We start from the raw sequence: 57,222 nt of genomic DNA on the forward strand, positions 1-57,222 counted from the left end.
CGGTGGGATCAAGGTGGCGGCCCCCTCAGAAGCAGGACTGGTCGCCGCGCCGCACGGTGAGGTGCAGGTCCGGCAGTCTGAACGTGGCCGCGCTGATGGAGCGCGTGGTCTGGCGGAGGTCGTCGACGGTGACCGACGACGCCTGCTCGGCGAAGGTGCCGGGCGTGCCCTGCACGCCGGGGACGCCTTGGACGGTGCCGGCGTCCTGGCCGATGTTGATGTTGCGGAAGACGGCGTCGCCCCGCAGGTCGTGGGCGTTGGCGATGAGGCGGTCGGCGTGCGCGGGCGTCGAGGTGAAGCGCAGGGTGACCGGGCCGAGCAGCGGGACGTTCTGCACGATGGACTGGCACAGGTGGTGGAGGGTCGCCGAACGGATGCCGGTCAGCGCTTCGGGGTAGAGCCCGTCTCGGCCTCGCTGGACGACGCCGAACTGCACGAAGCCGTCCCCGACGAGGCGTGACGAGCGGATCTGGAAGCTCTCGCCGGCCACCGGGAAGGAGGTGGCGGAGACCCCGAAGGACGTGGCCAGCGCGCCGGTGGCCATCGTCGCGACGAGAGCGCCCGCGGTGGCGAGTGTCGGCACCATGACAAGGGCGAGCCGCTTCCAGCTGGTGCGGCCGGAGGGGCGGGCGTCAGAGGTCTGCACGCCTGGTCAACCGTCGGACAGTCTGATCGGTGGCTCGGTGCGCGGGGGCAATCACCCCGACGGCGGTACGCGCTCGCCCATTCGGGTCAGGGCCTGCCGCGAAAGCGGGCGGCGCACCCTCAGAAGCAGGGCTGCGCGCCCTTCTTCACGGTCAGGTGCAGGTTGGTGAGCTGGAAGGTGGCGGCGCTGATCGAGTGGGTGGTCTGCCGCAGGTGGTCGATACGGACACTGTCGGCCTGCTGGCCGAACGCGCCGGACGGGCCCTTGGCGCGGCCGTCACCGGGCAGCTGCGCGGCGTCCGTGCCGATCCGGATGTTGTGGAACGTCGCGTCGCCGGCGAGGTCGTCCGTGTCGACGATCAGATGGTCGGCGTGGACGGGCTTGCTGCCGCCGCCCGCCTTGATCAGCATGGTGACCTTGCCGAGCCCGGGGAGGGAGCTGACCACCGACTGGCACAGGTTGTGCAGGTCGGCGGAGCCGATCGCGGAGACGGCCTCGGGGAGGTCGCCGCCGGCGGAGGAGTCGGCGGCGAGGTACTGGGTGAATCCCGTGCCTTCCAGGGAGTCCGCGGCCACCTGGAAGCTCCGCCCGGACAGCGTGGCGGTCGTCGGCGCTGTCGCGAGCGAGACCGGCACCGCTCCGGCGCCTATCCCTGCGGCGAGCACGGCCGACACGGCCAGGGTCGGGACGAGGGCGATGGCCATCCGTTTCCAGCTGGTCCGGCCGGAAGGGCGGTGGCGCGGGCTGGGCGAGCTGCTCTCGTGGTGGCTCACATCGCCATTGCAACCCCGGCCGGTGGGCCCGGCAACCGCGGCCGCCCGCCGTGGATCAGCGGTGGCGGCCGCCCTGCGAGTACGGGTAGGGGCGCGGCTGCTGCCAGTACGCGGCCGGGGCCTGGACCGGTGCAGGGGTCTGCGCCTGAGCCTGGGCCTCCGGCGTCGCGGGCTGCCCCCAGCCCCCCGTCGCGCCATAGGCCGACGCCCCCCACTGCGGCGCGCCCCACTGCTGCTGCGCCCCCCACTGCGGGGCTCCCCACTGCGGAGCCCCGTACGGCGCTGCTCCGTAGCCGGCCGGAGGACGCTGCCTCCAGGCGTACACGGTCGGGAACGGGGGGCGGATGGTGTGGGCCGCATGGGTGAGTGCCGGCTGGGCGACGGCCTTGCGCTCCCACAGGTGGTGCAGCAGTTCCTGCTCCCGCGCGTGGAAGTCGGGACCGGCGGCGCCGCGGTTGGCGCGGGCCCGCAGGAAGGCCAGTGAGGTGGCGAAGGACACGTATTCGCGCACGGTACGGGCGGCGGCCGCACCTTGTGCGCGATGGGCGGCGGAGCGGGCCACCGAGCGGCCCCGCATGGAGCCGATGGCGAGCGGTTCGGGCAGCGTCAGCCAGCCGGCCATGGCGTACAGCGGGAGCTGGGTGCGGATGGTCTTGAGCTCGTTGGAACGGGACCAGATCGCGAGCCAGATCAGCAGGCCGAACAGCGGGATCATCAGCGTCGCGTACACGGCGAGGAAGCCCAGCGGGCCGAACGAGGCGGAGCCGTTCCAGGTGCCGTGCAGGGTCATCGCGAGCAGCCAGCCGCCGATGGGGGCGAGCCAGCGGCGGGCCCGGCCGGGGCGGGAGCTCGCGGCGATGCCGAAGCCTATGCCGGTCAGCGAGGTGAAGAGCGGGTGGGCGAACGGGGTCATCACGATCCGGACCACGAACATGGCGGCGGTGGTGCCGACGCCCCCGCCGCCGAGCGCCTGGTCCTCGGCGAAGCCCGAGCCGAGGTAGAGGATGTTCTCGGTGAAGGCGAAGCCGGTGGCGGTGAGCCCGGCTATGACGACGCCGTCGACGAGGCCGGTGAAGTCACGGCGGCGGAAGAGGAAGAGCAGCAGGATCGCGGTGCCCTTGGCGCTCTCCTCCACGAAGGGCGCGACAAAGGTGGCGCCCCAGCTGTCGCTCTGGGCGGGGCTGGCGGTGAAGGTCGAGGCCAGCAGTTCGGTCGCGTACTCGTTGGCGAGGATGGCGACGAGGGTGGCGGCGCACGCGCCCCAGGCGAAGGCGAAGACGGCGTTCCGCAGGGGGGTGGGCTCGACCCGGTCCAGCCACAGGAAGGCGCCGCCGAGCAGCGGCACGGGCAGGATCGCGAGGATGAGGCCGACGAGGAAGCCCTCGGTGCCGGTCTGCCGCCGCACAAGGGCGAGGATGATCACTCCGCACAGGGCGAGCACCGAGAAGAGCGCCACCAGGCGCAGCGTCCGGTTCTCCCAGAAGTGGCGGCGCGGCTTGTAGTGCCACTGGCCGGGTTCGGGGAGCGCGAAACCCGGTTCTTGCCGGCGTTCCGGGTACTCGGGGACGTCCGGGTGGGCCGCCGGGCCCGGCAGGGGCGGGTCGGGCGTGTGCGAGTACGAGGACACCCATTGACCTTACGGGGGAGTGGCTGCGGCGCGCGACGGTGTTACGCACGACGTCACTGGTGGGCCACAACGATCGCCCCGTCCCCGCCGCACGTCAACAGGGGCTACCGGCGGGTGAAGACGAGGTCGTTGACGACGTGGCCCTTGGCGATGCCCTGCCGTTCGAACTTGGTCATCGGCCGGAAGTCCGGGCGCGGCCGCGCGTAGCCCTCCCCGTGGGCGTTCACCAGGTGGGGGTCGGCGGTCAGCACTTCCAGCATCTGCTCGGCGTACGGCTCCCAGTCGGTCGCGCAGTGCACGGTCGCGCCGGACCGCAGCCGCGAGACGGCCAGGGCCACGAACTCGGGCTGGATCATGCGGCGCTTGTGGTGCCGTGCCTTGGGCCAGGGGTCGGGGAAGAAGACGCGAAGTCCGGCCAGGGAGCCGGGGGCGAGCATGTCGCGGAGCAGGATGACGGCGTCGCCGTTGGCGACCCGGACGTTGGTCAGGCCGTTGCGCTCGGCGAGGCGGATGAGGTTGCCCTGCCCGGGGGTGTGCACGTCGGCCGCGAGGATGCCGGTGCCGGGGTCGGCGGCGGCCATGGCGGCGGTGGCGTCGCCCATGCCGAAGCCGATCTCCAGGACCACCGGGCGGTCCGCGGCGAGGTCGGCGTCGGCGAAGAGCGCGCCGAGGTCGAGCGGGCTGCCGTCGATGTCGACGCCCCAGTTGGTCCAGTGCCGTTCCAGCGCCGTCTGCTGCCCGTGGGTGACCCGGCCGCGACGGGGGTGGAAGGTGCGGATGCGCTGCTCGGTGTGCGCGTCCGGATGCGGGTGGGAGGCGGGGCCGCCGGGGAAGTGGGGGGTGTGGGGCTTCGACATGATGCGTCGATTTTACGTATGCCCCGCGGCTTCCAGTGCCCGCCGGGCGATCTCCCGTCCGATCGGCAGGGAGGCGGTCGCGGCGGGCGACGGGGCGTTGAGCACGTGCACGAAGGGGCCGCTGCCGGCGAAGAGGAAGTCGTCCACGAGCTCCCCGTCGCGCAGCACCGCCTGGGCCCGTACGCCCGCGGCGGACGGCACGAGGTCGGCGGCGGTCACCTCGGGCAGCAGCCGGCGCACCTCGTCGGTGAAGGCCCGCTTCGACAGCGACCGGCGCAGCTCGCCCGCCTCGTACCGCCAGTGCCGGCGGGCGATCCGCCAGGTGCCGGGGAAGAGCGCCGTCTCCAGCAGGTCGCGCGCGCTGACGGTGCGCCGCCGGTAGCCCTCGCGGGCCGGGGCGGGGACGGCGTTGGGGCCGATGTGCACGGTGCCGTCGATGCCGCGGGTCAGATGGACGCCGAGGAAGGGGAAGGCGGGGTCGGGCACCGGGTAGACCAGGCCGCGCACGAGCCCGCTGCGGGCCGGGGCCAGCTCGTAGTACTCGCCGCGGAACGGCACGATCCGCACCCCGGTGGTGTCGTCCCCGGCCATCCGCGCGATCCGGTCGGAGTGCAGGCCCGCGCAGTTGACCAGCACCTTCGCGCGGACCGGGGGCCCGGTGCCGGGTTCGACGACCACGCCGCCGCCGTCGCGGTGGACCGCGCGCACCTCGCTGCCGTACGCCGTGCGCGCCGCGCCGGACTCCGCGGCCAGGCGGGCCATCGTCCGTGCGACCGCGGTGAAGTCGCACACCCCTGTGGTGCCGACGTGGATCGCGGCCAGGCCCGCGACGTGCGGCTCGCGCTCGGCGATCTGGGCGGGGCCCAGTTCGCGCACGGGGATGTCGTTGGTGCGGCCGCGCTGCACCAGGGCGTGCAGCCGGGGCAGCTCCTCGCGTGCGGTGGCGACGATCAGCTTGCCGGTGACCTCGTGCGGGATGTCGTACCGGGCGCAGAACTTCACCATCTCGGCGGCGCCCTGCGTCGCGTAGCGGGCCTTGAGCGAGCCGGGGCGGTAGTAGATGCCGCTGTGGATCACGCCGCTGTTGTGGCCGGTCTGGTGGCGCGCCGGGCCCGGTTCCTTGTCCATGACGACCACGGACGTACGGGGCGACGCGCGGGTGATCGCGTACGCGGTGGCCAGGCCGACGATGCCGGCGCCGATCACGACGACGTCCGCGGTGTCCATGCGCGCGGTCACCTCCCGCTTGAGGCTTGGCCCGCCCGCGCCCCCGCCAAACCTGTGAGGGGCCCGGTGTGTCGTGGTCGTCTCGCGCTTGCCTCGCGGACACCTCCCGTAACGGCGAAGGCCGCCGCACCCGGGCGGGTGCGGCGGCCTCGCGAGGTGCGCTGCGGGCGTCAGGCGGCCGACTTGCGGCGGACGAGGACGACGACCGCGGTGCCCACGCCGAGCACGAGCAGCGCGCCGCCGCCGATGGTCAGCACGCCGGCGGCGCCGGTGAACGCCAGGCCGCCGGAGCCGCCCCCGGAGGACGTCGAACCGCCGGTGCCGGACGTGCCGCCCGAGGCGGACGCGTCGTCGTCGGAGGAGGACGGGCTCGGGCTCGGGGTGGCCGACGTGCCGGCGGAGGGCGAGCCGCCCGTCGACGTGTCCTCGTCGCCCGGGTTCAGCACGATCCACGCGGCGTTGTTGGACTGGTTGGGCTCGGACGGGTTGTTCCAGGCCTGGAGCGCGATCCTGGCCTTGGCGTTCTCCACGAGCGTGTTGATGCGCAGCTCGAACGGGAAGGTGAGCCTGGTGTTCTCCAGGAGCGGGGTGTCCACCCAGCACAAGTAGCCCTTGACTCCCTGGGCGATGGTGGTGGCCCGGCAGCCGCTGGGGCTCTTGGTCACCGTGGCGCCCGTGGGCACCTGGACCGTGAAGCCGATCGGCTCACCGCCGGAGCGCAGCGCGCTCAGCCAGGCGGGGCCGTCGTTGCGGAAGCCGATGTCCGCCTTCACCGTGTCGCCCGCCACGCCCCGCGCGGTGACGCCGGTCAGCACGAGGTCGTAGATGTTGTGGCTGGGCAGGTCCAGCTCGGTGTAGCGCGAGTAGTCGTCGGCCGAGGCGCCCGGGACCTCCTTGAGGGCCAGCGGCGCGCCGGTGCCGGGCGTGTAGCCGCCCGTCGTCAGCAGGGTCTTGGCCTGCTGGGCGCTGACCGCGGAGAAGCCGTAGCTGAGGACGTCGTTGAGCGCGAAGTCGGCCGTCTTCACCTTCAGCGGCTCGGCCAGGGCGTAGGCCGTGCCGGGCTTGTAGGTGCCGTCGAAGGTGCACATCGCGTCGGTGCCCTGGTGCAGCAGCGACCCGTCGGTGGTCTGCTTGTAGGCGCAGTTGCCGTAGTTGTCGGGGAAGCCCAGTCCGCGCGAGCCGTGGAAGTGCAGCACGGTGCCGTCGGCGGCCATGCCGCCGGCGTTGCGGAACCCGACCGGGGCGTTGTAGGTGTCGCCGGCGGCGAAGCCCTTGGGCTCGCTCAGGTTGCGGCCGAGGAGTTCGGGACCGCCGACGAGGACGTCGATGGTGAGCGGCGCGAAGGCGACGCCCTCGCCCTCGCCGGTGACCTTGATGGTGCCGAAGTCGCCCGCCTCGCTCTGCCCGTTGAGGTCCAGGCGGATGCCGCCGAGCCGGTTGTACTGCTCCCCGGCGTTGATCTCGTTGCCTTCGCAGACGGCGGTCATGCCGGTCGCTGTGCAGGGCAGCTTGACGGCGGCGACGCCGTTGAGGCCCGTGGCGTCGATCGTGATCTTGTACTCGCCCTCGTGGGCGACGGGGATCACCCCGTCGTCCCCCGGCTCGTCGTCGCCGGGCGCCGAGAGCCGCAGGGTGACCTGCGGTTCGCCGACGTCGCCGTTGTCGCCCTGGAGGGAGAGGTCCACGCGGCTCTCGCCGGTGATGCCGACCGGGAGCGGGGCGCCGTCGGCGGCCACGGCGGGTGCGGCGGCTCCGAACCCGGCGGCCAGGACGGCGACCGCCGCGAGCGCGCGCGCTGCCCGGGAGACGGAACTGCGGACGGGACGTCTCATCAACGTTTCCTTGTCGGATCGTGTGACGGTCGGGTGCGCCGCCCTCGGCACACGAACATCAGACCCGCGGGACGCCGGCTTCGTTGCACATGGGCACGTCACAGATCCATCACAGGTTGGGTCCGGAGGACTTGGGGCCCGGGACCCGGGACCGGAACCCGACACCCGAGCAGGGCAAGGCGGAAGGGCCCCACACAAGTGGAGCCCTCCCGTCGCCGATCGGCCCGCGCGTCGCCCGGGGCGCGGCGACCCGCCTACGCCGGCGCCGCCAGCAACGGCCGCGCCCGCTCCCGCAATTCCGCCACCCGCGGCTCGTTCCCGTACGGCTCCAGCCGGTGCAGCAGGTCCCGCACGTACTCGGTGGTGCGGGCCGAGGAGATGCGCCCGGCGACCTCGACGGCCTTCACACCCGCCGCGCAGGCCGCGTCCAGGTTGCCGGACTCCAGTTCCGCGACGGCCGAGACCACCAGTCGCAGCCCGTGCGAGCGCACGAACTCCTCCGTGGGCCGGGCGAGCGCCGTCTCCGTGAACCGCCGCACCTGGCCGGGCACCTTGAGGTCGCGGTAGCACTCGGCGGCGTCCGCGGCGAGCCGGTCGTAGGAGTAGAAGCCGAGCCAGGCCGGGTCCGCGTCGCCGTCGCGGGCGCGGTCGAGCCAGGATTCGGCGGCGGCCAGCGCGGCCTCGCAGGCGTGGCTCTCCCCGGCCTTGGCGTGGGCGCGGGCCTCGACGAGGTGGAAGAACGACATCGTGCGCGCCGTGGCCAGCCCGCGGTTGCGCTCCAGGGCCGCCTGCGCGAGGTCGACGCCCTCGTCGGCGAAGCCGCGGTAGGTCGCCTGGAGCGACATCGACGCCAGCACGTAGCCCCCGAGGGGGACGTCGGCGGCGGCACGGGCGAGCCGCAGCGCCTGGATGTAGTAGCGCTGGGCGGCCTCCTGCTGCCCGGTGTCGAAGGCCATCCACCCGGCCAGCCGGGTGAGTTCGGCGGTCGCGCCGAACAGCGACCGGCCGACGTCGTCGGAGTACGAGCCGAGCAGCAGCGGCGCCGCCTCGACCCGCAGGCACTCCGAGACCATGCCCGAACGCCAGTCGCCGCCGCCGTACTTGGAGTCCCAGCGGCGTGCGTCCTCCGCGGCCTCGCGGAGCTTGCCGACGTCGGAGTGGCCGACGTGGTGCATGCCGGGGGCGGGGTCCTCGCGGGCGACGCGGGCGTCGGCCGGGGTTATCAGCCAGCGCGAGGCGGGCGTGACGTACGCGCTGACCGCGAACGACCCCGCCAGGCTCTGCCAGATGCCGCCGCCGCCCGGGCCGCGCCGGCCCGGATCGAGCTTCCACAGGTCGGTCGCGGACTTCACCGCCTCCCCGATGTCGCGGTGGAAGGCGAGGCCCACCTCGGGCGCGGGGTCGGCGTCGGCCAGGCCGATCTCGTGCAGCGGCACGGGACGGCCGAGCTTGCTGCCGATGGCTGCCGCGATGAGATGGGGCGCGGCGCCCTGCGGCACCATGCCCTTGGTCACCCACCGGGCCACCGAGGTCTTGTCGTACCGCAGGGTCAGACCGCGCTGGGCGCCCAGGTCGTTGACCCGGCGGGCCAGTCCCGCGTTGCTGATGCCGGCCAGGGCGAGAAGGGTGCCGAGTTTCTCGTTGGGCCCTCGGGGTTCTTTGGTCACGACCATTACCACCTCTCGCCGTAAGCGCGAGGGCCGTGTACGCCTGCCACGCCTGTCACACCCTCTCGACGCACCACAACGGCTGCCCCGGCGCCTCTTGTGGAGACGAGCGGGGACCACCGCCGCCCGAGGGCATGCGCCGGACCCCGAGCCGCCGGGACCTTCGCTTCTCGGGTGAACCCAGGGTAGTTCTCCGCATCCCGACCGTTAAGAGCTGTTGTCCCGGATGGCGAGATTCCTGCCCTGAATGCGGCCTCGCGACTCCTGCTGGTGGCGCGTGCTACCGGCGTATGCGGCCGTGCGCCCATCCGCGCGCTCTGTGCCGATTCGTGCGGTGGCGGTTCCATGGTGCCGTGGGTCGGCCCGCGGCTCTCATTTGCGGCTATGGGGGGTAGCAGCGGGCCAGGGGGCTCCGCCACCACAATCCCCGCGGGTGGCGGACCGGTCCGGGAGGCGTGCCACGCCCCCCGGACCGCGCCGCCCGCACGGCGCACAACGGACGAATGCGGGCCGGTGGGACATTGGCCTGAAAACGACGTTTCAACTCCGTCGACGTACGTTAAGTGCCTCTGACCGGCGGGGAGTTGGGCCGAAACGGCCCCGCGCCGGACCGCGCGCAGCAGGCGGCCCGGTGCTCGACCATGCCCTCATGCGCCTCCTTTCGCGCTCCTCCGTGGCAGCATGTTCCCCGGACGGAGCGGCAGTTCGGCCTGCCGCGGGGGCCAGTTGTCCACGAAGAGGCCCCCCTGGTCCACAACCTGTGGAGGCGGGCGATGCGGTGGCTGGTGGGCTGGAGCAACGCCGCGGTGGGACCGGTCCCCGGGGCGCACGCCCGCACCCTGCTGCCGGTGGGCGCCCAGCTCCTGTGGAGCGACCCCGATCCGCTGTGGGCCGTGGGTGACTGGCGCCCCGACGAAGTGCGCCTGGTGCACGCCGAGAACGGCTCCGTCGCCCGGCTGGCCGTGCTGGGCCGCTGCGCCGCCTCCGACGCCGACCTGCGGGTCGGGCTGTTCGCGGCGCGCGGCGGGGCGCTGCGCCATCTGACCACTTGGGCCGGCAGCTACACCTGCGTCCTCCAGATAGGGCGCCGCATCACCGTGCTCGGTGATCTCGCCGGTGCCCGGCCGGTGTTCCACACCCGGTGGGCGCGCGGCACCGCGTACGCGACCGCGGCGCTGCCACTGGCCGACCTGACCGAGGCCGCGCTCGACGTCACGTACCTGGCGGCGCTGCTGACCTGCCCGGACTCCCCCGAGGCGCTGGGCGACGGCACGCCGTACGCGGGCGTGCGCCGGGTGCCGCCGGGGCACGCCCTGATCCTGCGGGAGGCGGTGCCCGAGGTGAGCGGTTACGAGCCGACCGCCTCGCTGGCGGTGGCCGGCACCCCCGCCGCCCACGTGCCGAACGAGCGCGCGATCGCCGGCGTACGGGACGCCCTGGTGGACGCGGTGCGCGCCCGGCTGACGCAGCCCCGCTTCGTACCGGAGCCCGGGGAGGAACCCGCGCCCGGCGTGGGCGCCGACCTGTCCGGCGGCAGCGCCTCCTCCACGCTCGCCCTGCTGGCGGCGGGGCTGCCCGGCATGCCCGGCACCCCGCTCGGGCACGGCGCGGCAGCCGGCCAGCGGCTGCTCGCGGTGACCTTCAACGACCTGACCGCGGGCGGCGGTCCGGCCCGCGAGGCGGAACTGGAGCGGGCCCGCGCCATGGCCGCCGACCCGCGCCTGCACCATGTGGTCGTGCCCGGCGGCGCGCGGGCGCTGCCCTACGCCGACCTCGACGCCGTCCCCCTCACCGACGAGCCCGGACCCTCCCTGGTGGCCGCCGGACGCCACCGGATGCGCCTCGCGGCGGGCGGCGCCGACCACCTCGTCGGGCACGGCGCCCGCCAGGTGCTCGACGCGCACCCTGCGCGCCTGGCCGACCTGCTGCTGGACCGGCGCCGCCGCAGCCTGCTCAGACCCGTCACGGCGCTCGCGCGCGCCGACGGGCCCGCGGGCCGCTCGGTGTTCGTGCCGTTCACGGTCTACCGCGCGGCTCGGCGGCTGGCCCGTACGAGTTATCAACAGGGTGTGCAGAACGCGGCGGCGCAGCTGATGGCGGGCCGCTTCGACGAGCACGCCGGCCCCCTCCAGGCCTCCCTGGCGGCGCTCGCCTGGTGCCGTCCGGGTCCGGCGGCGCGCTGGCTCACCGGCGAGGCACTGGCTGAAGTATCGGTTCGCCTCCAGGAGGCGGCCGCCCGTCCCCGTACCGCCGTCGAACGCCCCGGCGAGCGCCGCGCGCAGGCCGCCCTCGCCCGGCACGCCGCCGACCACCGGGTCTTCGAGCAGTCCGCGGAGGTGCGCAGCCAGCGGATCCACGCCCCTTTCCTCGACAACCAGGTCGTGCGCGCCGCCCGTGCGCTCCCCGAGACCCTGCGCGTCCAGCCCGGCGCCCGCGCCACCGTCCTGCGCTCGGTGCTGGAGGGCGCGGGCATCCGCGACCTGCCCCCGGGCTGGGGCGCCAACTCCCAGGTCTCCGCGGCCGTCGCGGCCGGGACCGGCCTGCGCGCCTCCGTCGACGGCCTGCTCGACCTCTTCGACGCCCCCCTCCTCGCCGACGCCGGCCTCGTCGAGGCGCGCGTCGTCCGCGCCGCCCTGCGCGCGGCCGCCGGCGGAGAACCCGTCCCCATCGACGGGCTCGCCGAACTCGTCGCCACCGAGGTGTGGTTGCGGCGCCTCCTCGCCCGCCGCGGCTCCTGCTGGACCGGCACCGACGCCCCCGCGCAACGCGCCGTCGCGGGCGGCGTGCACCGCCTCTCGCTCTGAGTCGTCCCTGCGGAACGGGCGCTTGACGGAGCGTCAGTGTTCGGCGGGCCTGCCGGGACCACCCGCTTTGGCGTCGCCGGGGGAATCCGGGAAACTCTCCTCATGCGCATCCCTTCCGTCACCGCGGTCGTCCTCGCCGGGCTGGCGGCCCTCGTGGCCCTCGGCCCGGTCGCGTACGCCACGAAGGAGAGCGGCGACGGCAAGGGGACGGTCGCCGTCTACGACGAGGCGCTGGGCACCTCCCGGGGCGACAAGGCCACCGTGTGCACCTTCCACATACGCGGCGAGGGCTTCGGCCCGGGGCAGGCGGTCAACTGGGCCGTCAACCGCGCCAAGGGCGGCCCCGCGATGAACGGCACCTTTGTGACGGGGGACGAGGGCACGGGCAGTTCGGCCCGCATAGTGCTCACCAACGGCGGCTACACCTTGACGTGGATCGGGGAGGGCGCGAAGCCGCGGCCCTTCACGGTGGCGTGCGGAGCGGAGACGCAGACCCCCGCACCGGCGGCGCCGGCCTCGCCCGCACCCTCGTACACCCCGGTGCCCGCCGCGTCGACGGCCCAGGTGCTGCCAGGCCAGGGGCCGCTGTCGGCGGCCTCGGGCACCTTGGGGGCGTCGTCGGGGACCGCGGGCACCGTGGGCGCGGCACTGGCCGCGGCCGCGCTGTGCGGCGGCGGGGCCGCCGCGGTCCTGCTGCGCAGACGGCGCCCGGCACGCCGGGTCAGCCGGCACCGCAGGGCGGCGGGCTGAGGCCGCCCGAGGCGGGGCTGTCGGTGCCGTGCCCGACAATGGTGGAGCCGTAGGACACCGAGGAGCACCACAGGACGGACGGGCACGATGGCGGTTTGGGACGACGTGGTCGGCCAGGAACGGGTGACGGAGCAGCTCGCCGCCGCCGCGCGCGACGCCGACGCCTTCGTGACGGCCGTCGCCGGGGGCACCGCCCTGCCGTCCGCGTCGAAGATGACCCACGCCTGGCTGTTCACCGGCCCGCCCGGCGCGGGCCGCGACACGGCGGCACGGGCCTTCGCCGCCGCGCTCCAGTGCGTGAGCCCCGACCGCGCCCTGGGCGGCGTACCGGGCTGCGGCTTCTGCGACGGCTGCCACACCACACTGATCGGCACCCACGCCGACGTCGAGGTGGTCCGCACCGACCTGCTCTCCATCGGCGTCAAGGACACCCGTGACCTCGTCCGCCGTTCCGTCCTGTCCCCGGCGTCCGGCCGCTGGCAGGTCATCCTCCTGGAGGACGCCGACCGCCTGACCGAAGGCGCCGCCAATGTGCTGCTGAAGGCCGTCGAGGAGCCCGCGCCGCGCACGGTGTGGCTGCTGTGCGCCCCCTCCGTCGAGGACGTCCTGCCGACGATCCGCTCCCGCTGCCGCCACCTGGTGCTGCGCACCCCGCCCGTCCAGGCGGTCGCCGACGCCCTGGTGCGCCGCGACGGGATCGACCCCCTGGTCGCCGACGCCGTCGCCCGCGCCACCCAGGGCCACATGGACCGCGCGCGCCGGCTGGCCACCGACGAGCAGGCCAGGGCGCGGCGGGCTGCCGTGCTGAAGCTGCCGCTGCGCGTGGACGACGTCGGCGGCTGCCTGAAGGCCGCCCAGGAACTCGTGGACGCGGCGACGGAGGACGCCAAGGCGCTGGCGGAGGAGCTCGACGGCAAGGAGACCGAGGAGCTGCGCGCCGCTCTCGGCGCCACCGCGGGGGCCGGCAGCCGCATGCCACGCGGCACGGCGGGCGTGATGAAGGACCTCGCCGACCGCCAGAAGCGCCGTTCCACCCGGACCCAGCGCGACACCCTCGACCTGGCCCTCACCGACCTCGCGGGCTTCTACCGCGACGTGCTGGCCGTGCAGGTCGGCACGTCCGTGGCCATCGCGAACGTCGAGGCGCGCGACGCCGTGCAGCGTGTCGCCTCCGGCTCCCGCCCGGAGAACTCGCTGCGCCGCATCGAGGCCGTCCTCGCCTGCCGCGACGCGCTCGACCGGAACGTCGCCCCGCTGCTGGCCGTCGAGGCGATGACCCTGGCACTGCGCGCCGGCTGACCGCACCGCTCACCGCCTCCCACCCCCGAAGCGCCGCCGACCTGCTCATTTGTGCGGCGGACGGGTGATCGTCCGCGTTCCCCCGCGTCGTCGCCCGGTGCCGCGCGGGCCCTTGCTCCAGGCTGGCGTGCGGTGCCCCCGCTCCCTGTCCCCGCGGGGGTGAGCGAAGCGAGCGGGGGCGCGCCCCTGCCTCCGGCGAGGGTGCCCGCCCGTGCCCGGAGGGCTGTGGGGGACCTGCGCGAGGTGGTGTGCCGTACGTGCCCATGGTGGCCGAGGTCGTCCTTCTGTACGCATGGCCGGTGCTGGCCGGCGCCGCCGCGCTGCTGCTCGCCCGTTCGGCGCTGCGGCACTGGTGGGAGCAGCGCGCGGGACGCGTCTACGAGCTGCCCGTGGCCTACGGCGGCGCGGTGCTGCGGGCGGTCGGCGCGGTCCTGGCGGTCGGCGCCGCGGTTCTGACGGCGTCCTTCCCGCCGCTCGCGGGCCTCACCGGGCACGGCGGCGCCCGGGACACCGTCGTCGCGGCGGCCCCCGCGCCGCCCGCGCCCGCGGACGCCCGGCCCGGGCGGCCCCCGGAGCCGGAGGAGGACGACGCCCCGCCGCGCACCCTGGGCCATCCCTCCGGCGGCACCCTGGAGGAACTGGAGGACGGCACACGCGTCTGGCTGCCGCCGCAGTACGACTTCCCGAACTCCGCCGGGCTGTACTTCCCCCTGGTCGTCGCCCATCTCGACCCCGCCGACCCGGACCTGTTCGCCGGCTTCGCCGCGCAGTCGCTGCGCGGCCTGGCCGACCCCGTCGTCGTCGTACTGCCCGCCCGCTGCGGCGGCGGGGCGGTGGAACTGCCCGACGCGGTGGGCCGGCTCTACCGCGTCCTGCCGGGCCGGACCGCCCGTGCGGTGCTCGGCGTGGGCCAGGACGCCTCGTGCGTGGTGCGCCGCCAGTTGGAGCGCCCCTCCCGGTACGCGGCCGCGATCGGCGTCTCGGGCGCCTACGAACCGGACGGCCCGCAGGACATGGACGGCAGCGCAGCCCGCCCCGGCTCGCGGACGTCCGGCGCCGGCACGTACCAGGCCGGTACCGCCCCGCGCCCGCAGCTGCTGCTCGCCGTGCCGTCCGGCGAGGAGAGTGCCCGCAGTTCCGCCCTGGCCCTGCGGGAGCGGATGCGCGGGATGCCCGCCGAGGTGCGGGTGCTGGACAACATCACCCCGCGGCGCAGGCTCTTCGCGCTGGTCGCGGGGTACGTCACCGAGAAACTCGACGGGCCCGGGCGGTTGTGAACGTCTCCGTCCCTGTCGCGGAATCACCCGTATGAGGGCTGTGGATAACGGTTCGCCCGCGGCCGTGCGGATACGCTCGCAAATACCACCACGAGGGAACCGAGGCTCTGATGGACACCCCGCGCCTGCTCCGTACGTCCGGCACCGTCCTCGCGGTCGCCGGGCTCCTGCTGTCCGCCTGCACGACCGGGGGGACGAGCCATTCCGCCGCGGCCACGTCGGCCGCGCAATCGCTCAAAGCCCTGCCCACGGACATCCCGCAGGATCTGCGGCCGTACTACGAGCAGAAGATCAGCTGGCAGTCCTGCAAGGACATGCCCGGCATGCAGTGCGGCACGATGAAGGCGCCGCTCGACTACAAGCACCCTTCCGGCGGCACGGACCTCACCCTGGCCGTCGCCCGCAAGAAGGCCGCGGGCCCCGGCAAGCGCATCGGTTCCCTGCTGGTCAACCCGGGCGGCCCGGGCGGCTCGGCCATCGACTACCTGCAGTACGCCGCCTTCGGCTACCCCTCGGCCGTCACCGCCCGGTACGACATGGCCGCGATGGACCCGCGCGGTGTCGCCCGCAGCGAGCCGATCGTGTGCCTCCCCGACAAGCAGATGGACACCTTCGCGGCCACCGACGTCACCCCGGACAACCAGGCCGAGATCGACAAGCTCGTCGCCGAGGACAAGGCCTTCGCCAAGGGGTGCCAGCAGCGCTCCGGCAAGCTGCTGGAGCACGTCACCACCGTCGACGCCGCCCGCGACATGGACATCTTCCGCTCGCTGCTCGGCGACGCGAAGCTGAACTACGTCGGCAAGTCCTACGGCACCTTCATCGGCGCCACCTACGCCGGCCTGTTCCCGAAGCGCGTCGGGCACCTCGTCCTGGACGGCGCCATGGACCCGGCCGCCTCCGCCCTCGAGAGCAGCCGCGCCCAGGCCGGCGGGTTCGAGGTCGCCTTCGACGCCTTCGCCAAGGACTGCGTCGCCCGGCGCGACTGCCCCCTCGGCACCAAGAGCACCGCCGACGCCGGCCGCCACCTCGACGCCCTCCTCCGCTCCCTGGACGCCAAGCCGCTGCCCACCGGCAGCAGCCGCAAGCTGACCGAGGCCCTGGGCGCCTCCGGTGTGATCTCCGCCATGTACGACCAGAGCATGTGGCCCACCCTGCGCACGGGTCTCACCAAGGCGTCCAAGGGCGACGGCAGCGTCCTGCTCCGCCTGTCCGACGCGTACTACGAGCGCGACAACAAGGGCCACTTCTCCAACCTCATGTACGCCAACGCGGCCGTGAACTGCACCGACCTCCCGCCGGCCCTCACCAGCCCCGAGGCCGCCGACCGCGCGGTCTCCACCTTCCGCGAGGCCTCCCCGCACTTCGGCGACAACCTCGCGTGGTCCAGCCTCATCTGCGCCTACTGGCCCGTCCGCCCCATCGGCCACCCCCAGCGCATCGAGGCCCGCGGCGCCGCCCCCATCCTCGTGGTCGGCACCACCCGCGACCCCGCCACGCCCTACGGCTGGGCCAAGGCCCTCGCCGAGCAGCTCGACTCCGGCGTCCTGCTCACCTACAACGGCGACGGCCACACCGCCTACGCCCGCGGCAACGACTGCATCGACACCGCGGTCAACACCTACCTCCTCAAGGGCACCCCGCCCGCCCACGGCAAGACCTGCTGACCTGCGCAGTAGGGAGGCCTCGACCATGGTCGGGGCCTCCCCCAGAACTGTGTAGACTTGGGCCCGCTGCCGATGCGAAGCTGTCGGGAGCTCGCCGCCTTAGCTCAGTTGGCCAGAGCAACGCACTCGTAATGCGTAGGTCTCGGGTTCGAATCCCGAAGGCGGCTCACATCAAAAACCCCAGGTCGGATTGCTCCGACCTGGGGTTTCTTCATTCAGCGGATGCGGCGACGGTGGCGAGATCGGGCCGCGCGGCTGTCGGCGGTCTCAGTTCTGGTCTCAGTGGGGCCCGGATCGGGCGCCGGGGGAGCGGGTGCGAAGAACTCGCCCATGCGTCGCATGGCGTCCTTCGACAGGTGGGATCGACCCTTCACGTAGCGGCGCGTCTGGCTGATCTGGGTATGCCGCAAGATCTCCATGATCGTGGTCATGTCGACACCGAGTTCGTTCAGGATTGTGCCCGCTGTGTGGCGACTCCCGTCGTACAGACGGCGGTCGTCAATTCCTGCCTCGGCCAGGAGCTCCTTGAACTCCCCGTAGTCGGCGCGCGGGTCGAGCGGGCGTCCGTCCGGCCGTGAAAAGACGACGTCGTGTTCCTCCCAAAGCTCGCCGGCCGCCGCTCGCATCACCTCCTGTCGGGCCTGGTGGTCGGCCAGAAACGGGATGAAGACGGGCGGGATCGGGACGGCGTTCCGGCTCTTCTTGGTCTTGGGGCGAGTGAAGACGAGACCGCCCCCCTTGCGCTCCGGACAGGCGCTCGCGTGCCGCGCGCACGTCTTGGCGCAGGGCTTCGGACAGCCACGCGTGTAGCTCTTGTGCGTGGTGCAGCCGGGTGGGCACGGCTCGAAGCGGTGGAGGCGTACTCCGCACGCGTGCGGGTTGTCGCATCCGTGTCGCCACGTGAGGCGCTGTAGCTGCCACTCGGGGCGGAACAGCTCTGCGTTTAGATCGACGTACGCCCATCGCAGTCCGAGCGTCTCGCCCTGCCGGAACCCCATACCGACGCCGACGATCCACCGCATGAAGGTGGGCCGCTTCGCGGCAGTTTCGAGGAATGCCTTGGCCTCGTCCTGGGTGAAAGGGTTCGCCTCGGTCTCATCGACGCTGGGCGTGTCCACAAGCGTGGCGACGTTCTCCCTCACCATTCGGCGGCGGTGGGCAATCTTGAGCGCGCGGGACAGGATGCGGTGCACCTTCACGACGTGCGAGGGAGCGTGGCCGGCGTCGAGTAGACCGCGGTACATCCGCTCCAGGTGTTCCGGCTGCAACTTGTCGATTCGGTGTTGCCCGATGCCCGGGATGATGTCGTTGCGCGTCTTCGACCAGTAGTCATCGAGGGAGCGCGGCTTGAGCTTCAGGCTCGCGATGTCGGTGAGGTAGATCTCCATCCACCTCGCGACGGTCGGCACGCGCCCCGCCTTGGTCGCACGGCCTTCGTCGCGCTGCCGCTCCAACTCCTTAACCTTGCGCTTGATCTCGGCTTCGGTCTTGGCACGGCGGTGCCGGCGGTCAGGGCTTCCGTCGTTCTTCGCACCCATCGTGACGCGGCCGTGCCACCAGCCATCGGCGCCGAAGTAGATGGACGACTCCATGTTGGGCTTGCGGGGACTCATGGGCTCCTCCACGCGAGAGGCGCCCCGAGCGGGATACTCGGGGCGCCTCATGACGTGCTCTAGTCAGTTGGGCAGCGGGGCGAGGGTCGCAACGAAGGCTTCGAGATCGACACGTCGAATCCGGCGCGTGCGGCCGAGCTTGATGTACTTCAGGGCGCCGTCGGCCATCAGCTCGTAGACGGTGGAGCGGCCGATGGCGAGCGCCTCGGCAGCCTCCTCGGGCTTGTACAGGAGTCGGTCGACGGGGGCAGCAATCGCGGTGCTCATCCGGGGTGCCTCCTGGGCAGCTCGTCCTTGCCTTCGGGGAGTTGGGTTCGGGGTCTTAGCCCGCGTGTGTCCGAGGTGCGGATTTCTGCGTCACCTGCGTCATATGCGTCATTCGCCCCTCTGACCTGGGGCTTTGAGGTGACGCAGCACGGTGGGGGTCCGTCACCGGTGACACAGGTCTGCGTCATCGGGTGACGCAGGTGACGCAGGTGACGCGGGGTGACGCAGGAATCGGCCGTCTGCGTCACCTGCCTTTCAGCAGGTCACTGGTTGTTTTCGGGGCGCGGGTGACGCAGGTGACGCAGCGTCTCCCTACTTGGGACAAAGAGGGGGTGGTGTCTGTAGTAGTGCGCGGCTCAGAGAGTGAAGAAGGAGCCGCTTCGCGGCGCGACCCTTGCAGGGCGGCGCTGCCGCCGAACAGCAAGAGGAGCACGCGCCGGCGGGTGCTCCTCTTGCTTGTCCGTGCCGGTGCGCGGTCCGGCTAGAAAGCCGCTTCCTGCCCGGGCGGGGGCGGAGCGGCGGACGGCCGCGCGATCTCGATGTAGCGGGATGCGTTGGTGCGTCCCCAGTCGATGAGGACGCCCCGGGCGGCGAGGGTGGGTTGCAGGCGTTTGAGGCGGTCTGAGAGCACCTTGCCGGTGGTCGGCCAGCCTTTGGGCAGGGGACGGAAGTCCTCGCCCGTGTAGAGGCTTGTGAGGCAGTGCAGCCACTCGGCCGACGTCATCCGCTGCTCGCTGCCCGGGGCGATGCCGGCGGCGTGCTTCAGCACGGTCTGCGCCAACAGGTCGCCCTCGATGACGTCGTCGTTGAGGTCGTCCAGGCTGGCCCGGTAGGCAGCGAGCGCCCCCAGGCCGGTGGCCGCGTCGAGCTGCGCGCACAGGTGCGCGAAGTCGGCCATGCGCAGGTCGGTCGGGATGTCCGCCTGAGCTGCCCGCACCTGCACGGTGAGGTCCAGGAGCGAGCCGAGGATGACGGGCAGCACCTCTGCGAAGTCGGACCACAGTTCGGCTTCGGTGCGCCGGACGCGGGGGCGTTCCAGGCGGAGCGGTAGGAGGCGTTCGGCGAGGTCGGGCCGGATGACGCCGACGTCGATGCCGGTCAGGAGCAGGGGCCGGCGGTAGCCGACGCGGAAGACGTCCCCGTCGGTGAACAGGGCGCGCTTGACGTTCTCCGCTCCGGTCACGATGCAGCACATCGCGTCCGACAGTTCCGGGGTCATGTGGGAGAGGTTGTCCAGGGCGGTGACCCATCCGGCCGCCACCGCCGTGATCAGGTTTTCCTCGTCCTTCGGCGCCCGGCGCAGGTCCCCGGTCATGCCCTCGATGATCCGCACGAGCATCCGCCCACCGGTGGACTTCCCTGCCCCCTGCGGGCCGGTGAGGAACGGGGCCGGGACGGGCACGTTTGGACCCAGGCAGCCGATGAGCCACGCGATGGCCAGGCACTCGGTCTCGGCGGTGGCGAAGTTGCACAGCCGCATCAGCAGGTCGATGCCCTTGCCGTCGGTGTCCTTCACCGGCAGGGGCAGCTCTCCCGTGAGCTGGGTACGGCGCCAGCACACCTCCCGCGGGTCCGGGGTCACGATGTCCCACCCGGTGGGGTGGATGCGCACGGACTGCCCGTCGCTGCGTCCCAAGTCCAGCCACGTCGCCCCATCGAATCCGGAGGCGACGCGGATGTGCACGGGCTGCACGTCCTCGGTCATCGCCAACGCTTCGATCAGGTCCAGGGCTTCCTTCATCGCGGTGCCGTTGAACACGCCGATTCCGTCCCTGAACAGTCCGACCATGAGTTCCTGCCGGTGACTGCCCGTCGTGCCCTGCGACCGGATCGGACGGGCCACGGGGTGGCCGTTGCGCTGCGCGTACACGGTGCCGTCGGCGGTGCGGAAGTACCGGAAGTGCGCTTGGGCGTAGTCGGTGATGATCTCCCGGCCGGGGGTCTTCTCGTCGTCAGCCATGGTCACAGTCCCAACCTGATGCGGGCGTTGGTCCACGCATCGGTGCAGTGCCGGGCCGTTTCACCCTTGCCCTGAGCGGCGGTGAACAGCCGCGCAGTGTGGGCCTCGGTGAGGCAGCCGCACCGGCCGTGCGTGGACAGCACGGCCAGGAACGTCCGGTACACCGTGGCGTGCACCGCAGTGGAGGCTTCGGTGATCCGCCGCTCGGCCATGGCGATGCCGCGGTCCAGATACGCGGGCGTGCGGTGAGGGCACTGTCGACCCGTGGCCCCTGCGGGCATCGTGACGGCTTGGGACGCCGACCGAACAGCAGAGGGTTCCTTCACGGCCAGTGCGCGCACGGCATCCGGCAGCCCCGTGATGGTGCCGGTACCGGGGCCGAGCCAGCGGGCGTAGGCCATGGTGGATTTGATGTCCACGCCGGGCCGGACCGCGTTGGTAGAGGGCATCGTCCCGAGGTAGAGCCAGTGCTGACCCCGGGTGGTGGGCACGGTCCGCGTTGCGGGGAGGTTCTCGCGGGCCCACGCGATCGCGTCGGCGTTGTCCAGGTCCACGACCGCCCATCCCGCCCCGCCCGGGTGATAGGCGACTGCCTCGGCCTGCCGCCACGCACGCCGCCAGGGACCAGAGCCGACGACGTGCGGATCGGTGGACGCGGCGGCCCATGCGTGGCACGGCCCCGGGCACGAGCACGGCCCCGGCGTTTTCATGTTCGGCCGGCCGCCGCACGCGTTGTTCGCACAGCGCGCGCAGTTGCGGAACGGGACCTTGCCCGCCCGCAACGGCAGCACCGGGATTTGCGAGGCCGCGAGTTCAAGCGCAGTACGCAGGTGCTCGCTCATGCCGCCACCCCCGCTGCACGGGAAGCCAGGAAAGCGCGGCCGATCCACTCGGTGTAGGCGGGCGGGATGGCCTCGGTCAGTTCCTCGCGGACATCCGTCCACGTGATGCCCATCGCGTGCTGCATCTCCGGCACGGTGGCCTTCCCGCCCCCGGAGCCGTACGGGGCGACGTACGGTCCGTCCCGATAGACGCCGTGGCGGTACCCGCGGACGTAGCCGCGGTGCTTGGGATGGGCTGGCCGCGCCACGGTCCAGCGGCCGAGTTCGAAGTTGCGGTGGCGCAGGACTCCGAGCCGGAACATCTCCCCGCACAGGGAGAGGTCTTTGCGGATGGCGGCGCGGCCGTTGGGCTGCTCGATGACGTACGGCAGGCCCGTGGCGTCCAGCAGTTCCCGCGTGGGGGCCACGAGATCGGTGTGGGTACCGCCCCAACCCTGCGAGGCGTTGGTGCCGACCGTGAGGGCGCATCCAGCTTGGCAGGGCGGCGAGGCGTGGACGAACGCGTACCGCTCGATCCCACCGGAGGTGATGAGCGCCGCAAGCCGCTCCAATGCATCGCCCTGGTGGTAGGGGAAGGGGTAGCGGGGGCGGGCGGCGATGTCGACGCCGTCCACGGCGAATCCGGCGCGGTGGTAGCCCATGGCGGCCCCGCCGGCGCAGGAGAACAGGTCCAGCAGGCGCGGCCGGTGGCCTAACGCTCGCCGGATGTGGGTGGGTTGGGTCATGCTGGGGACCTCCAACAGGTCTGTCGTGGACTGGAGATCAGGGCGGCCCGCTTCTCGCCAAAGTCCCGGGCCGCCCTGTGCTGTGCGATCAGCCATGGAAGTGGTTGCGCTTGAAGACGGCCTTGCGGATGTTGACCGTCGTCCCCTGGTCGGCCCGCCCGGTGCGGAGGACTTGGGCGGCGATGAAGCCGCCGAAGACGACGGCGGCCAGGATGATGAGCTGATGGACCAGCGCGGCGAGTGCGGCGATGAACGTCGTCAGCAGCACCAGCCCGCCGCATACCGCGGCGAAGCCGACCCCGCCCAGCGCGATGTTCACCGCGGTCCGGGACACGGCCGGCCGCGTCTCGCGGGTCGCCGGGAGCGGGGCGGGGGTGAGGGTGTAGCCGGTGACGACGCGGCCGTCGGGCAGGACGACGCTCGTGACGGCCGTGGTGGTGTTCGGTTGGACCGGCATCAGTGGGGCCGCGTACGGCTGCACGGGGACGACGGGCATGGGCTGGTGGATGGTCACGGCCTGCTCGACGGCCGCGGGCCGGGCGGTCTCGGGGAACATGCGGAATCCCTTCTCGGCATGGCTCAGGGAGGCTGAGGCACCCCCTGTCGGGGTGCCTCTGGAGGGGGTGTTGGGGGTGCTGACCTGGGGTCCTCCCTGCCTCCCTGATGGATCATTCGTCCTGGTCAGGGGCAGGGAGGTGGGTCAGGGAGGGGGGCAGGGAGTTCTCCCTGCCTCCCTGACCCGCACCAGGTGCGGCTCCCTCTAGTCGCCAGCGGAAGCGGAACCGTCGGTGTCGCGGTTGGCGAGGGCGCGGGCGAGGCGGTCGCGGCCGATGACCATGCGGCCGTCGGACTTGTACGGCTCGGCGCCGGTGCCGTCCAGGACGCGCTTGAGGTCGATGAACGACCAGCCGCCGTAGGCGCCGGCGTTCAAGGTTGCGAGCCGCTTGAGCACGTCCTGAGTGAGCACCCGCGGCGCGTCCCCGACCACGCCGGCGATGTCCGCGAGTGGGTCGCGGTCCTCGCCGGTCGCGATGACCCGCAGCGTGGTCACGCCGTCCCGCATTGCCTTGGCCCGCTCCGCGATGCCGGCTGCGGTGTCGGTGTCGATGTAGTGGGTGCGGACCGTGATGGACGCCTGACCGGCCGGGATGGCGATGCCGTCGGAGGCGACGACGACGGTTCCCTTGTCCAGTCCGGGGCGGAGCAGGTTGGGGGCGGCGCCGCCGTCGACGGCCTTGTCCCCCAGCGCCATCCGCGCCTGCGACTCCGTGCCCAGCGCCAGTGACGCGCGGGTGTGGGCACCCTCTCGCACGAGCTTGGGGAGGTTCTGGTCGGTGGGGTCCTGGGTGCCCTGCCATAGCAGCACGTTCACCGCACGGCCCTGGTTGTGGATCTTCCGGGCGGCCATGAAGTACCGCGACGTTGCCTTGGACCCGCCGTAGGGGCGCTTGTCCTCGTCCTTGAGCGGGCACATGAACGCGACCTGCGCCTCATCGACCAGCACGATCAGGGGCGGGAAGACGCTGCCCGGCGGGGCCGTCAGGCGCCGCTCCATCTCGGTGACGCCGCTCTCGACCATCTCCGTTGCCTGGATGACGTGGTCATCGGTCGGGCCCTGGATCAGGATCGTGGCGAGGCCGTCGAACATGGCCCAGTCACCGGCACCCTTGAGGTCCGCGACCCGGAACTCAACCGCCTTGTCCAGCGCGAGCCACAGGGCGAGGGCTCGCAGGGCTGCGGTCTTGCCCTGGTTGGACAGGCCTGTGATGAGCAGGTGGCGCTGATACAGGCTCAGGCCCGCGGCGTCGCCGCGGAGGTCCTGGCCCCACGGTGCCTTGCCCTTGGCGTAGTCCGCGGTCAGCGTCTCATCGGTGGTGAGGGGCGACGGGCCGATCGGCTCGTCCAGAGCCCCGCTGTCGGCGATCCACAGCCGGACCGTGCGGGCCGCGGTGGGGATGGTGATGAACACCTCGTGCTCGTGCCGGGTCAGGTTCTCGGCGAGCTTGCGGCGCCGGTTCTGCACCTCGATCGTGGACACCCCCGACGGGAGTGTGACGTCGACCTCGACACCGCAGCCGGCGATCCGGATCGGCCCGAGCATGGAGGCGCCAGCGTCGCCCATCTCCTTGATGGCGCTGCGCAGTGCGGGAACCCCGAGGTCGCGCAGGGCCTTGACCACGATCGACGGGGTGATCGGCTCCCCCTCGCCCGACCGCACGTTGGCGGGCATCGTCCACTGCGGCGCGGTCTGCTGGTGCCGTCCGACCGCCCACAGGGCCAGCAGGGCGAGGAACGGGCCGATACGCACGAGGGGGCCCCAGACCACCTGGACGATCGTGATCATCAGGTTGATGAACTTGATCACGGCCATGATCGGAGTGACGACGTCGGTAACGTCCTTGGTCGCGATGGCCATCACGATGCCGAGGGCGATCAGGCCACCGATGCCCACACCCGTGCCGACCAGGGCGCCCTTGGCGGCGGCCACGGGCGAGTAGAGCAGGTCCATGCGCCGGCGGTGCCGGGCCGCGCGGAAACGCTGCCCGCGCTCCTCCCACTGCATCGCCTCATCGAACTGCCCCGCCGCCTCCGCCGCGCGCAGCATCCGCTCGTACCGGGCCGCGGTGCGGCCTTCCCACGTGCGGCGGACCACGATCCGCGTGCCCCCGAGCACGTACATGCCGTGCCGGACCACCGCACGCGCCACGGACTTCGTCCGCTCATGCGTCGCGGCCGTCTTCACTGCGCGGCCGGTGCGGACCCAACGCCGCGTAATCTGCGGCCGATCGGCCGCAGGTATGGGCTTGGGGTCGACCGCGGGAGGCGTGTCGGTGGAGTTGTCCTTGAACAGTCGAACGACGTTGTCACTCATGCTGCGAGGTCTCCTGACTGCCCCGCGCCGGGGGCGTCCACATCGGTGGGGTACGCGCAGGGCACACACATGCCGAGCGAGGCGGGGATGACGTAGCCCGCATCCGATCGGCAGGAAGGACAGGTACGGCGGGCGGTCATCGCCTTGGCGAGTGCGGCCCGCTTCCCGGGGGTCATCGGCCGGACCGGCTTGGCCCGGTCGACGCGGTAGAGGTAAGCGACCAGGACGCCGGACTTTCGCCGGCGGGCCTGCCGCATGAGCTGAGCCGCGACCGGCTGACCACCAGGGCGTAAGCCACGGGCGCGCAGTTGCCTGCGGGTGGCGTAGCCGTCGGGGGCGAGGCGCCACGGGAACGTGGGTACCCCCCACGTGGCGCCGGACGGGTCGTAGCACTTCCCGAACGCCGGCGACATCAGGCAACGACCTCAACGGCGTCGCCGGGGCCGTCGGTCCGCTCCGCCCGAAGCGTCTCCCGCAGGACACGCGCCTTGGCGGGCGAGGTGCGCACGGCCCGGCGGATGCCCTCCGCCGTCAGGTCCTCGATCGCCCAACTCGCGGTCGCCTTACGCGCCTCGATCAGCAACTCATCGGCTGTCCGCACCGGTCGAGGCGAACGGGCCACCTCGGGGACTCGACCGGTCGCCCCACGGGGGCGAGCCGACTCCGCAGCCGCCACAGCGACCGGAGCCGACTCGATCGACGCGACCGGCTCCACCACAGCCGGCGAAGTCGGGGCGGGAAGCTCAACCGCAACCGGCGCCGGAACAGGCGCCAGCGGGGTCGACTCTTCCAGGTCAGCCGTAGACCGATTCCTTATGGTCTCGGTAGATTCCTCCGCATTCGTGTGCGGAGTCGACTGGTGGTGCAGCACCTTGGCCACCAGGTCGGAGCCGAAGTAGATCGACCCGACCGGCAGCGAGGTGGCCAGCAGCACCAGGGCCCAGTTCGCCGGATCCCAGTCGGCCAGTCGACCCCAGTCGACCGAGCCACCGTGCAGTTCCGGAACGAGCCCGTGCACGTAGTTCAGCAGCAGCGACGCGACCGTGTACGTCGCCAGGACCCGCAGTGCGAACTTCCGGTCCCGATCGGTCAGGACCAGGGTCGCGATCAGGGCCAGGGCCATCAGGCCATCGACCACGAACGGATACAGCGTCGCCGCCGTGGCGTCCGCACCGATCGTGGTCGCCACGTCCCGCAGAGCGTTCCAGGAGACCCGAAACGCCATGCCGACGACGCCTACCAGGGCCAGCACCAGGGCGGCCCGCCCCTTGCGCTTGAGGTTCATGCGGCACCGCCTGCCCGGCCCGCGGGGCCGTTGGCCAGCGCCCGCCGGGCGGCGAGCACGCGCCGGCGGGCCCGACGCAGCCGCCGGGCGTCCACCTCGGTGGGGGTGCGGTCGAGCGTCATGATCTGCGCGTCCAGCAGCTCGACTTCCGCCAGGACGACGGGCATCTCACGCTCGATCGCGAACAGCTCGGCGTCCGACGGTTCACCATCGGACAGGAAGCCGGTAACAACCGGCTGACGTGCGGCGATGTACGCCATGGGTCACAGTTCCTTTCACGGAGGAACGGCCCGAACAGCACCCCCGGAGTTGCCGCTCCGGGGGTGCGCGCCGTAGAGCAGGAAGACCCGGCTCCCCTCAGCGCTGCTCGTACGAGACGAGCAGCGGAGGCAACCGGCCGCAGCGGTGAGCGCCGCGGAGACGTTGATGTGGTGCAGTGCGCGGACCTCTGCCGCGCTGGCCGCCTTATTGGAGGAGGCGGCGGCCTCGTCACGCTGTTCAGTTCTCAAAGAGCCAGCGCTTCCTTCGAGCCCGTTTCACGGGGCCCTCCGGGCGCGTCGGACAGGCAGGGCACACTTGAAGTAGGTTGGTCCACCTGGTCAGCTTGTTGGTACAAGCTGACAGTGATGACTCTGCACCCTCAACAGTCGGCCGTCAAGCGATTGGAGCCTCATGTACCAACAAGTTGACCGAGTGCGTCATGATGGAGCCATGAGCGAGCAGCCGAGGTACAGGCAACTGGCCGACTCCCTTCGTCGGGAGATCGGCGATGGCACCTACCCGCCGGGGTCACGCCTTCCATCGGAGAGCACGCTCTCCGCGCGGTTCGCAGCCTCGCGGAACACCGTCCGAAACGGGTTGAAACTCCTGGTTGGCGAGGGTCTAATCGCGTCCAGCCAGGGACTCGGCTACGAAGTACGCTCGCACGAGGTCTTCACGTTGAACGCCTCGAAGTTCGAGAATCTGACGTTTCCTCAGAACGGTGACGCCTACAACACGGACGTGACGAGTGCCGGACGCCGACCGCACCAGACCTTCCGAGTGGAGCTGACGCCAGCGCCGAAACAGGTTGCCGAACATCTCAAGGTGGAACCGGGGTCCACGGCAGTGCTGCGGTTTTGTCACCGGTACGTGGACGACACGCCCTGGTCTACGCAGGCTACCTACTACCCCGGATGGCTTGCAGAGGAAGCGCCGCGCCTGACCGAACCGGGCGACATTGAGGAGGGCACCACGCGGTACCTCGCTGGCCTCGGGATTGAGCAGGTTGGGTACTTTGACGAAATCGTCACGCGGATGCCCACTCCTGAGGAAGCGCGGTTGCTCGACATCGGCGCTGGCGTCCCCGTACTGCTGTGGACGCGCACTGGCTACTCCGACCAGAAACCAATCCGCTGCACCGTCACGACCTTTCGAGGCGACCTCAACCGCATGAGCTACGAGATCGGCAACCAAGCGGCGAGGAACGAAATCGCATGATCATCAAGATTGCCGAGCCTGAAGACTTGGCAGCGCTGTTGTCCTTCCGGAAGGAAGCCGCAGCATGGCTGAGCGCACTCGGTACCGACCAATGGAGCCGGCCGTATCCTGCGGATCGCCTGCTATCCACCATTATTGCGGGGACCGTCTTCATGGTGCGCGATGGCAGCACGACAGCGGCCACTATTACGCTCACTCCAGAAGCCGAAGACGGCCTATGGGTGCCGGAGGAGCTGAGCGAACCGTCTCTGTTTGTCAATAAGCTCACGGTTGCCCGCAGTCATGCCGGACAAGCGATTGGTGCCCGACTGCTTGATTGGGCGGGGGGCCGGGCCTACCTCGCATCGGCGAAGTGGCTGCGCCTGGATGCTTGGACGACGAATGAAGGACTCCAGCGCTACTACCTGCGCCAGGGATTCGAGCACGTGCGAACAGTAACCGCGGGCAGCGCAGTCAATGGGGGGCCGCGGGTCTCAGGATGGTTGGCCCAGCGTCCGGCACATCCGAGTAATCACGGATTTACCGATGAAACCCCTGCCCCCAAACCACTGTCGGCGGCCTCTTGACCTTGACGCAGCCGCGTCACGGGCTTTGGTCAATTAGATCTGACGTGCCGCCTCTACAACGATGCACTAGATCGGCAGAGGGGAGGACAGGTGGTCGAGGTCGATTTCCTCGGAGCGGCGATACTGATCGAACGAAAAGTCCTCCGCCGACGCAATCTCCGAGTAGACACATCCATCCTCTACAGCCGCAGCGACTTCAGCAGAAGATGATTTAGGTGGGGTACACATGGCCGCCCAGGCTTCTGCTAGTGCACTCCAAAGCCAGAACCTGTCTGCTGCTGTTAGCGACCCACCGGTCTCTCTCTGGAGAACTTCGGCGATCTCGCCGTGCTTACGCGAAAGCTCGGCCCCATCTTCCCCATATAGCCATTTTGCTATCTTTTCCGACGGCCCGGGAATTTCTGCATCACTTGGAAATGGGGGAAGGACGCCGGGTTCCAGAACAACCCAAAGAGTGAGCGAATGAGGCGCGTTAACCCAGTCGCCCGCGCACAACAATCGAAGTGAAGCGACCTGCTTAAGGGCCCACCCGATGGGACTGGCGTCCTTGAGCGCCTTACTCTCCGCCATAGACTGCAACGGTCGCAACCACGCTACTACCTCGTCCGGGAAGGCGAACCTGCTGAATCTCCGTCCGACCCGCTGCCCGAACTTACGAATATCGTCGATATCCTTAACGCCAGGAGTGCACTCAGATTCGACGACAATTTCCTTATTGACGGTGGCTACATACGTCAAATCGGCGAAGTGGCAATCGCCCAAAGCCGGGAGGTGCACCAGGTTGGGGCGACGGCCACTCCTACATGCTTTTGCCTCGGCTGCCGGAAGTTCTACCACGGGAACCAGGTGTGCAGTCGGGCGATCCGCCAAGACCAGGTCACAGGTTTGTGTAATTATGGCTGCGCCAAGCGGAGTCAAGACCCAATCCACGACGCCTGTCGCCACTTCGCGCGGAATTTTTTCTACGCGAACGACGTCTCCTTGGCGGTAATCACGGATTCGTTCATGCCATTCAGGCAGTGGTGCGACAGTCGCCTGCGCAGCGGATGTAGCTGTGGGCACATCCCTAAAAGACGAATCCACAGACTCCCCCTACGTTGGCCGTCAGTCAGCTTCCCCACCCAACAGTTCACTTGAAGTATAGCCGGCTCCCTGGAGGGGCGTGCCTTCCCTCCGATGGTGAGCCTGGAAGGCTTCCATCGGGCTGGGCTGCCCCGGTTCCGCCCCGTAGAGCCATGCACGCACCAGAGCGGGTTCGTCCACTGGTGCCGAACGGATGACCTGAGCCAACTCCATGATCATCTCGCTGTGTCGAGCGTTGATTCGCCTGCCAGATGCCCAGAGATGCACCGACCGCCGGCTCACATTGAATGCTTTGCCGATCTGTTCCCAGGTCAAGCCACTCTCGTCATGGATCATCTTGACCAGATCCGATGAATCCAGAGGAAGGTCAGACTTGTGGACCGTTGATTCAGCGACGCTGCTCGCACCCACACCCGCAGCGATGGGTGCAGCCGTTTGCTCGACCAGCGATGTGGCGCTCGCTACCGCCGCACCAGTGAATGTCGATGTAGCAACGGTTGCCGCACAGATGAATCCGGCAATCCAAATCCCAGTCTTGTGGGTCGTCGCTGCCGAGCCAACAGTTCGGAGCCCCGCTATAGACGGACCGGAATCTGTGTGGATTTGAAGTAGGGAATTGCTGTCACTCTGCCGTGAAACGCTCATACCGCGCCCCCAAACTGCCGCAAGAATTCATTCGTTACGGCCCAGCGGAAGAAACGATAGCCCGAGGCGGACAGTGACTCGGCCATAGCAAACACTTGCTCCGGGTCCGAGCTAACTTCCGGACTCTGATAATAAGCGTCCAGGTCAAGGACCCAACTTGACTCATCAACCGGAGGTAGGGTGGGGTCGTAAATGCCGCCCGGAGGCAACTCACCCCACTGAGCCAAAAGGCCAGCTGGGCCATCAATCGAATAGGCCGCCTGAGCCAAGGAGTGTTGCAATTTGACCTTGCGCCCCAGATTCAAACCGGACACCCCAAGAATCTCCGGACGAACAAATTCCGGAAGGCGCTGCAGGAAGCTTCGATCCGTTACTCTATTTGTGTAGCGGTATCCCAGGCGATTGTAAGCAGGAATAAAGGCGACCCTCTTTAGGGCCGCCGCAAGCTCTGAAAGAGCGCCGCAGAACTGGGTACTTCCGTCGTAGGCGGTAGTCTCTACAGCTAGACTCCCGTTGGAGAGGGACACTGTAGTTGTGCGATCCGGTGACCGGAAACGCCAAACCGGCGTCTGCCCCATTTGGGGAGATGCTTGGCCTGGCCCGATGAGCATGTTGAATTCTGCACCCTTCTCAAGATAAGGGTAACTTTGCCCAATCTCGGCGGCGAAAAGCGATGCAGCGTTCGGAGAGTCGAGGGACGCGAGGGGCTCAAAACGAAGCTGTGCCAGGACGCGCACCAGCGGTGCCTTCGGCAAAGGCACGTCTTCACAAGGATCGTCACCGAACGGCGTCTCAAGCTGGCGCGGGATCATACTTCACACACTACTTCACATCAAGGTCTCCCGTCGATGCACGGAAGGCCTGTATGGGGTTCTCAACCACTCTGACCCGCGGACGTAACCACCACGCCCACCCCCTCGCCCGCAGGAGGTGGCTTCAGAGGCCTGCGGCCCGGCCTTCTTCTCACACGGGCATGAGGCTTCGCTGTCGGTACCCCGCGGTACGCTGCATGGTCGCCAGCGAGCGACAGTCAGAGCGGGCAACCGGGCTCACCGAGCTCGGAGCACCGTCGCCCCGTTACGACACATCTGGAGACCCGAGTGCAGCCCACCAAAATCGTGGACCTCTTCGCCGGCCCCGGCGGACTCGACGTGGCAGCGGAGAAGCTTGGTGTCCCCACGGTGGGGGTCGAATGGGATCCGGCCGCGTGCACTACCCGGCGGGCTGCTGACTTGGAAACCGCCGAGGGTGACGTTCGTCTGTATGGGCCCTCCGATTTTCCCGAGGCCGACGTGTTGGCTGGCGGGCCCCCGTGCCAGACCTTCACCGTGGCGGGAACGGGCGTCGGCCGCAGGGCCCTGGACGACGTTCTGAGGTTCGTCGAACGGCTCGTTGCCCGAGAAGACCGTGAAGAGATCGAGAAGGACCTTGCCAAGCTGGACGACGAGCGGACGGGGCTCGTCCTGCAACCGCTCATGTGGGCGCTCGATGCCATCGACAAACTCGACCGCCCTTACCGGGCAATCGTCCTTGAGCAGGTGCCTGCTGTACTTCCGGTGTGGAAGGCATACGGGAAGGCATTGGTCGAGGAGGGCTATCAGGTCGACTGCGGCATCCTGCACACCGAAGCATTCGGCGTCCCGCAAACCCGTCGGAGGGCGGTCCTGATCGCCCGATACGGCAAGGATCCAGTGACGCTCCCGTCAGCTACCCACCGCATCTACCGCAAGGGCGTCGCTCGCGACTCCGGGGACACGAACCTGTTGCCGTGGCGGACCATGGCCGACGTGATCAGCCGACCGATCGACTTCGAGGTCATCTCCAACTACGGCACCGGGGGCGACCCGAAGGCCCGTGGTCGCAGGCGGTCCGCAGAGCCGTCCGCCACGGTCACAGGGAAGATCTTTCGCAACCGCGTAGTGGGCCTGGACGGCTCCGAACTCAAACGATTCTCCTTCCCCGAAGCGGGCCGTCTTCAGACCTTTCCGATCAACTACCCCTGGTCCGGACGTGACGTCGGTCAGCAGATTGGCAACGCCGTGCCTCCTCGGCTGGCTATGCATATCCTCAGCGCCGCGTTCGGCTGGGACAGCCCCAGCGAAGACAAGCTGCAAGGCCTTGACACGTGGACGGTTCACCAGCCCGCCGAGGATGCATCTCTCGCCGATTGACGGTCGCGCCCGCCGCGTTGGGGCTCAGGGCCTGCTGCCAGACTTCAGTGCGTGACGATACAAATGGGTCTGCCGTTCCCGCAGGATGCTGCTCAGGCTGGCATGCAGGAGTCGCGTGCGTTGGCAGCGAAGCACTCGCGCCGCAACACCTTCCGCACTTGGGATACTCCGCACGAGGCCATGAGCAAGGTGCCGCGCGAGTGGCGGATCCAGTCCAGCCTTACGCAGAACGTCCCCGATGACCTTGCCCCGTTCGTGGAGTGGTTCTACAACCAGCCGGAGGCGCGAGAGCGCTTCCGGTGGGCGCTCCGTGACTCACTCGATGAATTGCTCGATGGGCAGCGGACGGGTCGCTGGGCGTACCAGCACCTGACGAAGACCGAGAAGACCTATCTCGGCACGGCCGTCGAGGTGAACCTCACCAAGGAGTTCGCCATCGACAACGGCACCGACCTCGACTGGTCCATCGCCGGCCTCGACATCGACTGCAAGTTCTCCAAGGATCTCGGCGGCTGGGAGATTCCAATGGAGATGTATCTGTGCACTGACCACGGCGAGCGGGGTGGTCGGGCCAACCATGCCGCAGTCGTGACCTGGATGAACGACGACACCAGCCAGTGGGCCGCGGGCATGGTGCGGATCACCGATGAGCGCCTGCGCTGGAAGAAGGATCGGGATGCAAACGGCGACCGCGTCCGTGCATACAACCGAGACAACAAGCGCAAGCTCTCCGACGGCGCCAAGTCCGAGGTGTACTGGCTCTGGGGTGGGCTCCAGAGAGATCTGCCGACGAACCTGCTGCGCCACTTGGATCCCAAAGCACGCGAGCGGATTCTCACTGCATCACTGCCACGCCGACGGACGTCGGGCCAGCAGCGGGTGAACCAGCTATTCCGCGAGGTACAAGATCGGCTCGTTGGCCGACAGACCGTGTTGACCGTCGGCCAGCAGGACGACGCGCCGAAGCGGGCCCGCGACGCCCGTATAGCTCTGCGCCCGAAGGGCATCGTCGTGCTGGGTCATCAAAACTCACACCCCTATGTCGCCCATGCGCTCGGATTGCCCGTACCGATCAAAGGTGAGTGGATTTCCACACTTCTTGTTCCTGTCTCATCTGACGACGCGCGACCAAAGTTCTCGCTGGACGGCCAGTTCTGGGGGCGCGCTCGCGAGGAGGAGCTGTCGGATCCCGAGCCTGTTCCGGCGCCTGATCTTCATGACAAGCTGAAGATTGATGGGCAGCCCGCTTGACCTGGCTCTGGTCCCCCAGGTGTCCTGCAGCAGAGCGCGACACATGAGATACGGCGGGTCATACAGGGCGAACGGAGCCCGCTGCAGATCTGACGCCCCACCACGCTGAGGCCCTCGCCGCTGGGCCGCTCGTTGTCCCGGTCTTTGTCCAGTGCAGTGACGCACGCCTTCGTTCACCGCTGTACGCGCACCCCGTATGACCTGCCTCATGAATCCCTGTGCACACCCCCGGACAGCCGCGCGCACAGTTGGAAAGCGTGTTGGGGGCAACCCCTCACGAGTTCGAATCTCGTATCCTCTGCCAGACAGGTTGTCGAAGGGCCCCACCGGTCGCGGTGGGGCCCTTCGACGATCTCCGTCTCAGTTGGCGGTCGGTTCCACGGCTGGTGACCGAGGCGGTGGTACCGGCGCCGCGTTCTGGCTAAGGGCGGGTCACGGACGGATCGTTGTGTTGTCTCCGGTGACGGCCGTGCCGATTGTCCGTGCGGCGATGGACCGTTCACCGGACGCAGTGATCGTCACCGCACGGGTCGGGGGAAGCTGGGCGGCTAGTTCGGCAAGCAACTGCGGATTCTCCCTTAGCGTCCGCTTGATCTGCTGACGTAGCGCGGCAGCAGCATCGGCGTCCTCCGGCTCCTCGGCCGCCTCACGCACCGCCGCCTCCAGCTCGGGCCGTCCGGCCGGGCTCCGGCGCCGCCAGACTGCGTGCAAGATGCTGCGCCCTGCATTTGCCGTGGCTCCCACTGCAGCGTCCTCAGCTCGGGCCAGTACTCCCGCACCATAGGTACTCAGAGCCGCGCTTAGATACGGCCCTGCCTGCTCCAGAAACTGCACGATCTCCAGACTCACAACCCACCCCCGAAATCTGTCAATGACTGACGCCAGGGCATCAGATTAAGCCGCCCAGCCAGCGTGTACGCGGCAACTCTGCATTCGCGGAACGTCGACCGGTCTTACTCCACACGAGCCAGCGAACACCTTCCCAATCCTGGAGCTGCCTGATTAGGCTCCCGACTGCCAGATCGCTGACCAGGGAACGGAGAACTTCAATAGAGTACTAACGGTCAGGCCGCGACGTGGCGTTCTCGGCTGCGTCGATCTTTGTGCGGATCTGAGCGACGAGCGGGTTCTCGGGGCCCAGGGTGGGCTCGATCCGGCCGAGGGCTACGCGATAGACGGCGATCGCTTTTTGGTGTGCGCCGGCTTCCTGGTGGGTGTCCGCCAGGGTGAGTTGGGCGTTCAGGACGTTGGGGTGGTCGCCGAGGGTCTGCTGCCAGTGGGTGAGGTTGGCTTCGTACAGCGGCACAGCCAAGTCAGGTTGGTCATTGGCTCGGTAGATCTCAGCCAGGTACTGCCGTTGCTTGCCTGTGTCCGGGTGGGTGACACCGAGTTCCTTCTCGGCGAGCGCAACGCTGTGTTCCAGCAGTTCGGTCGCCCGGGGGAGGCCGCCGGACCCGCAGAGGGCGCGGGCCAGCATGGCGGTGCAGTGGAGTGTTTGCGAGTGGACGCGGCCGAGTTTGGCCTCCAGCTGGGTGCGGACGTCCTCCATGACGGCGACTGCCTGTGCCGCGTTGCCGGACTCCAGATGAGCGGCGGCTAGGGCCGTCCGGCTGGTGACCGTATGCGGGTGCGTGTCGCCGAACATGAGGCGGGCGTTCCGCACGGTGGCTTCGAGGAGTTGGACGGCGCGAGGGGCGTTGCCGACGTCGAGGTGGGCGATGGCCAAGTTGCTCCGACACACCACGGTGTGCGGATGGTCCTCGCCCAGCGACTGGATGCACCGTTCCAGCGTCGACTCCGCGAGGGTCACGCCCCGCACCGGATCGTCTGTCTGGCGCAATGCGTCTGCCAGGCTGATGTAGTTGGCCAGAGTGTCCGGGTGGGACCCGCCGAAGACCTGCTCGCACTGGGCGACGACGGTCTCGTAAAGCGGGACGGCGCGAGCCGGGTCGCCCAAGGCGAGGTGGGCCTTCGCGAGGCCGCTTCGGGTAGCGAGGGTATGGGGGTGGGTCTCACCGAGCAGCGCGACACGGTGCTCAAGGACGTTGTCGTACTGGACGATCGCCCGTCCGGCGTCGCCCGCGGCCTGGTAAGCCTGTGCCAGCCCGTTCCTGGTGGTCAGGGTCTGGGGGTGGTCGTCGCCGAGCAGGTGGGCGCTCTGCGCGGCCGCGGTCTCCAGCAGAGGGAGCGAACGGGACGGGTTCCCGACGTCCCGGTAGGCGCAGCCGAGGTTCGCGCGGACAACGATGGTCTCCGGGTGCGCCTCGCCGTACACCTCTTCGCACCGGACCAGGGCCGTTTCGAGGTGCTGCGCCGCCTTGTCGGGGCGTCCGGCGATCGCATAGGCGTAGGCGAGGTTGTTCCGGCTGGTGATGGCTTCGGGATTGCTGTCGCCGAAGGCCTGCTGCCATTGGCCGAGGACGGCGGTGTACATCGGAATGGCGCGGGACAGATCGCCTGCGGCGAGGTAGGCCGCCGCAAGACCGCGCCGGCTGGACAGCGTGGCAGGGTGAGTTGGTCCTAGGGATCGCTCATACTGCGTGAGGGTCGCTTCATGCAGGGAGACGGCGCGATCCAGGTCGCCGGACTCCGCGTAAGCGTGCGCCAGTTCCTGGCAGCTGATGAGAGTGTCGGGGTGGTCGCTGCCAAGTGCTTGCCTACGTCGGGCCAACGTCTCCTGATGGAGTGTGATGGCACGATCCAGGTCGCCAGCGTCACAGTAGGAGTTGGCGAGGTTGGAGTTGGCGGTCAGCGTGCCCGGGTGGGAGTCGCCGAAGACTTGCGCGTACTGGGCGACCAGCGGTTCGAGGATCGCGATGGACCGTTCGAAGTCCTTGGCCCCGTGGTAGGCGTTGGCCAGGTTCGCACGGACCTTCATGGTGATTTCGTGCTCGGCGCCGGCGAGCGCTTCGCAGAGGGCGAGGGACGCCGTGAGCAGCGGAACGGCGCGGTCTTCGTGACCGAGGCCCCGGAGATAGTTCGCGGCAGTCGCGTACCGTCCGGCGGGAAAGGTGTCAGCGTGTCCGTCAGGTGTGGTTGCCGCGAGCGCGACGACGTGCGGTACCAGCCGGTCCCAGGCGGCGGAGCGGCCAGAGTCGGGCGGTTCTCCTAGCGGGGCGACTGCAGCGCTCAGCAGTTGTTCGGCCTCTAGCCTGCCAGCTGGCGCGCTATCACCGATGGGCGCTTGGTTCCGGAGTGCGGTCTGGACGAGGCGGTGGACGCTCACAGAGTCCTGAGTGAGGGAGACCATACAGTAGGCAGCAAGCACCCCAAGGGCCTCGTGCAGGTCGTCGCTGTCGACGGTGATAGGGGTCAGTAGTCCAACTGGGATGTCGTCGGGGGCCAACCACGCCAGTGTGGACAGGACGCGGACTGCTAGGGGGTTGCGCTCCGTGAGGGTGCTGATCGTCTGGCGCCAGATCCGGGCGACGGTGCGCTCTGGGTCTACACCTTCGGGGGCCTTGTCCAAGGTGCCTGACAGCTTTCGGCGGAATCGTTCCATGCTGATCGTCGGGTTCTGCCCGAGGTAGGCCCCGGCCTGCATCAGTGCGATGGGCAGCTGTCCCAGGTCGGCTGCGAGGGCCTGGGTCTCCTGGATCTGACGGGGGGTCGGCGAAGTCGCGCCGAGCACCTGGCTGTGGACGAGTTCACTCGCTGCAGCTAGGTCGAGTACGTCGAGGACCAGCGTTGCGACGGAAGTCGGCCAGCTAACTGATCGTCGGCTGGTGGCGATGACATGACCGCTAGATGTGCTGACGTAGGGCTGCAGGTCGGCCGGATTCTCAACGTTGTCGAAGACCAGTAGCCATCCCGGATGCCACTGCAACCACAGCATCGCCCAGGCGACGCGTTCTTCGGTAGACGCGCTGCCGGCCCATACAGGGATCAGGCGCAGAGCGAGGTCGGCCAGCGATTGCTCGATTTGGACGGGTGATGCGGCGGCCATCCACCACGTCACGTTGTAGTCGCGGCGGTGTCCGTGGGCATACGCAAGCGCGAGGGTGCTCTTGCCGACGCCGCCGAGACCCTGGACGACGGCAGTCCCGGTGGCCGACTGCCCGAGCGTGCCGTGCAGCGAGCCCAGCTCGCTCGTGCGGCCAAAACACAGGGGGCGCGGTGGCAGGTTGGTGAGTCCGACAGGTGCTTGGACATCGCGTGCCGAGTCCAGCAAATTGGCCGTCAGAACGGTGACCGGCCCTGTGATTGCCGTCCCGATGCTGTGCGCGGCGACGGAGCCAGCCCCCATCGCCTCGAAAGTGAAGTCCGTCATCGCAGGCCCCGCCGACTCTCGTGGCGAACGGTGACCGTGACCGTCGACCTTTCTTTGCCCGACGGCATACTGCGTGCCCCCATCTCAGTCCCCCCTGCAGACCGGCTGGATGTCTCGCTCTCCAGCGCGGAGAGTACGCGCTCCCCTCTGTCGGTTCAGTATCGGCTGAACGACGCGGAAAGGTGACTGGATTCGGGACTTGGCCGCTGATCCGATCGTCGATGGTGAGGCCGGGCGCGCCTCCTGCAGGAGCCAGCGTCTCAAGATTCCTCAGTCTCAGTTGTGGGCTCAGTTGGCGGGGAATCTGGGGTGGTCCTCCTTCGTCCGTAGTCGTCCGACATCAACACTGACCAGGTGTTCCGTCCTCTTGGTGGATGCCTGAGGAAGCCGACGGACCAAGATCCGACAACTCGTAATGCGTAGGTCTCGGGTTCGAATCCCGAAGGCGGCTCGTCGTGAAACCCCAGGTCACATTTGCCTCTGACCTGGGGTTTGCTGTTGCTCGGGCGTGGCTGGATGCGCGGGCAGGATGCCGTGAGCTTGCTTGGCTGAGCGATGCGTGAGCGGAGGGGCTCAAGGGCCTACTTCTTGGGCGTTCGACGCGTGGCCTTCTTCTTGCCCTCGCCGGGCCTGCTTGGCCTTCTCCTTCTCCGCGGCCTTGCACGCCACCTCCTCGGCCTCGGACTTTCGGCGGAGAGGACCAGTTTCCCCGTGGCCTCGGCGGCGCTCTTGCCGACCTGGGGCAGGACGCTCTGGTAGATGTCCCGAGTGGCCCGGGTGTCGCTGTGCCCGAGGGTGTCCGACACGATCTTGATGTCGATGTCGGCTGCCAGCATCAGAATGGCCGCGCCGTGCCGCAGATCAGCCCGGGAACAAGGACCGCCCGCGGCTTTAGGGTCTCCGTGACAGGCCGTCCGGCACGTCCTGACCGAGGAGAACCTCGCTGCGGCGAGTCCCGATCTGCTGCGCGCGATGGTCAAGACCCTTCGCCGACGCGCTCATGTCCGCGGAGGCCGATGCCCTCTGCAACGCCGAATCCGGGCAGGTCAGCGACGAACGCGTCGACCACCGCAACGGCTATTGCCCGCGGGATTGGCGTGAGGCGGCCCATCTACCCGCCTGGCGGCTGTCGGCGAAGCCGCCCTGGATCGCTGACCTGGTCTTTCAGCTGCCGGCAAGGGGTGGCGTCGGCGTGAACACCTCTGGTGGACGACCGGTGGACAGATGTGCATGACTCTCCGTCAGATGGCTTCTGCTGCCCCGGAGGCGAAGGCGAAATCCACCGGCCGCAGAAGAAGGCGGCGGGGGTCAGTTCGACGAGGTTGCCTCGGCGGGCCCGCCCAAGAACCCGCAGGGATCCGAGCAGAGCCAGGCCGCACAGGGCGCCAAGCGCGCCGACGCAGGCCGGCTGCCAGCCTCCAGCGGCTGCTCGATGAGGGATACCAGCAGATCGTCGGGGGTGGGGAAGGCCGAGGTGGTCATCCGTCGGCGCTGCCGGGCGGGACGACCCATTCGGCGGGCTGGCCGGTGAGGGAGGCGATCATGTCGAAGTCTCCGTCGTAGTGGAGGACTGTTCGCCGGTTCAGTTCCGCTGTGGCGGCGATCAGCAGATCGGGGAGGGACAGAGCGCGGTGGAAGCCTGAGTTGAGGGCATGGCGCTGGATCTCGAGGGCGCGGGCGAAGGTGTGGTCGTCGGCGCGGAGGTAGTCGAAGGCGTGAAGCCAGGTGCTGATCCGTGTTGCTTCCGAGCTGTCCCGGGCGGAGTGGATCATCTCGAACTCGGTGGGCTGGCATACGGCGAGGAGGTAGCGCTCGTGCAGAGGCTTGAGTACCTCCTTGACGCTCGGCTTCGTCCAGCGGGCGAGGGCGGACTTGTCGATCAGGTAGCGATCCTGCATCAGGCGGCCCGGCCTCCGTCGCGGTCGCCGTTGTGCTTGAGGGAGCCGTCTGCGTTACGGGGCCCGGTGTTCTCGATGATCTCGCTGAAGTCGAACTCGCCGGCCTCCATGGCGTCGAAGCCCTCCTGCCGCAGGTGTCTCTTGACGGCGTCTTCCATGGCGAGGCGGACGGCTTTGGCTTTCGTTTTGGTCCCGAAGATGCGCATGGCCTCGGTGACCATGTCTTCATCGAGGTCGATGACGGTCCTGGCCATGTGGTGATCCTCTCGGAGGTGCTTCTTCCAGCGAAATGATACCAGTCGTCGACGATGAAAGATATCGTTTCTGTCGGAGCTTCTGTCATGGATGGAGGCTGTGGCGCTCACGGTGACGTACCGCGCGGTCGCCCCTTGTGGGAAATGGACAGCCGTCCTCATGCCGGGCTCCGCCCCTGTGCGATGGGGTGGTGGGAGGCAGGCGGCTAAGCGGCCTTGTCGGTGGACAGCCGGTGGACAGATGCCTTTGGGACAGATGCCTGTGGACAGTGCAACACAGGGCAGCGCATGCCAAACTGCCGCAGGTGCTCTGATCAGGTAGAACGGCACCAGGCAGCACGGCCCGGCACCACGTAACGCGATCCCTCACGGTCTCGTCATGCGTAGGTCTCGGGTTCGGTCCCGAGAGCGGATGCGGCACGGCTCCCGGGACCAGGCCGTTTGCCCCCTCGGGGCGATCGCGCCCGGGTACCGGGTCCGGCGGCGGGTCATCGCGTGCCGAAGAACTCCAGGTACGCCTCCGCCAGGCGCGCGGGCTGCTCCAGGGCGATGTTGTGGCCCGCGCCGCCGATCACCACGCTGCGCACGTCCGTCGCGACCTGGCTCATCTGCCGTCCGACCTCGTCGCCGAAGTAGGACTGCGCGCCGACGGCGAGCACCGGGCAGGTGATCGGGTCGTCGTAGTGGGGCTGGTTCTGCGCCGCGTCGAGCTGCGTGGACCGGTACAGCGCGAGGATCGCGTGGGTCGCGCCGGGCTGGGTGACCCAGCCGATCAGTTCTTCCAGGTCGGCATCGGACACGGCCGCGGGGTTCCCCATCGTGCGCTTCATGAAGTAGGTCCAGAAGGCGCGTTCCTTCCCGGCGAGCAGGAACTCCGGGTAGTGCGGCAGGCCGAAGAAGGCGCGGTGCCAGTTGTTCCGGGGGTCGTCGGGCCGTTCCGGCAGGTCGGACGCCGCGACCGGGAGGCCCGGGAGGCGGGTCTCCTGGAAGACCAGCTGCGTGACCCGTGCGCGGTGGAACGCGGCCGTCGCGTAGGCGATGTTGGCTCCCCAGTCCTCGCCCACCACGCGGAACGTGTCGAAGCCGAAGTCGCTCGCGAGCGCGGCGACGTCGTCGGCCATCGTCCGGGTGTCGTACCCCCCGACGGGCCGGTCGGAGTCGCCGAAGCCGCGGATGTCGACGGCCACGACCGTGTGTTGGGGTGTCAGGAGCGGGACGAGGCGGCGCCAGTAGAACATCGTCTTGGGGACGCCGTGCAGGAGGATCACCGGTTCTCCGGTCCCGCCGGTCGCATGGTGCAGGGTGACGCCGTTGACCGACGTGCGGCCGTGCGCCAGCGGTTCACCTCGGTGGTCCGTCAGGGCGGAGCCGGTGGGCGGCATGGTCTGGTCTCCTCCTCGGGGTGGGGCCCCGGGACCCGGTCCGGTTGTCGCCCGTCTCCCGTCGCTCCGGGTGCGCCACGGAGGGGACTTCAGCACGGCGCACCCCGGCTTCGCACCGGGGCCGGTCCCCAGGCCGTGCCGGGCGGCCGGGGTGTTCCGGGACAGGGGTCTTTCCCCGGTTCGAACAGACCGGGCCCGGTGGTGTCCTGAAGGTCGTGCCCATGATCGCGAGGAACTCCGCTGACATCGATGTCCAGGCCGAGCCCAGGCCCGGCCGGGGAGACGTCCGCCGCGATCGCCTGATCCTGAAAGGCCGGTCTTGAAGACGACAATCTGGGATGCCGCGGCGAACCGCCGGTCCCTGCTGCGCACGGCGGCCGCGCTGCCCGCCGCCGCCCTGGCCGGCGGGGTTCTGGGGAGCGCGGCCGCCGTCGCGGCCGAGACCCCCGGGCTTCCTGATTTCGCGCCCGTCCCGCCCGCCGCGACCGGGCCGGAACTCAACGACGCGGGCTACTTCGTGGGCCGGATCGACGGAAACCTCTACTGGGTGACCGACGGCTTCTACCAGGCGATGTTCCTCAGTACCCGGGACGGCGTCGTCCTGGTCGACGCCCCTCCGACCATCGGCCACAACCTGCTGCGGGCGATCGCGGACGTGACCCGGGCCAACGGCCGTCCGGCGAAGGTGACCCACCTCGTCCACTCGCACTCGCACGCCGACCACGTGGGTGCCTCGTCGATCTTCGGCAAGGACGTCGTGCGCATCGGACACGCCGAGTGCCGGCGCCTGCTGCTGCGCGCCGCCGACCCGAACCGCCCGGCGCCGACCGTCACCTTCGAGGACCGCTACACGCTGCATGTCGGCGGGGAGCGGCTGGAGTTGGCCTACCACGGCCCGAACCACTCCCCGGACAACATCTTCATCCACGCGCCAGAGCACCGGACGCTGATGGTCGTCGACATCCTGTACCCGGGCTGGGTGCCGTTCAAGAACCTCGCGGTCTCCCAGGACATCCCGGCCTGGCTGCGGGCGCAGGACATCGCCATGGGGTACCCGTGGCGGACCCTGGTCGGCGGCCACCTCGGCCGGCTCGGCGTACGCGCGGACGGCGACCTCCAGCGCGCCTACATGGCCGACCTCGAAGCCTCCACCCGGGCCGCCATGAACCTGGACCCCACGCCCTACTTCGACAAGTACGGCCCGCTGGGCAACTCGTGGGCGATCTTCAAGACCTATCTCGACGCGGTGGCGGCGCAGGCCGCCGCACCGGTCGCCGCGAAGTACACCGGGGTCCTCGCGGCCGCGGACGTGTTCACGCTCGACAACGCGGCGGCCCTGGTCGAGTCCTTCCGCATCGACGCCGGGACGCTGGGCCCGTTCGGCACCCGCCCCTGAACGCCGGCCCCTGCCTCCGGCCCCTGCCTCCGGCCCCTGGCGCCGGCCCCTGGCGCCGGCCCCCGACTCCGGCTGTGACCCTCGCTCCTGATCCTCCGCCCGGTCCCGACCGGGCCGCCCACCCATCGTTTCCGCTCGCGAGAAAGGCCCTACGGCCATGACCAGCCCCACACCCGTCCTCTTCATCCACGGCCTGTGGCTGCACAGCACGTCCTGGCAGCCGTGGATCGACCTGTTCGGCGCCGAGGGCTACGCCCCGTCCGCGCCCGGCTGGCCCGGCGACCCCGAGACCGTGGAGGAGGCGCGGCAGAACCCCGAGAGCATCGCCGACCACGGCATCGACGACGTCGTCGAGCACTACGCGTCGATCATCCGCGGCCTGGACACGCTGCCCATCCTCATCGGGCACTCCTTCGGCGGCATGATCGCGCAGAAGCTGCTCGGCCAGGAGCTGGCCGCGGCCGCGGTGGCGATCGACGCGGCGCAGATCAAGGGGGTCCTGCCGCTGCCGCTGTCGGCGCTGCGGTCGACGCTGCCGGTCTTCAAGAACCCGGCGAACAAGCACCGCGCGGTGTCCCTGAGCGCCGAGCAGTTCCGCTTCGCGTTCGGCAACGCCGTGAGCGAGGAGGAGTCGGACGCCCTGTTCGCGCAGTGGACCATTCCCGCGCCGGGCAAGCCGCTGTTCGAGGCCGCCGCGGCGAACTTCAACCCGCATTCGCCGGCCAAGGTCGACACCGAGAACTCCGGGCGCGGCCCGCTGCTGCTGATGTCCGGCGGCAAGGACCACACCGTCCCCGAGGCCGTCACCCGTGCGACGCTCAAGCAGTACCGGCACTCCGAGGCCGTCACCGACTTCATGACCTTCCCCGACCGCGGGCACTCGCTGACCGTCGACAGCGGCTGGCGCGAGGTCGCGGACGAGGCGCTGTCCTGGCTGCGGCGGCAGGGCCTGGAGGGCTCGCGGTGACCGCTCCTTCCCACGACCTCGGCCTGGAGGGGCAGCGGGCGGTGGTCACCGGCGCCGGCCGGGGCATCGGCCTGGCGATCACGCAGGGCCTGCTCAGGGCGGGGGCCCGGGTCGTCGCCGGGACCAGGAAGCGCACGGAGGAACTCGACGACCTGATCAAGCAGGGGGCGGAGCTCACCGTCGTCGAGGTCGACCTGGCCACTCCCGACGGCCCGGCCGCGCTGGTGGCCGCCGCGGTGGAACTGCACGGCGGGCTCGACGTCCTGGTGAACAACGTCGGCGCGGTGCGGCCGCGGGTCGAGGGCTTCCTGGCCATGACCGACGCCGACTGGGACTGGACGTTCACGGTCAACTTCATGGCCGCGGTGCGCGCCACCCGCAGCGCGCTGCCGCATCTCGTCGACACCGGGGACGGCCGGATCGTCACCGTCTCCTCGGTCAACGCCCGGCTGCCCGATCCGCTGGTCATCGACTACAGCGCCGCCAAGGCCGCGCTGTCCAGCTTCTGCAAGGCCCTGTCGAAGCAGGTGGGTCCGCAGGGCGTGCGGGTCAACTCGGTGAGCCCGGGGCCGGTCGAGACCGCGCTGTGGCGGGGTGCGGACGGGGTGGCCGCGACCGTCGGAGCGAGCCTGGGCCTGGATCCGCACGCCGTCGCCGACACCGCCGCGGCCGAGGCGGTCACCGGGCGGTTCACGCTGCCCTCCGAAGTGGCCGACCTGGTCGTGTTCCTGGCCGGCCGGCGGTCGGGCAACGTCACCGGCGCCGACTTCCTCATCGACGGCGGCATGACGGACACCCTCTGATGATTCTGGAGCCCGAGTGAGATTCCACCTGCCCCGAAACCGCCGGCTGGCCGGCGCGGCCCTCGCCGTGGCCGTCGCCCTGGGGGTGACCACGTTCACCATGAACGCGGCCCCCGCGTCGGCCTCGTCCGCCGGCGAGCGGATGCCCGCCGGGTTCAGCGAGCACAAGACCCGCGTCGCCGGCATCGGCCTGCACTACGTCATCGGCGGCCACGGGCCGACGTTGCTGCTCCTCCACGGCTACCCGCAGACCTGGTACGAGTGGCACGGCATCATGCCCGCCCTCGCCCAGCACTACACGGTCATCGCCCCCGATCTGCCCGGCGCCGGGCAGAGCGACGCCCCGCCCTCCGGCTAGGACAAGAAGACGATGGCCGCCGAGCTGCACGCGCTGCTGGTGTCGCTCGGCAAGGCCGGCGACGTGCGGATCGTCGGTCACGACATCGGCACGATGGTCGCCTACTCCTACGCCGCGCAGTACCCGGCGACGGTGAGGAAGCTGGTCCTCAGCGAGGCGCCGATCCCGGACAAGGGCATCTACACGATCCCCTCGCTGACCGAACAGGGTCCCGGCGTCTGGAACTTCGGGTTCTTCAACCTGACCGACGGCCTGCCGGAGAACATGATCAGGGGCCGGGAGGTCGCCTGGACCGCCGGCTTCATCGGCGGGTTCGAGGGCGTCCCGGGAGCGGTGAGCCCGGCCGACATCCGGGTGTTCGCGCACTACCTGCGCGATCCCGCCCACCTCAAGGCGAGCCTCGCCTGGTTCCGCGTCTTCCCGCAGGACATCCACGACAACGAGGAGTTCGCGAAGACCCCGCTGCGGATGCCCGTGCTCGCCATCGGCGCCTCCGGCAGCCTCGGCGACGCCGAGGGCAAGCAGGCGGAGAAGTACGCCTCCGACGTCACCGGGGTGACCATCGCGAACTCCGGTCACTGGATCTACGAAGAACACCCCGAGGAACTGACCGCCATGCTGCTCGGCTTCCTCGGCCGTCCCGCCCCGCACCTGGAGAAGTGATCGTGATCAAGAGTTTCCCCGGCTTCGAGGCCACCTCCGACACCGAGCCGTTCTGGTTCCTCGGCGGGCAGGCCAGGATCCTGCTCCCGGGCCGGGCGACCGGCGACGCGATGAGCGTGATGGAGTTCTCCGACCCGATAGGCCATGCGCCGCCGCACCACGTGCACGAGAACGAGGAAGAGCTCTGGTTCGTGCTGGACGGCGAGGTCTCCTTCTTTGTCGGTGACAAGCGCCACGACCTGACCCCCGGGCAGGTCGCCTTCGGCCCGCGCGGTGTGCCGCACAGCTACCTGGTCCGTTCCGAGGGCGCGCGGCTCGCCGTCGTCTTCAGCCCGGCCGGCATCGAGGAGTGGTTCAGGTCCAACGGTGTGCCGGTGACCGACGCCCGGGACATTCCGCCGGCCTTCGACCTGGGCTCGATCGTGGGCTCGGCCGAGGCGTTCAAGCTGCGCGTCACCGGGCCGCCGCCCACGCTCTGACGCTCCATCAATGACTGAGTACGCAAGGAAGGTTGACATGAAGAACACCCTGCTGCGACGCCGGAGCGTGCTGATCCCCGCGCTGGTGGCCGCGGCCCTGCTCGCCGTCCCGGCGAGCTCCGAGGCCGTGCCGCACTTCTCCGCCCCGGCACCCGTCGCCGCGCACACGGCCAAGCCGACGGTCGTCCTGGTGCACGGCGCCTTCGCCGACTCCTCCAGCTGGAACGGCGTCGTGACCCGGCTGGAGCGCGAGGGCTACCCCGTCCTCGCCGCGGCGAACCCGCTGCGCGACCTGGCCGGTGACGTGGCCTACGTCTCCAGCGTCCTCGACAGCATCCCCGGACCGGTCGTCCTGGTCGGGCACTCCTACGGCGGCGCCGTCATCACCGATGCCGCCGCGGGCCACGCCAACGTCAAGGCCCTGGTCTACATCGCCGCCTTCGCGCCCGACCAGGGCGAGAGCGCCCTGGGGATCACGAGCGAGTACCCGGGCAGCCAGCTGCCGCCGTCCCTGGTGGTGCGGCCGTTCCCCGGCGGCGGCCAGGACGCCTACATCGACCCCGCCGCCTTCCGGAAGGTCTTCGCGGCGGACGTGCCGGCCCGCGAGACCCGCCTGATGGCGGCCGCGCAGCGCCCGGTGGCCGTGGGCGCGCTGGCCGCGCCCAGCAGCGCGCCGGCCTGGCGGACCATCCCGTCGTGGTACCTGGTCGCCGACGCCGACCAGGCCATCCCGCCGGCCGCCGAGCGGGCCATGGCCCAGCGCGCCCACTCCCACACCGTGACGGTACGGGGCGCCTCGCACGCCGTGTCGGTCTCCCACCCGGGAGCCGTCGCGGACCTCGTCGAGGCGGCCGCCCGGGCCACCGACTGACCGGCAGGCACCGGTGGGCGGTGAACGGCGGGACCGCGCGGCACCGCGCGGTCCCGCCGCCGGGCGGCGGGCGTCAACCGGCCGGGGGCCGATCGCCGTGGCGGGTCAGCGCGGCGGCCAGCTGGCCACGGGAGGCGATGCCGAGCTTGGGGAAGATGCGGTACAGGTGCGAGCTGACCGTGCGGTGCGACAGGAACAGCCGCTGCCCTATCTCGCGGTTGGACAACCCCTGCGCGGCCAGCTCGGCGATCTGGGTCTCCTGCGGCGAGAGCAGTTCGCGCGGGTCCGACGTGGGCTGCCACCCGCGCTCGCCCGTCGCCCGCAGCTCCTGGTCGGCGAGGTTCGCCCAGGTGCGGGCACCGACGGCGTCGAACGCCGACCGTGCCGCCCGCAGCGGCCCGCGGGACTCCAGGACACGTCGCTGCCGGCGCAGCCACGAGCCGTGCGCCAGGTCGATACGGGCGCAGTGCCAGGGCAGTTGGGAGGCAGCGCCGTCCCTGGCGGCCCGGAACAGCGACTCGGCCGACGCGCGGTCGGCCAGCACCGCCCTCGTGTACTCCAGGGCGATGGCCGCCCCCGTGGGAGGGGCGTCGCCCACGAGCCGTTCGATGGAGGCCAGCGCGGTTCTCGCCTCGGCCCGCCGATCGGTGCGGACGGCGGCGTCGGCCAGGTAGCCGAGCGTCCACACCTGCTGCATCCGCTGGAACGCGGGGTCGGCGGGCTCGAAGACGCGGTGCAGTTCGCCGTACGCCTGCTCGTGCCGGTTCGCGCCCAACTCGGCGGTGCCGCAGGCCAGCTGTACGCCGGCGAGCAGGGACGACGCGGCGTTCGGGGTGCGCAGGGCCACGTGCTCGGCCTCGGAGAGCAAGGCGTGGCGGGTGTCCCAGCCCTCGCGCACGGCGTCGATCAGGGCCACGGCGATGCGCGCGGTCGCGGCCCACAGCGACTGGCCGGTCTCGTCGGCGAGCCGCACGGCCTCGTCGGCGGAGCGCGCCGGGTCGAAGACCCCGAGGTAGACCTCGGCCCAGGCCCGTATCGCGAGCGCTTCGGCGAGCAGGCTCATGCGGCCCTGGGCGCGGAGTTCCCGGACGGGGGTGGACAGGAAGCCGACGGCGTGGCGGAAATCGCCGGTGCAGAACGCGGCGATGCCCAGCAGGCCGGCGAGTTCCGGCTCCCCGTCGGCGTCGGCCGGCCACCGGGCGAGCTGCTCGACCACCATCGGCGTCCGTTCGTGGAAGCCGCACAGCGCGTGCAGGGCCAGCAGCCGCGGGTCGTGGGCCGGCAGGTTCACCTGCTCCGCGGCCCGGACGATCTCGTGCCGCACCGCCGGACCGGGATCGCGCCACCACACTCTGCGGGCCGCGCCGACCAGCAGCTGCATGGCGAGGTCGGCGTCCTGCTCGCCGGTGGCGTGCCCGGCCAGGGCCACCAGGTGGCGCACTTCCGCGGGTTCACCCGTGGAGCCGTCGTGGAAGACGCCTTCGAGCCACGCCAGCCGCGACCGGTCGCGGTGCCGGAGCGTCATCCCCGCGACCTGGGCCTTGATCTGCTCGACGTGGCTGAACCGGCCGAGCTGGAAGCCGAGTTCGGCGGCGCCGAGCAGGCGTGCGGCCTGCGACCGCGGGTCCGGGCTCAGGGCGGCCGCCCGTTCGAGCCATGCGGCGGCCGAGGCGATCGCACCGCGGCGCTGGGCGTTCCCGGCGGCCTGTTCCAGCTCGGCGGCGATCGGTTCGTCACGGCCCGACACCGCGGAGGCCCGGTGCCACACCGCGCGGTCCGGATGACCGGTGAGGACGCGCGCGAGCGCGGCGTGCGCCTCCCGGCGCGCGGCCGGCGGCATGCCCTGCCGGAGGGCCGAACCGACCAGCGGGTGGGCGATGCGGTACCGCTCGCCGGTCACGGTCAGGAGGCCGTGCTCGAAGGCCGGTTGCGCCCTGCCGAGGTCGACCGGCGAACCGTGGAGGATGCCCGCCGCGGCGAGGACGTCGCCGAGGTCGTCGCCGTCGTCCACCGCGGCGACGGTCAGGACGGCGCGGACGGCCGGGTCGAGGTGCTCGGCCCGTGTGGCGAACGCCCGCTCCAGGCGGGTGGTCATGGGCAGGTCCTCGTCGAACTCGGTCCACGCGTACCGCCCGGACTCCAGCGCGCCCGCGAACTCGACCAGGGCGAGCGGATTGCCGCGCGCCTGCCGCAGTACGCGCTCGCGCACGGCCGCCAGCAGCTGCGGCGCCCGCCCGTCCAGCAACTCGGCCGACGCGGCGTCGTCGATGCCCTGGAGTTCCGTCCACTCGATCGTGTGGGGGTCGGTGAACGGCAGGGCCTCGGGCCGCGACGTGCACAGCACGATCACCCGCTCACCGGTGATCCGGCGGCAGACGAAGGCCAGGGCGTCGATCGACGGCTGGTCCATCCAGTGGAGGTCGTCGAGGCAGACCAGGACCGGACTGTCCGCCGCCGCGTCGACAAGCAGTTCCAGGACCGCCAGGAAGGCGAAGAACGGGTGCACCTGGATCGCGTCGCTCATGGCGAAGCAGACGAGCAGGGCGTGGCGCTGCAGGGCCGGCAGCCGGTCGGCGCGGGAGAGCAGGGGCCGCAGCAGTTGATGGAGGCCGGCGAACGGCAGGTGCGTCTCGGACTGGCTGCCCCGCGCGGTGAGCACGGTGAACCCGGTGGCTCGCGCGTGCTCCACGACCTCCGCCTGCAGCGCGCTCTTGCCCACCCCGGGCTCTCCGAAGAGCCCGATCGCACGACCTCCGGAATCGACCGCGTCAAGGTGCCCGAACAGGGATCGCAGTTCGTCGTCGCGCCCGACGAGACGCCGGTCGGCCCGCGCCGGGCCGTTGGTCGTGCTCACATAATCGATCATGCGGTCGACAGCGCCGCATGTCCACCTGCGCCCGGCCGCGGCCGGGCGGGGATCAGCCGGTCGCCGGCCCTTCGAGCGCGGCGGCGATCCGCCGGCGCGAGGTGATGCCGAGCTTGCGGAACACCTTGTTCAGGTGGAACTCGACCGTCGAGGTCGTGATGAACAGCCGGGAGGCGATCTCTGCGTTGGTCAGTCCCGATGCGGCCAGCAGCGCCACATGCCGTTCCTGGGGCGTGAGATCGGACCTGGTCTCCGGTACGCGCCGGCGTGCCTTCTCACCGGTGGCGAGCAGCTCGATCCGGGCCCGTTCGGCGAACAGGGCCGCGCCCGAGGCGTCGAAGGACTCGTACGCGGCCCGCAGGTGGTCGCGGGCCTCGGACCGGCGCTTGCGCCGCCGCAGCCACTCGCCGAACAGCAGCCGTGACCGGGCGTGTTCCGCGGCCAGGGGGACGCTCCCCAGGAGCTCGATCGACTCCCGGTACCATCTCTCGGCCTCCGCGTCCTCCTCGGTCAGGGCCCGGCAGCGGGCCAGCAGCCCCAGCGCCCACGGCGTTCCGGCCAGCCGCGCGCGGTGTTCGAGCCGCTGGAGCGCCAGGACCGCCGTGGGCCGGTCGCCCGCGCGGACGGCGGCCTCGACGAGGAGCGGCAGCATGAGGTTGCCCTCCGACGGGAAGTCCTCCTCGTAGGCGGGCAGTGCGTGGCGCAGCGCCTCGTCGTAGCGCGCCGTCCCCAGGTCGAGAACGCACCGGGCGTGGAGCGCCAGTTGGCGCAGCATGCCGAGTCCGTACGCCGCGGCGACGGCGTCCATCGTCGCGGTGACGGCGCGCACCTCGCTCTCCTTGCCCATCCACGCGTAGAGCAGGGCCTTGTTGAGATCGCCCTGCGTCGCCAGGCCGATGGCCGCGGCGTAGTCGTCGGCCTCGGCGAGGAGACCGTCGGCCGCGGTCAGCCGCCCGTTCCAGATCTCGGTGTACGCCTGGACCGTCAGGGACAGGGTGAGGCTGTACAGCGCTCCCTGGGTACGGTTCTCGGCGGCGAGCCGGCCGGCGATCCCGGCGTACGCGTCGATGTCCCACACGTCGCCCGCCGCGAGGCCCACGATGATGGCGAGCGGGCTGGCCATGTCGTGGAGTTCGGCCGACGCGCGGAGCTTCGCCAGGGCCTCCTGGATCACCGGGACGCTGCTCTCGTAGCCGTAGGCGGTACGCAGGGCCAGGCCCTCGATCAGCCGGTCGGGGCTCCAGTCCGGGGCGTCCTGGTCGTGGGAGGCGCCGATCACGGCCTTGGCCACCTCGGCCAAGGTCGTGCGGTGCATGGTGTGCTGGGCGATGACGGCGGCGTGCATGGCCTCGTAGAGCAGCTCCCGGGTCATACGGGGATCCGCGTCGCCGAGTTCGGCCACGGCGTCGAGCATCATGGCGGGGACGCGGTCGTTGCGGGTGTCGAAGAGCTCGGCCGAGGCCCGGATCCGCAGCGCGAGGGCGCGGGCGGAGGGCCGGTCGAGGGCGGGGAGGGCGAGGTCGAGCAGGGGGTGCACGGCGGCGTGGTCGCCGGAGGCCAGATGGGCCTGGGCCGCGCCGAGGTAGCGCTCGGCGCGTCTGGCCGGTTCGGTGGTGAGTTCGGCCGCCCTGGACAGGAACAGCGCCTGGGCGGAGTAGCCGCCCCTGGCCCGGGCGCGGTCCGACGCGGCCTCCAGGTCCGCGGCGGCCGCGTCGTCGGTGCCGAGGACCGCCTCGGCGCGGTGCCAGGCGCGCCGGTCGGGGACGCGGGCCGGGTCGCTGGCCGCTTCGAGGGCGGCATGGACCCGCCGCCGGTCGTCCCCCGAGGCCGCCGCGTAGACCGAGGAACGGATCAGCGGATGCCGGAACCCGGCGCCGGGCCCGTGCTCCAGCACGCCCGCCTCGACGGCCGCGGCCGCGGCACTGGCCGGCAGGCCCAGCGCGCCCGCCGCGTGCCGGACCACCGCCAGGTCGTCGGTCGGCGCCGCCGCCATGAGGAGGAGCAGCGTCCGGGTGTGCGGTGGCAGCGCGGCGACGGACTGCCGGAAGTGCTCCTCCAGCAGCCTGCTCACCGGCAGCGGCTCGGGCAGGGGCGCGACCCCGGCCAGCTGCTCGGCGCCCAGGTGCGCGGCCAGTTCGCCGAGGGCCAGCGGATTGCCGCCGGTGCCGGTCACGATCCGGTCCGCGACGGCCGGGTCCAGGTGCCCGGCGACGGCACGGGTCAGCACCTCCCGGGCGTCGGTGGCGGGCAGCCCGCCGACCCGCAGCCAGGGCAGGGCGTCGAACAGCCCCCGGTCGCCGAGGTCGTCCCTGGCGGCGAAGATCAGGCCCAGGGAGTCGGCGTGCAGCCGCCGGGCGACGAATGCGAGTGTCGCGGCCGACTCGGGGTCGAGCCAGTGCACGTCGTCGATCAGGCACAGCATCGGCAGCTCCGACGCCGCGCCGGACAGCAGGGTCAGGGTCGCCAGACCGACCAGGTACCGGTCCGGGTGCGGCGCGTCGGTCAGGCCGAACGCGCCGTTCAGGGCGTCCTGTTGCCGGGCGGGGAGCTGGTCGGTGCGGTGGAGGTGTGGCCGCAGGAGCCGGTGCAGCGCGCCGTAGCCGAGGGGCTTCTCGGCTTCGACGCCCACCAGCCGGGTCAGCGCGACACCGGTGGCCTCGGCCGCCGCGTGGTCCAGCAGCCGCGTCTTGCCGATCCCGGCCTCGCCCACGAGCACCAGGACGCCGCTGAGTCCCTCGCGTACCGCTTCGAGCAGCTGTCCGATCGCCTCGCGTTCGGCGGGGCGGCCGACCATCGTCCGCCCCGTCGCGGAACGAGCCCCGCGCCACGCCATGGGAATCCCCTGTTCATCGAGCTCCTGACGTGAGAACACGCTAGGCGCGCGACGGCGACGCAATCGAGCGTCATATGACGGTGGTTGCCGGCACGTCCCGCGGCGGGACGCGGCAGGGCCCCCCGGCGGCGGGCGGCCGGGGAGGCCGGCCGCCGTGCGAGGGGCCCTGCGGTGGTTCAGCGGTGCGGGCGTCAGGCCGTGGTGGCGGTGACGTCGGCCGCGTTCACGTACACGTACCGGTGGTTGAACTGCACCGTGTAGTACTGCTTCGCGCCGGTGACGACGCCCTGGCGGCTCGGGAAGAAGTCCTGGCCGTTGACCGGGGGCTGGTCGGCGACGTAGGCCTGGCCCGCGGGGATGCCGTAGTTGGGCGCGGTGAGCGGGTTCTGCGGGTCGGCGCCCCAGCCGGCCGGGACCTCGGACGGGTCGGGGAACGCCGTGCCGTAGACCGGCGCGGTGGTCGCACCGGCCGCGGTGATGATCTGCACACCCGTGGTCGGGACGGTGTTCCTGCCCTGGGGGTTGCTGATCCAGCCCTTCTGGCCGTCGAACCAGATCGCGGTCCAGTCACCCTGCTGGTCGGCGACGACGAACTGCTGGCCGGCCTGCACCGTGGTGCTCCAGTCGCTGACGTCGTTCGTGCCGCTGGTGGCGCTGGGGTGCACGTTCGCGTCCAGAATGAGCGGGGAGTCCTCGCTCGGGCCCTGGTGCACGAAGAGCGAGCTCGCCGGGACCGTCTTCGGGGTGCACTCGGTGGTGCCGCCCGTGGGGTCGTCGGCCGGGCAGACGGTGAACGTCTGCAGGTTCTTGGCGAAGGTGGGGGCGATGGTCACGACGCTGCCGACCGGGCCGGCACCGCTGGTGCCGTCGTCGAACGGGGCGCCGAGCTTCTTCATGAAGCGGGTCCAGTCCCACTCGTTGCCCTGGTCCCAGTGCATGCCGGCCAGGTCGGCGGTCTTGCCGCCGGGCACGTTGTCGTGGGCCAGGATGTGCTGGCGGTCCAGGGGGATGTCGTACCGCTCGGCGAGGTACTTCACCAGCTTGGCCGTCTGCTGGTAGACGGCGTCGGTGTACCACTGCGCGCCGAAGGCCGAGAAGCCCTCGTGCTCGATCTGGATCGAGTGCAGGTTGCTGTCGTAGTTGCCGTCACCGAAGGCGACGTCCTTGTCCGACACCATCTGCGTGACCGCGCCGTCCGAGGAGCGCATCACGTAGTGCGCGGCGGTGGCGTTCGGGCCCTGGAAGGTCCGGATGGCCGCGTCGTAGGAGCCCTCGGTGGTGTGCAGGACGATCTGCGTGAGCTTGATGCCGTTGGCGGGCCGGTTGGAGACCTGGACACCCGTGGACGAGGCCTGGACGAACTGGCAGTCCATCGACTTGGGGCACTCGGCGGGCGTGGCCGGACCGACTGCCTTGGCCAGCTTGAGCTTCGCCAGCTGCCCGGAGGCCGGGGTGGCGGACGGGTCGGCCGCCAGGGTGACCCGCTGGCCCTCCGAGGTCGTCTCCGAGACGCCGGAGCGGATCGAGGCGAAGACGTCGGAGACGAAGGACTGCGCGGCCTTCTCGTTGGCCATCTGGCTGTACTTGGCGACCGCCCCGGCCCAGTCGGACGGGTTGTCCGACGTCCCGCCGGTCAGCTGCTTCTGGTACGACGCCAGCAGGGCGGCGCCGCCCCGGAGGTTGTCCCGCCGGTTGTGCCGCAGGTCGTCGGCGGGGATACCGGTCAGCTTCGCGGCGGTGAGCAGGGTGTGCAGCTCGGGGTGCTTGGCAGCCGAGGTGAGGTCCGAGTGGGCGGGTATGCCCGACGGGCCCTTCTGCAGCATCTCCAGCGTCGCGTCGGTGAGGTTCATCAGTCCCCACCCGGCGTTGTTGCTGTAGCCGGGGTGGGACTGGAGGCCGGACTCCTGGCGGGCCACGCCGAGGAGCACGGACACCGGCACCTGGTACTCGGCCGCGGCGGCCTCGAAGTCCGCCTGGGTGGCGGACCGGTGCTGCGCGGGGGCGGACGTGCCGGCCAGCGCGGTCGAGGGCAGGAGTGCGAAGGCACCCACGGCCAGGGCTCCGCCGGCGACGACGGCCGGAAGCACGCGCTTCCTTGTTCGCTTGTGCAAGGCATTCCTTCCGATACTGCTGTGTGGCGCGCGGCACACACGGCGCGGGGACCGGCAGGTGTCTGATCCCGTGCCAGGTGCGGCCACGACCTCACCGCCTGCGCCGCGGGACGGCCGTGATCCGGTGCGGATTCCGGCACATCGGCGTGGGCGGGAGGAGTGCGCACGAAGTTCTTGTCGTGCCGGCGGGCCGACACCGTTGTCATGGTGCTGGTCGGCGGGAGCCGGTCGGCGGCACGCGAAGCATTCAAGCACACTGTTTCGTTGGCACAGGCACCGATCCCGCGATCCGGACGGCCGTTGGGTCCGCGGGCCTGTCCCGGCGGGCTCTGGCCTCGGTAACGTGCAGTATTTGATGGCGATTTGACGGGAGTGCTCGGCGTCCGGGCGAAGCTACCGGCAGGTCACAACGTTTCACAACATCTCCAGACCTTGGTGTGCCCCAGTGAAGGCGAGGCGTCCACCAGGTGCCCCGGAGGGACCCCGCCCGGAGGGCCACAGCGGCGGGCGGATAGGAAGACCGGGTGATCCGCATATCGACCGGGCGGCCCTGATGCCGTCACTGGACGCCGCCCAGTGGGCGGTGGCGCTGCTCGCGCTCTTTCTCGTCGGCTACTCCAAGACCGGGGTGTCCGGGGCCGGGACGGTGGGCGTGGCGCTGTTCGCGCTCGTGCTGCCGGCGAAGCTCTCGACCGGGGTGCTGCTGCCGCTGCTGCTGGTCGGCGACGTGGTGGCGGTGGCGGCGTACCGGCGGCACGCCGACTGGGGCCGCCTGGTGCGGCTGTTCCCGTGGGTGGTCCTGGGGGTGCTGCTGGGCGCGGCGGTGGTGCGCCGGGTCGACGACGCCCGGATGCGGGAGCTCATCGGGGCGCTGCTCCTGCTGATGCTCGCCGTGCACTGGTGGAGCCGGCGCCGCGGGCCGGAGGACCGGATGGTGCACCACCGGGCCGTCGCGGCGGGTGCCGGGGTGCTCGCCGGGTTCGCCACGATGACGGCGAACGCGGCGGGACCGATCATGGCGCTGTACTTCCTGGCCGTCGGGCTGCCGATGCTGGGCTTCCTCGGCACCAGCGCGTGGTTCTTCCTGCTGCTGAACGCCTTCAAGGTGCCGTTCAGCGTCGGCCTCGGCCTGATCACCCCCGCCACGCTGGCCTTCGGCGCGCTCACCGCTCCCGCCGTCCTCGCGGGGGCCGCCGCGGGCCGGGCGACGATCAGCCGTATCAGTCCGAAGGTCTTCGAACGCGTCACGGTCGTGCTCACCCTGCTGGCGGCCGTGCGTCTCGTCACGCTCTGAAGCCGTCCGCGGCCGCCGGGACCGGTCTTGTCCCTCCGCTGACACATGGCCTTCGTCCGTCCGTACTCGTTGACACGGCAACGGCCGGTCGCGCGCCGCACGAGCGGGGCACGGCCGGGAGTCAAGACGAGAGAAGGCGCGCATGAACGTCAGTGCACACATCGAGGCCGTCTACGGGGAGGTCTGCCGGCGCAACGCCGGCGAGCCCGAGTTCCATCAGGCGGTGGGGGAGGTGCTGCACTCGCTGGCGCCGGCACTGCAGGCGCACCCGGAGTACCTGGAGGCACGGATCGCGGAGCGGGTGTGCGAGCCGGAGCGGCAGGTGATCTTCCGGGTGCCGTGGGTGGACGACCAGGGCCGGCCGCAGGTCAACCGGGGCTTCCGGGTGGAGTTCAGCAGCGCGCTCGGCCCGTACAAGGGCGGCTTGCGCTTCCACCCCACCGTGAACCTCGGCATCGTGAAGTTTTTGGGCTTCGAGCAGATCTTCAAGAACGCGCTCACGGGCCTGGCGATCGGCGGCGGCAAGGGCGGCTCCGACTTCGACCCCAAGGGCCGCTCCGAGGGCGAGATCATGCGCTTCTGCCAGTCGTTCATGACCGAGCTCTACCGTCACCTGGGCGAGCACACCGACGTCCCCGCCGGGGACATCGGCGTCGGCGGCCGGGAGATCGGCTACCTCTTCGGCCAGTACAAGCGGATCACCAACCGCTTCGAGGCGGGCGTCCTGACCGGCAAGGGCATCGGCTGGGGCGGTTCGCACGCGCGCACCGAGGCCACCGGCTACGGCGCGGTGTTCTTCGCCAAGGAGATGCTGGCCACGCGCGGCGAGGGCTTCGAGGGCCGCAAGGTGGTCGTCTCCGGTTCCGGCAACGTCGCGGTGTACGCGATCGAGAAGGTGCGCGCCCTCGGCGGCACGGTCGTGGCCTGCTCGGACTCCTCGGGCTATGTCGTCGACGAGGACGGCATCGACCTGGAGCTGCTGAAGGAGGTCAAGGAGGTGCGCCGCGGCCGGCTCTCCGCGTACGCGGAGGCGAAGCCGAAGGCGCGCCACTCGGAGCGCGGTTCGGTCTTCGACGTGCCCTGCGACGTGGCGCTGCCCTGCGCGACGCAGAACGAGCTGGCCGGGCAGGACGCCGGCACCCTGGTCAAGAACGGTGTCGTGGCGGTCGCCGAGGGCGCCAACATGCCGTGCACGCCCGAGGCGATCGAGACCTTCCGCGAGGCCGGCGTGCTCTTCGGGCCGGGCAAGGCCGCCAACGCGGGCGGAGTCGCGACCTCCGCGCTGGAGATGCAGCAGAACGCCTCGCGCGACGTGTGGACGTTCGCGCAGACCGAGGCCCGGCTCGCCGCCGTCATGCAGTCCGTGCACGCCGAGTGCCGGGCCACCGCCGAGACGTACGGCGGCAGCGGCGACGACTACGTGCTCGGCGCCAACATCGAGGGCTTCCTGCGGGTCGCCGAGGCGATGACCGCGCAGGGTGTCGTCTGAGGCTCCGCCGGGACGCGAAGGCCCGCCGTGACGGCGGGCCTTCGCGTACGTCCGGGGAAGGGCGGGACCTCAGGAGGTGCCCATCTCCCGGGCGAAGGAACCG

General features: G+C 70.6%; 47 protein-coding genes, 1 tRNA gene and 1 pseudogene (2 of these 49 running past the window's edge). 18 read left to right on the plus strand and 31 right to left on the minus strand.

From position 1 onward, the window contains the following. The 8 genes from ACIP9H_RS30545 to ACIP9H_RS30580 all read right to left on the minus strand — a co-directional run. Nucleotides 1–12: the beginning of a DUF6114 domain-containing protein gene (locus ACIP9H_RS30545; protein WP_401961941.1), read on the minus strand. The gene continues 1,959 nt to the left of window position 1, outside the view; 12 of the gene's 1,971 nt are visible here — the first part of the coding sequence; its start codon is at nucleotides 10–12; its stop codon lies beyond the left edge, outside the window. Between the two features lie 13 nt (nucleotides 13–25). Beyond that, the gene (locus tag ACIP9H_RS30550) at nucleotides 26–646 is read right to left on the minus strand and encodes a DUF6230 family protein (RefSeq protein WP_401591972.1); all 621 of its coding nucleotides are present in this window, start codon (nucleotides 644–646) and stop codon (nucleotides 26–28) included. Nucleotides 647–765: 119 nt separating this feature from the next. Further along, the gene (locus ACIP9H_RS30555) at nucleotides 766–1,419 is read right to left on the minus strand and encodes a DUF6230 family protein (RefSeq protein WP_401591974.1); all 654 of its coding nucleotides are present in this window, start codon (nucleotides 1,417–1,419) and stop codon (nucleotides 766–768) included. A gap of 55 nt (nucleotides 1,420–1,474) precedes the next feature. Continuing rightward, entirely contained in the window at nucleotides 1,475–3,046 is a 1,572-nt protein-coding gene (locus ACIP9H_RS30560; protein ID WP_401591976.1) for a PrsW family glutamic-type intramembrane protease, read from the minus strand. A 104-nt stretch (nucleotides 3,047–3,150) separates the two neighbouring features. Further along, a complete protein-coding gene (gene trmB / locus ACIP9H_RS30565) occupies nucleotides 3,151–3,903 on the minus strand; it encodes a tRNA (guanosine(46)-N7)-methyltransferase TrmB (RefSeq protein ID WP_401591978.1) in 753 nt (250 codons plus the stop codon). A gap of 12 nt (nucleotides 3,904–3,915) precedes the next feature. After that, nucleotides 3,916–5,130 carry an L-2-hydroxyglutarate oxidase gene (gene lhgO / locus ACIP9H_RS30570; protein WP_401961945.1) on the minus strand — a complete coding sequence of 405 codons (1,215 nt, stop codon included), beginning with the start codon at nucleotides 5,128–5,130 and terminating at the stop codon, nucleotides 3,916–3,918. Nucleotides 5,131–5,300: 170 nt separating this feature from the next. Beyond that, a complete protein-coding gene (locus ACIP9H_RS30575) occupies nucleotides 5,301–6,962 on the minus strand; it encodes a hypothetical protein (protein ID WP_401961948.1) in 1,662 nt (553 codons plus the stop codon). Between the two features lie 254 nt (nucleotides 6,963–7,216). Beyond that, entirely contained in the window at nucleotides 7,217–8,629 is a 1,413-nt protein-coding gene (locus tag ACIP9H_RS30580) for an MFS transporter (protein ID WP_360900607.1), read from the minus strand. A gap of 773 nt (nucleotides 8,630–9,402) precedes the next feature. Here ACIP9H_RS30580 and ACIP9H_RS30585 point away from each other — a divergent pair. From ACIP9H_RS30585 to ACIP9H_RS30610, 6 genes are all read left to right on the plus strand, one after another. After that, nucleotides 9,403–11,433: an asparagine synthase-related protein gene (locus ACIP9H_RS30585; protein ID WP_401961951.1), complete on the plus strand. Its 2,031-nt coding sequence runs from the start codon at nucleotides 9,403–9,405 to the stop codon at nucleotides 11,431–11,433. A gap of 102 nt (nucleotides 11,434–11,535) precedes the next feature. Beyond that, entirely contained in the window at nucleotides 11,536–12,183 is a 648-nt protein-coding gene (locus tag ACIP9H_RS30590; protein ID WP_401591987.1) for a hypothetical protein, read from the plus strand. A gap of 87 nt (nucleotides 12,184–12,270) precedes the next feature. Next, nucleotides 12,271–13,482 carry a DNA polymerase III subunit delta' gene (locus ACIP9H_RS30595; protein ID WP_401961954.1) on the plus strand — a complete coding sequence of 404 codons (1,212 nt, stop codon included), beginning with the start codon at nucleotides 12,271–12,273 and terminating at the stop codon, nucleotides 13,480–13,482. 248 nt (nucleotides 13,483–13,730) lie between these two features. Continuing rightward, nucleotides 13,731–14,759, plus strand: a complete 1,029-nt coding sequence (locus ACIP9H_RS30600) for a hypothetical protein (RefSeq protein ID WP_401591991.1) — start codon at nucleotides 13,731–13,733, stop codon at nucleotides 14,757–14,759. A 110-nt stretch (nucleotides 14,760–14,869) separates the two neighbouring features. Next, nucleotides 14,870–16,426 (plus strand): alpha/beta hydrolase, encoded by a 1,557-nt coding sequence (locus tag ACIP9H_RS30605; RefSeq protein ID WP_401591993.1) that lies wholly within the window; start codon nucleotides 14,870–14,872, stop codon nucleotides 16,424–16,426. Between the two features lie 93 nt (nucleotides 16,427–16,519). Next, a tRNA-Thr gene (locus tag ACIP9H_RS30610) sits at nucleotides 16,520–16,593 on the plus strand. 48 nt (nucleotides 16,594–16,641) lie between these two features. On the opposite strand, the gene ACIP9H_RS30615 is transcribed toward ACIP9H_RS30610, so the two are convergent. The 10 genes from ACIP9H_RS30615 to ACIP9H_RS30660 all read right to left on the minus strand — a co-directional run bounded on the left by ACIP9H_RS30615 (nucleotide 16,642) and on the right by ACIP9H_RS30660 (nucleotide 26,250). Further along, the gene (locus tag ACIP9H_RS30615; RefSeq protein WP_401961958.1) at nucleotides 16,642–18,039 is read right to left on the minus strand and encodes a tyrosine-type recombinase/integrase; all 1,398 of its coding nucleotides are present in this window, start codon (nucleotides 18,037–18,039) and stop codon (nucleotides 16,642–16,644) included. A 63-nt stretch (nucleotides 18,040–18,102) separates the two neighbouring features. Continuing rightward, nucleotides 18,103–18,306, minus strand: coding sequence for a helix-turn-helix domain-containing protein (locus tag ACIP9H_RS30620; RefSeq protein ID WP_401961961.1), 204 nt, complete (start codon nucleotides 18,304–18,306; stop codon nucleotides 18,103–18,105). 481 nt (nucleotides 18,307–18,787) lie between these two features. Next, nucleotides 18,788–20,266 carry an ATP-binding protein gene (locus tag ACIP9H_RS30625; protein ID WP_401961964.1) on the minus strand — a complete coding sequence of 493 codons (1,479 nt, stop codon included), beginning with the start codon at nucleotides 20,264–20,266 and terminating at the stop codon, nucleotides 18,788–18,790. Nucleotides 20,267–20,268: 2 nt separating this feature from the next. After that, entirely contained in the window at nucleotides 20,269–21,108 is an 840-nt protein-coding gene (locus tag ACIP9H_RS30630) for a bifunctional DNA primase/polymerase (RefSeq protein WP_401961967.1), read from the minus strand. After that, entirely contained in the window at nucleotides 21,105–21,833 is a 729-nt protein-coding gene (locus ACIP9H_RS30635) for a DNA methylase (RefSeq protein ID WP_401961970.1), read from the minus strand. Before ACIP9H_RS30635 ends, ACIP9H_RS30630 begins: the two co-directional genes overlap by 4 nt. Nucleotides 21,834–21,921: 88 nt before the next feature. Next, entirely contained in the window at nucleotides 21,922–22,389 is a 468-nt protein-coding gene (locus tag ACIP9H_RS30640; protein WP_401961973.1) for a hypothetical protein, read from the minus strand. Between the two features lie 204 nt (nucleotides 22,390–22,593). Then, a complete protein-coding gene (locus ACIP9H_RS30645; RefSeq protein WP_401961976.1) occupies nucleotides 22,594–24,705 on the minus strand; it encodes an ATP-binding protein in 2,112 nt (703 codons plus the stop codon). Then, nucleotides 24,702–25,118, minus strand: a complete 417-nt coding sequence (locus tag ACIP9H_RS30650; protein WP_401961979.1) for an RRQRL motif-containing zinc-binding protein — start codon at nucleotides 25,116–25,118, stop codon at nucleotides 24,702–24,704. The genes ACIP9H_RS30645 and ACIP9H_RS30650 overlap by 4 nt, the downstream gene beginning before the upstream one ends. Continuing rightward, nucleotides 25,118–25,990 carry a DUF2637 domain-containing protein gene (locus ACIP9H_RS30655; protein ID WP_401961981.1) on the minus strand — a complete coding sequence of 291 codons (873 nt, stop codon included), beginning with the start codon at nucleotides 25,988–25,990 and terminating at the stop codon, nucleotides 25,118–25,120. Before ACIP9H_RS30655 ends, ACIP9H_RS30650 begins: the two co-directional genes overlap by 1 nt. Continuing rightward, nucleotides 25,987–26,250 carry a DUF6284 family protein gene (locus ACIP9H_RS30660; RefSeq protein WP_401961984.1) on the minus strand — a complete coding sequence of 88 codons (264 nt, stop codon included), beginning with the start codon at nucleotides 26,248–26,250 and terminating at the stop codon, nucleotides 25,987–25,989. Before ACIP9H_RS30660 ends, ACIP9H_RS30655 begins: the two co-directional genes overlap by 4 nt. Before the next feature lie 451 nt (nucleotides 26,251–26,701). On the opposite strand from ACIP9H_RS30660, the gene ACIP9H_RS30665 reads away from it, so the two are divergent. Together ACIP9H_RS30665 and ACIP9H_RS30670 are read left to right on the plus strand one after the other, a co-directional pair. Then, nucleotides 26,702–27,469, plus strand: coding sequence for a GntR family transcriptional regulator (locus ACIP9H_RS30665; RefSeq protein ID WP_401961987.1), 768 nt, complete (start codon nucleotides 26,702–26,704; stop codon nucleotides 27,467–27,469). Beyond that, nucleotides 27,466–28,035 (plus strand): GNAT family N-acetyltransferase, encoded by a 570-nt coding sequence (locus ACIP9H_RS30670; protein WP_401961990.1) that lies wholly within the window; start codon nucleotides 27,466–27,468, stop codon nucleotides 28,033–28,035. Before ACIP9H_RS30665 ends, ACIP9H_RS30670 begins: the two co-directional genes overlap by 4 nt. Before the next feature lie 66 nt (nucleotides 28,036–28,101). Here the strand turns inward: ACIP9H_RS30670 and ACIP9H_RS30675 are convergent, their stop codons facing one another. The 3 genes from ACIP9H_RS30675 to ACIP9H_RS30685 form a co-directional block, all read right to left on the minus strand. After that, nucleotides 28,102–29,118 carry a hypothetical protein gene (locus ACIP9H_RS30675; protein WP_401961992.1) on the minus strand — a complete coding sequence of 339 codons (1,017 nt, stop codon included), beginning with the start codon at nucleotides 29,116–29,118 and terminating at the stop codon, nucleotides 28,102–28,104. A gap of 21 nt (nucleotides 29,119–29,139) precedes the next feature. Next, entirely contained in the window at nucleotides 29,140–29,529 is a 390-nt protein-coding gene (locus ACIP9H_RS30680) for a hypothetical protein (protein WP_401961994.1), read from the minus strand. Between the two features lie 230 nt (nucleotides 29,530–29,759). After that, nucleotides 29,760–30,575 carry a TIGR04255 family protein gene (locus tag ACIP9H_RS30685; protein WP_401961997.1) on the minus strand — a complete coding sequence of 272 codons (816 nt, stop codon included), beginning with the start codon at nucleotides 30,573–30,575 and terminating at the stop codon, nucleotides 29,760–29,762. Nucleotides 30,576–30,863: 288 nt separating this feature from the next. On the opposite strand from ACIP9H_RS30685, the gene ACIP9H_RS30690 reads away from it, so the two are divergent. Both ACIP9H_RS30690 and ACIP9H_RS30695 read left to right on the plus strand, forming a co-directional pair. Then, nucleotides 30,864–31,934 (plus strand): DNA cytosine methyltransferase, encoded by a 1,071-nt coding sequence (locus ACIP9H_RS30690; RefSeq protein WP_401962000.1) that lies wholly within the window; start codon nucleotides 30,864–30,866, stop codon nucleotides 31,932–31,934. Nucleotides 31,935–31,985: 51 nt separating this feature from the next. After that, nucleotides 31,986–33,185, plus strand: coding sequence for a NaeI family type II restriction endonuclease (locus tag ACIP9H_RS30695; RefSeq protein ID WP_401962003.1), 1,200 nt, complete (start codon nucleotides 31,986–31,988; stop codon nucleotides 33,183–33,185). 432 nt (nucleotides 33,186–33,617) lie between these two features. Here ACIP9H_RS30695 and ACIP9H_RS30700 read toward each other — a convergent pair whose 3' ends face one another. The 6 genes from ACIP9H_RS30700 to ACIP9H_RS30725 form a co-directional block, all read right to left on the minus strand. Next, complete coding sequence (locus tag ACIP9H_RS30700; RefSeq protein ID WP_401962006.1) at nucleotides 33,618–33,839, minus strand: hypothetical protein; 222 nt, start codon at nucleotides 33,837–33,839, stop codon at nucleotides 33,618–33,620. Nucleotides 33,840–34,242: 403 nt separating this feature from the next. Then, entirely contained in the window at nucleotides 34,243–37,455 is a 3,213-nt protein-coding gene (locus tag ACIP9H_RS30705) for a tetratricopeptide repeat protein (protein ID WP_401962009.1), read from the minus strand. A 581-nt stretch (nucleotides 37,456–38,036) separates the two neighbouring features. Beyond that, nucleotides 38,037–38,291, minus strand: a complete 255-nt coding sequence (locus tag ACIP9H_RS30710) for an integrase (protein WP_401592017.1) — start codon at nucleotides 38,289–38,291, stop codon at nucleotides 38,037–38,039. Nucleotides 38,292–38,933: 642 nt separating this feature from the next. After that, on the minus strand, nucleotides 38,934–39,353 hold the full coding sequence (locus ACIP9H_RS30715) for a PIN domain nuclease (RefSeq protein ID WP_360900677.1): 420 nt from the start codon (nucleotides 39,351–39,353) through the stop codon (nucleotides 38,934–38,936). Then, the gene (locus ACIP9H_RS30720; protein WP_360900680.1) at nucleotides 39,353–39,607 is read right to left on the minus strand and encodes a type II toxin-antitoxin system VapB family antitoxin; all 255 of its coding nucleotides are present in this window, start codon (nucleotides 39,605–39,607) and stop codon (nucleotides 39,353–39,355) included. The genes ACIP9H_RS30715 and ACIP9H_RS30720 overlap by 1 nt, the downstream gene beginning before the upstream one ends. Nucleotides 39,608–40,095: 488 nt before the next feature. Next, entirely contained in the window at nucleotides 40,096–40,989 is an 894-nt protein-coding gene (locus tag ACIP9H_RS30725) for an alpha/beta fold hydrolase (RefSeq protein WP_401962013.1), read from the minus strand. Nucleotides 40,990–41,308: 319 nt separating this feature from the next. On the opposite strand from ACIP9H_RS30725, the gene ACIP9H_RS30730 reads away from it, so the two are divergent. The 6 genes and pseudogenes from ACIP9H_RS30730 to ACIP9H_RS30755 all read left to right on the plus strand — a co-directional run bounded on the left by ACIP9H_RS30730 (nucleotide 41,309) and on the right by ACIP9H_RS30755 (nucleotide 46,526). Beyond that, nucleotides 41,309–42,385, plus strand: a complete 1,077-nt coding sequence (locus ACIP9H_RS30730; protein WP_401962016.1) for an MBL fold metallo-hydrolase — start codon at nucleotides 41,309–41,311, stop codon at nucleotides 42,383–42,385. A 157-nt stretch (nucleotides 42,386–42,542) separates the two neighbouring features. Next, nucleotides 42,543–43,352 (plus strand): alpha/beta hydrolase, encoded by an 810-nt coding sequence (locus ACIP9H_RS30735; protein ID WP_401592023.1) that lies wholly within the window; start codon nucleotides 42,543–42,545, stop codon nucleotides 43,350–43,352. After that, nucleotides 43,349–44,155 (plus strand): SDR family NAD(P)-dependent oxidoreductase, encoded by an 807-nt coding sequence (locus ACIP9H_RS30740; protein WP_401592025.1) that lies wholly within the window; start codon nucleotides 43,349–43,351, stop codon nucleotides 44,153–44,155. The genes ACIP9H_RS30735 and ACIP9H_RS30740 overlap by 4 nt, the downstream gene beginning before the upstream one ends. 142 nt (nucleotides 44,156–44,297) lie before the next feature. Further along, nucleotides 44,298–45,176, plus strand: a pseudogene (locus ACIP9H_RS30745) (alpha/beta fold hydrolase). A 2-nt stretch (nucleotides 45,177–45,178) separates the two neighbouring features. Further along, nucleotides 45,179–45,655, plus strand: coding sequence for a cupin domain-containing protein (locus ACIP9H_RS30750; protein WP_401592029.1), 477 nt, complete (start codon nucleotides 45,179–45,181; stop codon nucleotides 45,653–45,655). Between the two features lie 37 nt (nucleotides 45,656–45,692). Beyond that, nucleotides 45,693–46,526: an alpha/beta fold hydrolase gene (locus ACIP9H_RS30755; RefSeq protein ID WP_401962020.1), complete on the plus strand. Its 834-nt coding sequence runs from the start codon at nucleotides 45,693–45,695 to the stop codon at nucleotides 46,524–46,526. 73 nt (nucleotides 46,527–46,599) lie between these two features. Here ACIP9H_RS30755 and ACIP9H_RS30760 read toward each other — a convergent pair whose 3' ends face one another. The 3 genes from ACIP9H_RS30760 to ACIP9H_RS30770 all read right to left on the minus strand — a co-directional run bounded on the left by ACIP9H_RS30760 (nucleotide 46,600) and on the right by ACIP9H_RS30770 (nucleotide 54,312). Next, nucleotides 46,600–49,380, minus strand: coding sequence for an AAA family ATPase (locus tag ACIP9H_RS30760; protein ID WP_401962023.1), 2,781 nt, complete (start codon nucleotides 49,378–49,380; stop codon nucleotides 46,600–46,602). 64 nt (nucleotides 49,381–49,444) lie between these two features. Next, the gene (locus tag ACIP9H_RS30765; protein WP_401962026.1) at nucleotides 49,445–52,225 is read right to left on the minus strand and encodes an AAA family ATPase; all 2,781 of its coding nucleotides are present in this window, start codon (nucleotides 52,223–52,225) and stop codon (nucleotides 49,445–49,447) included. Between the two features lie 191 nt (nucleotides 52,226–52,416). Next, the gene (locus tag ACIP9H_RS30770) at nucleotides 52,417–54,312 is read right to left on the minus strand and encodes an N-acetylmuramoyl-L-alanine amidase (RefSeq protein WP_401962029.1); all 1,896 of its coding nucleotides are present in this window, start codon (nucleotides 54,310–54,312) and stop codon (nucleotides 52,417–52,419) included. A gap of 577 nt (nucleotides 54,313–54,889) precedes the next feature. Between ACIP9H_RS30770 and ACIP9H_RS30775 the strand changes: the two genes are divergently transcribed. Both ACIP9H_RS30775 and gdhA read left to right on the plus strand, forming a co-directional pair. Continuing rightward, nucleotides 54,890–55,630: a sulfite exporter TauE/SafE family protein gene (locus ACIP9H_RS30775; RefSeq protein WP_401592039.1), complete on the plus strand. Its 741-nt coding sequence runs from the start codon at nucleotides 54,890–54,892 to the stop codon at nucleotides 55,628–55,630. A gap of 142 nt (nucleotides 55,631–55,772) precedes the next feature. Then, nucleotides 55,773–57,119: an NADP-specific glutamate dehydrogenase gene (gene gdhA / locus ACIP9H_RS30780; RefSeq protein ID WP_401592041.1), complete on the plus strand. Its 1,347-nt coding sequence runs from the start codon at nucleotides 55,773–55,775 to the stop codon at nucleotides 57,117–57,119. 69 nt (nucleotides 57,120–57,188) lie between these two features. Here gdhA and ACIP9H_RS30785 read toward each other — a convergent pair whose 3' ends face one another. Continuing rightward, on the minus strand, nucleotides 57,189–57,222 hold the final stretch of the coding sequence (locus ACIP9H_RS30785; protein WP_401962033.1) for a TerD family protein. 491 nt of this gene lie beyond the right edge of the window; only the last 34 of its 525 coding nucleotides appear in the window; the start codon falls outside the window, past its right edge — the gene reads right to left on this strand; the stop codon is at nucleotides 57,189–57,191.

This window comes from Streptomyces sp. NPDC088732, from assembly GCF_044751205.1.
Classification (GTDB): domain Bacteria; phylum Actinomycetota; class Actinomycetes; order Streptomycetales; family Streptomycetaceae; genus Actinacidiphila.

What these genes read in the sequence shown, in the direction of transcription:
- trmB (WP_401591978.1), bottom strand. Translation starts at nt 3,903, where the DNA reads ATGTCGAAGCCCCACACCCCCCACTTCCCCGGCGGCCCCGCCTCCCAC.
- lhgO (WP_401961945.1), bottom strand. Translation starts at nt 5,130, where the DNA reads ATGGACACCGCGGACGTCGTCGTGATCGGCGCCGGCATCGTCGGCCTG.
- ACIP9H_RS30575 (WP_401961948.1), bottom strand. Translation starts at nt 6,962, where the DNA reads ATGAGACGTCCCGTCCGCAGTTCCGTCTCCCGGGCAGCGCGCGCGCTC.
- ACIP9H_RS30585 (WP_401961951.1), top strand. Translation starts at nt 9,403, where the DNA reads ATGCGGTGGCTGGTGGGCTGGAGCAACGCCGCGGTGGGACCGGTCCCC.
- ACIP9H_RS30590 (WP_401591987.1), top strand. Translation starts at nt 11,536, where the DNA reads ATGCGCATCCCTTCCGTCACCGCGGTCGTCCTCGCCGGGCTGGCGGCC.
- ACIP9H_RS30595 (WP_401961954.1), top strand. Translation starts at nt 12,271, where the DNA reads ATGGCGGTTTGGGACGACGTGGTCGGCCAGGAACGGGTGACGGAGCAG.
- ACIP9H_RS30605 (WP_401591993.1), top strand. Translation starts at nt 14,870, where the DNA reads ATGGACACCCCGCGCCTGCTCCGTACGTCCGGCACCGTCCTCGCGGTC.
- ACIP9H_RS30615 (WP_401961958.1), bottom strand. Translation starts at nt 18,039, where the DNA reads ATGAGTCCCCGCAAGCCCAACATGGAGTCGTCCATCTACTTCGGCGCC.
- ACIP9H_RS30620 (WP_401961961.1), bottom strand. Translation starts at nt 18,306, where the DNA reads ATGAGCACCGCGATTGCTGCCCCCGTCGACCGACTCCTGTACAAGCCC.
- ACIP9H_RS30625 (WP_401961964.1), bottom strand. Translation starts at nt 20,266, where the DNA reads ATGGCTGACGACGAGAAGACCCCCGGCCGGGAGATCATCACCGACTAC.
- ACIP9H_RS30630 (WP_401961967.1), bottom strand. Translation starts at nt 21,108, where the DNA reads ATGAGCGAGCACCTGCGTACTGCGCTTGAACTCGCGGCCTCGCAAATC.
- ACIP9H_RS30635 (WP_401961970.1), bottom strand. Translation starts at nt 21,833, where the DNA reads ATGACCCAACCCACCCACATCCGGCGAGCGTTAGGCCACCGGCCGCGC.
- ACIP9H_RS30640 (WP_401961973.1), bottom strand. Translation starts at nt 22,389, where the DNA reads ATGTTCCCCGAGACCGCCCGGCCCGCGGCCGTCGAGCAGGCCGTGACC.
- ACIP9H_RS30645 (WP_401961976.1), bottom strand. Translation starts at nt 24,705, where the DNA reads ATGAGTGACAACGTCGTTCGACTGTTCAAGGACAACTCCACCGACACG.
- ACIP9H_RS30650 (WP_401961979.1), bottom strand. Translation starts at nt 25,118, where the DNA reads ATGTCGCCGGCGTTCGGGAAGTGCTACGACCCGTCCGGCGCCACGTGG.
- ACIP9H_RS30655 (WP_401961981.1), bottom strand. Translation starts at nt 25,990, where the DNA reads ATGAACCTCAAGCGCAAGGGGCGGGCCGCCCTGGTGCTGGCCCTGGTA.
- ACIP9H_RS30660 (WP_401961984.1), bottom strand. Translation starts at nt 26,250, where the DNA reads ATGGCGTACATCGCCGCACGTCAGCCGGTTGTTACCGGCTTCCTGTCC.
- ACIP9H_RS30665 (WP_401961987.1), top strand. Translation starts at nt 26,702, where the DNA reads ATGAGCGAGCAGCCGAGGTACAGGCAACTGGCCGACTCCCTTCGTCGG.
- ACIP9H_RS30670 (WP_401961990.1), top strand. Translation starts at nt 27,466, where the DNA reads ATGATCATCAAGATTGCCGAGCCTGAAGACTTGGCAGCGCTGTTGTCC.
- ACIP9H_RS30685 (WP_401961997.1), bottom strand. Translation starts at nt 30,575, where the DNA reads ATGATCCCGCGCCAGCTTGAGACGCCGTTCGGTGACGATCCTTGTGAA.
- ACIP9H_RS30705 (WP_401962009.1), bottom strand. Translation starts at nt 37,455, where the DNA reads ATGACGGACTTCACTTTCGAGGCGATGGGGGCTGGCTCCGTCGCCGCG.
- ACIP9H_RS30710 (WP_401592017.1), bottom strand. Translation starts at nt 38,291, where the DNA reads ATGCTGGCAGCCGACATCGACATCAAGATCGTGTCGGACACCCTCGGG.
- ACIP9H_RS30715 (WP_360900677.1), bottom strand. Translation starts at nt 39,353, where the DNA reads ATGCAGGATCGCTACCTGATCGACAAGTCCGCCCTCGCCCGCTGGACG.
- ACIP9H_RS30720 (WP_360900680.1), bottom strand. Translation starts at nt 39,607, where the DNA reads ATGGCCAGGACCGTCATCGACCTCGATGAAGACATGGTCACCGAGGCC.
- ACIP9H_RS30725 (WP_401962013.1), bottom strand. Translation starts at nt 40,989, where the DNA reads ATGCCGCCCACCGGCTCCGCCCTGACGGACCACCGAGGTGAACCGCTG.
- ACIP9H_RS30735 (WP_401592023.1), top strand. Translation starts at nt 42,543, where the DNA reads ATGACCAGCCCCACACCCGTCCTCTTCATCCACGGCCTGTGGCTGCAC.
- ACIP9H_RS30755 (WP_401962020.1), top strand. Translation starts at nt 45,693, where the DNA reads ATGAAGAACACCCTGCTGCGACGCCGGAGCGTGCTGATCCCCGCGCTG.
- ACIP9H_RS30765 (WP_401962026.1), bottom strand. Translation starts at nt 52,225, where the DNA reads ATGGCGTGGCGCGGGGCTCGTTCCGCGACGGGGCGGACGATGGTCGGC.
- ACIP9H_RS30775 (WP_401592039.1), top strand. Translation starts at nt 54,890, where the DNA reads ATGCCGTCACTGGACGCCGCCCAGTGGGCGGTGGCGCTGCTCGCGCTC.
- gdhA (WP_401592041.1), top strand. Translation starts at nt 55,773, where the DNA reads ATGAACGTCAGTGCACACATCGAGGCCGTCTACGGGGAGGTCTGCCGG.